This is a genomic window from Mesorhizobium sp. M0244, from assembly GCF_040321795.1.
Taxonomy (GTDB): Bacteria; Pseudomonadota; Alphaproteobacteria; order Rhizobiales; family Rhizobiaceae; genus Mesorhizobium.
In genome coordinates this window covers 1-57671 of sequence record NZ_JAMYSE010000027.1, presented here as the reverse complement: position 1 = coordinate 57671, position 57671 = coordinate 1, and the positions used below count along the sequence as shown (strand labels likewise).

At 63.9% G+C, this 57671-nt stretch carries 48 protein-coding genes and 1 pseudogene (1 of these 49 running past the window's edge); 27 read left to right on the top strand and 22 right to left on the bottom strand.

The window, feature by feature from the left end:
- From NKJ08_RS18045 to NKJ08_RS18030, 4 genes are all read left to right on the top strand, one after another.
- A protein-coding gene (locus NKJ08_RS18045; RefSeq protein WP_352782496.1) for a hypothetical protein crosses the window boundary here: on the top strand, positions 1-143 show its 3' portion. The gene continues 181 nt to the left of window position 1, outside the view; the window shows 143 of its 324 coding nt (coding positions 182-324); its start codon lies beyond the left edge, outside the window; it ends in the stop codon at positions 141-143.
- Positions 144-216: 73 nt separating this feature from the next.
- Complete coding sequence (gene msrA / locus NKJ08_RS18040) at positions 217-879, top strand: peptide-methionine (S)-S-oxide reductase MsrA (RefSeq protein ID WP_352782494.1); 663 nt, start codon at positions 217-219, stop codon at positions 877-879.
- Positions 880-1009: 130 nt separating this feature from the next.
- A complete protein-coding gene (locus NKJ08_RS18035) occupies positions 1010-1564 on the top strand; it encodes a DUF4142 domain-containing protein (protein WP_352782492.1) in 555 nt (184 codons plus the stop codon).
- A gap of 242 nt (positions 1565-1806) precedes the next feature.
- Positions 1807-2049, top strand: a complete 243-nt coding sequence (locus tag NKJ08_RS18030) for a polymerase (protein WP_352782490.1) — start codon at positions 1807-1809, stop codon at positions 2047-2049.
- Between the two features lie 118 nt (positions 2050-2167).
- On the opposite strand, the gene NKJ08_RS18025 is transcribed toward NKJ08_RS18030, so the two are convergent.
- Positions 2168-3016 (bottom strand): DUF1236 domain-containing protein, encoded by an 849-nt coding sequence (locus NKJ08_RS18025; protein ID WP_352782488.1) that lies wholly within the window; start codon positions 3014-3016, stop codon positions 2168-2170.
- A 202-nt stretch (positions 3017-3218) separates the two neighbouring features.
- Here NKJ08_RS18025 and NKJ08_RS18020 point away from each other — a divergent pair, with 202 nt between their 5' ends.
- The 4 genes from NKJ08_RS18020 (at position 3219) to NKJ08_RS18005 (ending at position 6570) form a co-directional block, all read left to right on the top strand.
- The gene (locus NKJ08_RS18020) at positions 3219-3518 is read left to right on the top strand and encodes a DUF1236 domain-containing protein (protein ID WP_352527653.1); all 300 of its coding nucleotides are present in this window, start codon (positions 3219-3221) and stop codon (positions 3516-3518) included.
- A 363-nt stretch (positions 3519-3881) separates the two neighbouring features.
- On the top strand, positions 3882-4736 hold the full coding sequence (locus NKJ08_RS18015) for a MetQ/NlpA family ABC transporter substrate-binding protein (protein WP_352527651.1): 855 nt from the start codon (positions 3882-3884) through the stop codon (positions 4734-4736).
- A 99-nt stretch (positions 4737-4835) separates the two neighbouring features.
- Positions 4836-5933 carry a methionine ABC transporter ATP-binding protein gene (locus NKJ08_RS18010; RefSeq protein WP_352782487.1) on the top strand — a complete coding sequence of 366 codons (1098 nt, stop codon included), beginning with the start codon at positions 4836-4838 and terminating at the stop codon, positions 5931-5933.
- On the top strand, positions 5914-6570 hold the full coding sequence (locus NKJ08_RS18005; RefSeq protein ID WP_352782485.1) for a methionine ABC transporter permease: 657 nt from the start codon (positions 5914-5916) through the stop codon (positions 6568-6570). The genes NKJ08_RS18010 and NKJ08_RS18005 overlap by 20 nt, the downstream gene beginning before the upstream one ends.
- A gap of 419 nt (positions 6571-6989) precedes the next feature.
- On the opposite strand, the gene NKJ08_RS18000 is transcribed toward NKJ08_RS18005, so the two are convergent.
- Together NKJ08_RS18000 and NKJ08_RS17995 are read right to left on the bottom strand one after the other, a co-directional pair.
- Positions 6990-8675 (bottom strand): hydantoinase B/oxoprolinase family protein, encoded by a 1686-nt coding sequence (locus tag NKJ08_RS18000; protein ID WP_352527645.1) that lies wholly within the window; start codon positions 8673-8675, stop codon positions 6990-6992.
- Position 8676: 1 nt separating this feature from the next.
- Positions 8677-10761, bottom strand: coding sequence for a hydantoinase/oxoprolinase family protein (locus NKJ08_RS17995; RefSeq protein WP_352782483.1), 2085 nt, complete (start codon positions 10759-10761; stop codon positions 8677-8679).
- 217 nt (positions 10762-10978) lie between these two features.
- Here NKJ08_RS17995 and NKJ08_RS17990 point away from each other — a divergent pair, with 217 nt between their 5' ends.
- From NKJ08_RS17990 to NKJ08_RS17970, 5 genes are all read left to right on the top strand, one after another.
- The gene (locus NKJ08_RS17990; RefSeq protein ID WP_352527641.1) at positions 10979-11806 is read left to right on the top strand and encodes a ferredoxin--NADP reductase; all 828 of its coding nucleotides are present in this window, start codon (positions 10979-10981) and stop codon (positions 11804-11806) included.
- A 161-nt stretch (positions 11807-11967) separates the two neighbouring features.
- A complete protein-coding gene (gene deoC / locus NKJ08_RS17985; protein WP_352527640.1) occupies positions 11968-13023 on the top strand; it encodes a deoxyribose-phosphate aldolase in 1056 nt (351 codons plus the stop codon).
- Positions 13024-13039: 16 nt separating this feature from the next.
- Positions 13040-15412, top strand: coding sequence for an aldehyde dehydrogenase family protein (locus NKJ08_RS17980; RefSeq protein ID WP_352527638.1), 2373 nt, complete (start codon positions 13040-13042; stop codon positions 15410-15412).
- A 173-nt stretch (positions 15413-15585) separates the two neighbouring features.
- A complete protein-coding gene (locus NKJ08_RS17975) occupies positions 15586-16317 on the top strand; it encodes an SDR family oxidoreductase (RefSeq protein WP_352527636.1) in 732 nt (243 codons plus the stop codon).
- 28 nt (positions 16318-16345) lie between these two features.
- On the top strand, positions 16346-17191 hold the full coding sequence (locus tag NKJ08_RS17970; protein ID WP_352527634.1) for a fumarylacetoacetate hydrolase family protein: 846 nt from the start codon (positions 16346-16348) through the stop codon (positions 17189-17191).
- A 172-nt stretch (positions 17192-17363) separates the two neighbouring features.
- Here the strand turns inward: NKJ08_RS17970 and NKJ08_RS17965 are convergent, their stop codons facing one another.
- The 6 genes from NKJ08_RS17965 to NKJ08_RS17940 all read right to left on the bottom strand — a co-directional run bounded on the left by NKJ08_RS17965 (position 17364) and on the right by NKJ08_RS17940 (position 23913).
- Complete coding sequence (locus NKJ08_RS17965) at positions 17364-18362, bottom strand: ABC transporter ATP-binding protein (RefSeq protein WP_352527632.1); 999 nt, start codon at positions 18360-18362, stop codon at positions 17364-17366.
- A gap of 15 nt (positions 18363-18377) precedes the next feature.
- Positions 18378-19439: a Gfo/Idh/MocA family protein gene (locus NKJ08_RS17960; protein WP_352782479.1), complete on the bottom strand. Its 1062-nt coding sequence runs from the start codon at positions 19437-19439 to the stop codon at positions 18378-18380.
- A gap of 240 nt (positions 19440-19679) precedes the next feature.
- The gene (locus NKJ08_RS17955) at positions 19680-20519 is read right to left on the bottom strand and encodes a carbohydrate ABC transporter permease (RefSeq protein ID WP_352527628.1); all 840 of its coding nucleotides are present in this window, start codon (positions 20517-20519) and stop codon (positions 19680-19682) included.
- Between the two features lie 8 nt (positions 20520-20527).
- On the bottom strand, positions 20528-21451 hold the full coding sequence (locus tag NKJ08_RS17950; protein WP_352527626.1) for a carbohydrate ABC transporter permease: 924 nt from the start codon (positions 21449-21451) through the stop codon (positions 20528-20530).
- A gap of 243 nt (positions 21452-21694) precedes the next feature.
- Positions 21695-22951: an ABC transporter substrate-binding protein gene (locus NKJ08_RS17945; RefSeq protein ID WP_352527624.1), complete on the bottom strand. Its 1257-nt coding sequence runs from the start codon at positions 22949-22951 to the stop codon at positions 21695-21697.
- 2 nt (positions 22952-22953) lie between these two features.
- Positions 22954-23913 carry an N-acetylmuramic acid 6-phosphate etherase gene (locus tag NKJ08_RS17940; RefSeq protein WP_352527623.1) on the bottom strand — a complete coding sequence of 320 codons (960 nt, stop codon included), beginning with the start codon at positions 23911-23913 and terminating at the stop codon, positions 22954-22956.
- Between the two features lie 197 nt (positions 23914-24110).
- Here NKJ08_RS17940 and NKJ08_RS17935 point away from each other — a divergent pair, with 197 nt between their 5' ends.
- The 4 genes from NKJ08_RS17935 to nagA are packed head-to-tail and all read left to right on the top strand — an operon-like array spanning position 24111 to position 27974.
- Positions 24111-24992, top strand: coding sequence for a glucosamine kinase nucleotide-binding domain-containing protein (locus NKJ08_RS17935; RefSeq protein ID WP_352527622.1), 882 nt, complete (start codon positions 24111-24113; stop codon positions 24990-24992).
- The gene (locus tag NKJ08_RS17930) at positions 24989-25771 is read left to right on the top strand and encodes a GntR family transcriptional regulator (protein WP_352527621.1); all 783 of its coding nucleotides are present in this window, start codon (positions 24989-24991) and stop codon (positions 25769-25771) included. Before NKJ08_RS17935 ends, NKJ08_RS17930 begins: the two co-directional genes overlap by 4 nt.
- On the top strand, positions 25768-26799 hold the full coding sequence (locus NKJ08_RS17925; RefSeq protein ID WP_352782477.1) for an SIS domain-containing protein: 1032 nt from the start codon (positions 25768-25770) through the stop codon (positions 26797-26799). The genes NKJ08_RS17930 and NKJ08_RS17925 overlap by 4 nt, the downstream gene beginning before the upstream one ends.
- The gene (nagA, locus tag NKJ08_RS17920; protein ID WP_352527617.1) at positions 26796-27974 is read left to right on the top strand and encodes an N-acetylglucosamine-6-phosphate deacetylase; all 1179 of its coding nucleotides are present in this window, start codon (positions 26796-26798) and stop codon (positions 27972-27974) included. The genes NKJ08_RS17925 and nagA overlap by 4 nt, the downstream gene beginning before the upstream one ends.
- Here the strand turns inward: nagA and NKJ08_RS17915 are convergent.
- The 4 genes from NKJ08_RS17915 to NKJ08_RS17900 all read right to left on the bottom strand — a co-directional run bounded on the left by NKJ08_RS17915 (position 27958) and on the right by NKJ08_RS17900 (position 36391).
- Positions 27958-29493: a malonate--CoA ligase gene (locus tag NKJ08_RS17915; RefSeq protein WP_352782475.1), complete on the bottom strand. Its 1536-nt coding sequence runs from the start codon at positions 29491-29493 to the stop codon at positions 27958-27960. The genes nagA and NKJ08_RS17915 overlap by 17 nt on opposite strands.
- Before the next feature lie 40 nt (positions 29494-29533).
- Positions 29534-30211, bottom strand: a complete 678-nt coding sequence (rpe, locus tag NKJ08_RS17910; protein ID WP_352782473.1) for a ribulose-phosphate 3-epimerase — start codon at positions 30209-30211, stop codon at positions 29534-29536.
- Between the two features lie 224 nt (positions 30212-30435).
- Positions 30436-34407, bottom strand: a complete 3972-nt coding sequence (locus NKJ08_RS17905; RefSeq protein ID WP_352782471.1) for a DUF7929 domain-containing protein — start codon at positions 34405-34407, stop codon at positions 30436-30438.
- A 10-nt stretch (positions 34408-34417) separates the two neighbouring features.
- Positions 34418-36391, bottom strand: a complete 1974-nt coding sequence (locus NKJ08_RS17900) for a hypothetical protein (protein ID WP_352527611.1) — start codon at positions 36389-36391, stop codon at positions 34418-34420.
- 578 nt (positions 36392-36969) lie between these two features.
- On the opposite strand from NKJ08_RS17900, the gene dnaK reads away from it, so the two are divergent.
- The 3 genes from dnaK to pmtA all read left to right on the top strand — a co-directional run bounded on the left by dnaK (position 36970) and on the right by pmtA (position 40963).
- Entirely contained in the window at positions 36970-38886 is a 1917-nt protein-coding gene (dnaK, locus tag NKJ08_RS17895) for a molecular chaperone DnaK (protein ID WP_023718912.1), read from the top strand.
- 229 nt (positions 38887-39115) lie between these two features.
- The gene (dnaJ, locus tag NKJ08_RS17890) at positions 39116-40246 is read left to right on the top strand and encodes a molecular chaperone DnaJ (RefSeq protein ID WP_352527609.1); all 1131 of its coding nucleotides are present in this window, start codon (positions 39116-39118) and stop codon (positions 40244-40246) included.
- 117 nt (positions 40247-40363) lie between these two features.
- Positions 40364-40963: a phospholipid N-methyltransferase PmtA gene (gene pmtA, locus NKJ08_RS17885; protein WP_352527608.1), complete on the top strand. Its 600-nt coding sequence runs from the start codon at positions 40364-40366 to the stop codon at positions 40961-40963.
- Positions 40964-40997: 34 nt separating this feature from the next.
- Here the strand turns inward: pmtA and NKJ08_RS17880 are convergent, their stop codons facing one another.
- Entirely contained in the window at positions 40998-41987 is a 990-nt protein-coding gene (locus NKJ08_RS17880) for an alpha/beta hydrolase (protein ID WP_502906340.1), read from the bottom strand.
- Positions 41988-42109: 122 nt separating this feature from the next.
- Between NKJ08_RS17880 and NKJ08_RS17875 the strand changes: the two genes are divergently transcribed.
- Genes NKJ08_RS17875 through NKJ08_RS17865 form a run of 3 tightly spaced genes read left to right on the top strand, consistent with a single transcriptional unit; the run spans position 42110 to position 43733 of the window.
- The gene (locus NKJ08_RS17875; RefSeq protein ID WP_352527606.1) at positions 42110-42706 is read left to right on the top strand and encodes an NADPH-dependent FMN reductase; all 597 of its coding nucleotides are present in this window, start codon (positions 42110-42112) and stop codon (positions 42704-42706) included.
- Complete coding sequence (gene pyrF / locus NKJ08_RS17870) at positions 42703-43416, top strand: orotidine-5'-phosphate decarboxylase (RefSeq protein ID WP_352527605.1); 714 nt, start codon at positions 42703-42705, stop codon at positions 43414-43416. The genes NKJ08_RS17875 and pyrF overlap by 4 nt, the downstream gene beginning before the upstream one ends.
- A 29-nt stretch (positions 43417-43445) precedes the next feature.
- Complete coding sequence (locus NKJ08_RS17865; protein ID WP_352527604.1) at positions 43446-43733, top strand: DUF1330 domain-containing protein; 288 nt, start codon at positions 43446-43448, stop codon at positions 43731-43733.
- Here NKJ08_RS17865 and NKJ08_RS17860 read toward each other — a convergent pair.
- From NKJ08_RS17860 to NKJ08_RS17835, 6 genes are all read right to left on the bottom strand, one after another.
- Positions 43730-44788, bottom strand: coding sequence for a D-alanine--D-alanine ligase family protein (locus tag NKJ08_RS17860; RefSeq protein ID WP_352527603.1), 1059 nt, complete (start codon positions 44786-44788; stop codon positions 43730-43732). The two genes, NKJ08_RS17865 and NKJ08_RS17860, sit on opposite strands and share 4 nt — an antisense overlap.
- Positions 44789-44955: 167 nt before the next feature.
- Positions 44956-45837, bottom strand: a complete 882-nt coding sequence (locus NKJ08_RS17855; RefSeq protein ID WP_352527602.1) for an SMP-30/gluconolactonase/LRE family protein — start codon at positions 45835-45837, stop codon at positions 44956-44958.
- The gene (locus NKJ08_RS17850; RefSeq protein ID WP_352527600.1) at positions 45834-46475 is read right to left on the bottom strand and encodes a 2-dehydro-3-deoxy-6-phosphogalactonate aldolase; all 642 of its coding nucleotides are present in this window, start codon (positions 46473-46475) and stop codon (positions 45834-45836) included. The genes NKJ08_RS17855 and NKJ08_RS17850 overlap by 4 nt, the downstream gene beginning before the upstream one ends.
- Complete coding sequence (locus NKJ08_RS17845) at positions 46472-47422, bottom strand: 2-dehydro-3-deoxygalactonokinase (RefSeq protein WP_502904213.1); 951 nt, start codon at positions 47420-47422, stop codon at positions 46472-46474. The genes NKJ08_RS17850 and NKJ08_RS17845 overlap by 4 nt, the downstream gene beginning before the upstream one ends.
- Complete coding sequence (locus NKJ08_RS17840) at positions 47422-48189, bottom strand: SDR family NAD(P)-dependent oxidoreductase (protein WP_352782465.1); 768 nt, start codon at positions 48187-48189, stop codon at positions 47422-47424. The genes NKJ08_RS17845 and NKJ08_RS17840 overlap by 1 nt, the downstream gene beginning before the upstream one ends.
- 132 nt (positions 48190-48321) lie before the next feature.
- Positions 48322-50124: a GtrA family protein gene (locus NKJ08_RS17835; protein ID WP_352527594.1), complete on the bottom strand. Its 1803-nt coding sequence runs from the start codon at positions 50122-50124 to the stop codon at positions 48322-48324.
- A gap of 129 nt (positions 50125-50253) precedes the next feature.
- Here NKJ08_RS17835 and NKJ08_RS17830 point away from each other — a divergent pair, with 129 nt between their 5' ends.
- The 3 genes from NKJ08_RS17830 to gshB all read left to right on the top strand — a co-directional run bounded on the left by NKJ08_RS17830 (position 50254) and on the right by gshB (position 52707).
- Positions 50254-51264 (top strand): glycosyltransferase, encoded by a 1011-nt coding sequence (locus NKJ08_RS17830; protein ID WP_352782463.1) that lies wholly within the window; start codon positions 50254-50256, stop codon positions 51262-51264.
- 7 nt (positions 51265-51271) lie between these two features.
- Entirely contained in the window at positions 51272-51646 is a 375-nt protein-coding gene (locus NKJ08_RS17825; RefSeq protein ID WP_352527590.1) for a GtrA family protein, read from the top strand.
- Positions 51647-51762: 116 nt separating this feature from the next.
- Complete coding sequence (gene gshB, locus NKJ08_RS17820; RefSeq protein ID WP_352527588.1) at positions 51763-52707, top strand: glutathione synthase; 945 nt, start codon at positions 51763-51765, stop codon at positions 52705-52707.
- An 11-nt stretch (positions 52708-52718) separates the two neighbouring features.
- Here the strand turns inward: gshB and NKJ08_RS17815 are convergent, their stop codons facing one another.
- Positions 52719-53099, bottom strand: coding sequence for a cupin domain-containing protein (locus NKJ08_RS17815; RefSeq protein WP_352527586.1), 381 nt, complete (start codon positions 53097-53099; stop codon positions 52719-52721).
- 284 nt (positions 53100-53383) lie between these two features.
- Between NKJ08_RS17815 and NKJ08_RS17810 the strand changes: the two are divergent.
- A pseudogene (locus NKJ08_RS17810) lies at positions 53384-54970 on the top strand (YifB family Mg chelatase-like AAA ATPase).
- Between the two features lie 269 nt (positions 54971-55239).
- Here NKJ08_RS17810 and NKJ08_RS17805 read toward each other — a convergent pair.
- Positions 55240-57411: a malate synthase G gene (locus NKJ08_RS17805; RefSeq protein WP_352527584.1), complete on the bottom strand. Its 2172-nt coding sequence runs from the start codon at positions 57409-57411 to the stop codon at positions 55240-55242.
- Positions 57412-57671 lie beyond the last annotated feature (260 nt).

The window sequence follows — 57671 nt, the reverse complement described above, 5'->3', positions numbered from 1 at the left end:
AGGTCAACCCGCTGCTGTGGGACGGCGCCATCGCCTGGGTGCTCAACCAGCCCGGCTTCGCCGTGTTCGCGGCGCTGGCCTTCATTCTCTATGCGATCGGCTATAGGCGGCAGCGCCCCACCAGGCGGTTCGCCGCGACCTGACATTTCCAAGCGTTCCCGGACCGAGCATTGCCGGATCAGGGAAGGCTCAACTAAGAAGAAAAGGAAACCGCACATGTTTCTCAGCGACATGCTGAACAAGAAACTCAACCTGCCGAAGCCATCCGAGGCGCTGCCCGGCCGCGACCGGCCGATCCCGACGGCGTCGAAGCACTTTGTCTCGAACAGGCTGCTCAAGGGTCCCTATCCCGAAGGGCTGGAGACGGCGATGTTCGGGCTGGGCTGCTTCTGGGGCGCCGAGCGCCTGTTCTGGCATATCGAGGGCGTCTGGGTCACAGCGGCCGGCTATGCCGGCGGCGTCACGCCCAACCCGACCTATCAGGAAACCTGCACGGGCCTGACCGGCCATGCCGAAGTCGTGCTTGTCGTCTACGATCCGAAGATCGTGTCCTATGCCGAGCTTTTGAAGCTGTTCTGGGAAAGCCACGACCCGACGCAAGGCATGCGCCAGGGCAATGATGTCGGCACCACCTACCGCTCGGCGATCTACACGTTCAATGACGCGCAATACCAGGCGGCGATCGCCTCGCGCGATGCTTACGAGGCCTCGCTGCGCGGTGCCGGCCGCAGCAAGATCACCACCGAGATCGCGCCAGCGCCGGAATTCTACTTCGCAGAGGAGGACCACCAGCAATATCTGGCCAAGAACCCCTACGGCTATTGCGGCCTGCAGGGAACCGGCGTCACCTGCGCCATCCCGGCCGCCGTCTCCGCCTGATTTTACGCCCCTGACGCAAGGAACATGCTGTGGGGGGGGGGGGGGGGGGCCCCCCCCGGCGACCAGGCAACCTCGCCGCAGCTTCCGCGTTGAGCCATCGGAGGGATGACATCAGCCTCGGAGAACTCCCATGAAAGCACTTCTATCCATCACTGCGGCAGCGATGATGGCCGGCGCGCCTTTGGCTGCTTTTGCCCAATCGGCGACGCTGACGCCTCTGACGACCGACACCATGAGCAAGGTTGACACCGCGACGTTCGTGAAGACGGTGCCCATCGCCAATGCGTTTGAAATCGAGTCGAGCCGACTTGCACAGAAGCAGGCGACGGCCGACGATGTGAAGGCCTTCGCGGCGCAAATGGTCACCGACCACACCAAGGCCGGCGAGGACTTCAAGGCGGCGCTCGGCAAAGGTCAGACGACGTCGGCCACCGCGCCGGCCGGCTCGCCGCTGGACACCAAGCACCAGGCGCTGCTCGACCAACTCAAGGAGACCAGCGGTGACAGCTTCCAATCGAAATATATCGACATGCAGACCCAGGCGCATAAGGAAGCGGTGGCGCTGTTTTCCACATATGCAAATTCCGGCGATGACCCGGCGCTGAAGGAGTTCGCCAAGAAGACGCTGCCGGTGCTGCAAATGCACGAACGTCATGTCAAGGAACTCGCTGCCGCCCATCAATGAGAGCGCAGGCAGTTTCGCCGACAGAAGACGCGCCACTCCGGCCGGAGTGAAGTGGCTGTCGTCGGGCCACACAGCCGGGAACAAAGCACCGAGAGTGCCGTTATTTACCCGGCTTATTCGGGAGGATCCAATGAAAGGCGGCATTCGCGAGGCGCCAAGGACAGTAGCGCCGGCTTTCGGCGCCGTCCCGGTCGCCGCTGTCACAGGCTGAAATCACTTTCCGGCCGGGACAGGTTGCCTCAATGCGCTACGGCGAGATATTTGCAAACGCAACGGCACTCTTGTTGCTGGGGCTAATGATTGGCGGCATCTTCGTGTTGTTTGGAGAACCGCTGTGGCCGCGGCACTACGCGAGAATGGTGCTGGTCACGAATATTGATGCCATGGCCACCGCGTCAGTCCGAACAAGCTGCGCTCCAAGTCCATGTCTGCCCAACACCATCGATCAGACCATGCTGGCTCCTCGCCCCGAGGACGGACAGTGATCTGCGATTTGCAGATGCTGCAACGCTGTGGAGCGGGATGCGGTAAGGCCCGCCGCGCAAGTCGCGCCGCGGGCCTTACCGGTGCAGTCAAACGGTCTTGCAAACCGTCTGGCTACAACTAGGTCAGGATAAGCACGATCTTGTAGGTATTCGGATCAACGATGACGATTCGGCCGTCGGCCAGCACGAAATATTCATAGGATTCGTAAGCCGGGACGATCTTGACGATGCGCGCCGGCAGACGATGCAGCCGGACCTTCTTCCGCGGAACCTCGATACCGACAGAGATGTCGAAATCGATGCTGGAAACCGGTTCGACCTTCGTCTCCCTGATGACCTGAGTAATCTCTGTCTTCTGTTCAACGGTCACATTGCTGATGGAAGCGGTCGAACTCTGGTCTTGCGTCTGCGTAGAGGCGTTGCCCTGAGTCTGCTCGGTGGTCGTGGTCCCAGTCTTGCCCTGAGCCTGCTCCTCGGTCTTCATTTTCGTGTTGCCTTGGGCCTGCTCGGTAGTGGTGGTTCCGGTTTTGCCCTGGGCCTGCTCGTCGGTTTTCATTTTGGTGTTGCCCGTGGCCTGCTGGTCAGTCGTAGCGCCAGCCTTGCCCTGGGCTTGCTCGTCGGTCTTCAGCTTCGGTTTGCCCGTGGCCTGCTGGTCAGTCGTGGCGCCAGCCTTGCCCTGGGCCTGCTCGTCGGTTTTCATTTTGGTGTTGCCCGTGGCCTGCTGGTCAGTCGTAGCGCCAGCCTTGCCCTGAGCTTGCTCGTCAGTCTTCAGCTTCGGTTTGCCCTGCGCCTGCTGATCAGCCTTGCCCTGAGCCTGCTCGCCCGTCTTGGCGCCGCTCTGGCAATTGGCAGTGCCGGCTGCACAATTGGCGCCGGACTGGTCGTCGGCCGACTGCTGCGTCTGGGCAAGTGCTGCCCCGCAGCTGACGCTGATTGCTAGCATGCTGGTGATCAGAACGCCTTTCATGAGAGATCTCCTTGGAAAATGCGTCCCTTCACCGAGTAAAACTGCGGCTCAAAAACTTTGTTCCAAATTAATGGAGCGAAACGGCAAGTGATCCGATTGGCGGAACAAGCTCTATCCGATGGCGTTACCGGCCTAGCGACCCCGCTGCGAACGGCATGGTGCAGCGCAGCGCAGAGGTGGCTCACGACGAAAGGAGATAATCATGAGAATGCATCTTTCCGCGGCCGCGGCCGGGTTCTTGCTGCTCGCGGGCGTCGGCGCCGCTGCCGCCCAGGACGTGGTCATCGAACCGCAGCAGGAAACGGTCGTACGCGAGTATGTCAAAAAACAGCCTCTGGCGTCCGTCCAGCTTCCCGGCGTGGAACTCAATGTCGGCTCGACCTTGCCCGACACCGTCGAGCTTCATGAAGTTCCCAACGTCAAATACCGCTATGTCGTCGTCGACAACCAGACCGTCCTGGTCGATCCGGGCACGCGCAGGATCGTGAAGGTCATCCAGTGAGCAAAGCGCGTCGCTCTTTGAAGGGACATGCGGCGCGTCCTGCATTGTCGACACCCAAACCGCTGCCCGTCCTGGGCAACTCGGACGCAGAAAGGCCCGCCGTTTCGACGCACGGCGGGCCTCATAGCCGAGTCGACGCCCGGATAACTTCTGAACCAGCTTTGGCTTGAGGCGCATGATCCCAGCACGCCAGGGACGGCAGCGTCCTGTGCTCGCCAGACAAGAAACTTTGAGAGAATATTCCCGGCTTCGCATTTGGCGGGAAATACGGTTCTTTGATCTGACGGTCAGCATTTCCGATGATGCCGGCAAGGCTTCGCACTCCGCCTGGCCGCAACGACTTCAGAACCGACGGGATTGATCATGTCTGGGAATATCAACACTTTGCTTCCATTCCTCTCAGCAACTATAAACCGGCGCGCCGGCCTGGCCGTACTTTTTGCATCGGCGGTTGCGATTGTCGGCCTGGCTGCGTCCGGTTCGTCGTTCGCCGAGGACAAGAAGGCGATCAAGGTCGGCATCATGAGCGGCGAGGATGAGGACGTCTGGCGTGTCGTCACCGCCCAGGCGGCGGAGAGAGGCCTGACGGTCGAGACCGTGGTGTTCAACGACTATACCCAGCCGAACGAAGCGCTGGAGCGTGGCGAAATCGACGCCAACGCCTTCCAGCACAAGCCCTATCTCGACAATCAGATCAAGACGCAGGGCTATCATATCGTCCCCGTCGGCTATACCGGGGTCTGGCCGATCGGCCTCTATTCCAAGAAGTACGCGAAGGTTGCCGACCTGCCCGAAGACGCCGTCATCGGCGTGCCGAACGACCCGTCCAACGAAGGCCGCGCGTTGCGCGTCTTGCAGAGCGAAGGCCTGATCAAGCTGAAGGACGGCACCGGCATACTGGCAACGACCACCGACATTTCTGAAAACCCGAAGAAGCTGGTCATCAAGGAGCTCGACGCCGGCATCGTCGGGCGCTCGGTGGAAGATCTCGACGGAGCCGTGGTCAATACGGATTGGGCGTTGAAAAGCGGGCTTGGTCCGGAAAGCCGCATCGCCCAGGAGACGGTGGCCGACAACCCCTACCGCAACTTCATCGCGGTCAAGGCCGGCAACGAAAACCAGCCATGGGTAAAGACATTGGTCGCCTCCTATCAGAACGAAAAGGTGAAGGCCGAATTCGACCGGGTCTACAAGGGAACCGGCATCAGCGCCTATTGATGTCGAACCGGGCATTGAGGCTCGGGCTATGGGAAAAAGCGGTCCGCGTTCCAACGCGGACCGCGATCGCGTTTGCGGATCGCCGAGACAGGAACTTTCATGAACCAGCATTTCGCCTCGGTCACCGAAGTCGTGCATCCCGTCGAGAGCCGTTCCGCGGGATCGGACTATGTTGTGCGCCTCATCGAGCTGAAGCGGCGTTTCGGCGCGACAGCGGCGCTCGATGGCGTGTCGCTCAGCGTGCGCAAGGGCGAGATCCTCGGCATTATCGGCCGAAGCGGCGCCGGCAAATCGACGCTGATCCGTTGCCTCAATGGGCTGGAACGTGCGGATTCAGGACAGGTTTTCATCGAAGGCAGCGAGATCAGCCGGCTCGGCGAGCGCGAATTGCAGCCGCTGCGCCGGCGGATCGGCATGATCTTCCAGCATTTCAACCTGCTGTCCGCCAAGACGGTCGAAGACAATGTAGCGCTGCCGCTCAAGATCGAAGGCCGGCCCAAGGCCGAACGCCTGGCGCGCGCGGCCGAACTGCTCGAGCTCGTGGGCCTGTCGGAGAAGGCGAAAGCCTATCCGGCGTCGCTGTCGGGCGGACAGAAACAGCGCGTCGGCATTGCCCGTGCGCTTGCGGCACGCCCGGCGCTGCTGCTGTCGGACGAAGCGACCTCGGCGCTGGACCCGGAGACGACGCGCTCCATCCTTGCCTTGCTCAGGGACATCAACCGGCAGCTCGGCCTGACCATCCTTCTCATCACCCATGAGATGGAGGTGATCCGTTCTATCGCCGATCGCGTCGCGGTGATCGACGCGGGACGGATCGTCGAGCAAGGGCCGGTGTGGTCGGTGTTTGCCGATCCGAAGTCGGAGATAACACAAAGCCTGCTCGGCGGCATCCGACCGCGATTGCCGGCGGAGATCGCAAGCCGGCTAACGCAGAACACGGGCGGCGAGGCTATCCTCAGGATCGACGTGGCGGGTGAGGCAGCGCGCGGCCCGCTTTTGTCCGACCTTGCCGCGGCGGTTCCCGGCTCGTTCCGCCTCGTGCACGGCGGCATCGATCACGTCCAGCAGCAGCCTGTCGGGACGCTGTTCGTGGCGGTCGCGGGCAGCGATGAACATCATCTGGCACAGGTGATCGCGTTCTTGAAAGCCCGCAATGCGCGGGTGGAGGTGCTTGGCCATGTCGACGGTTCTGTTTGAGCTCCTGCTTCGTTCGGTCTGGGAAACCATCCTGATGACGGCCGCTTCCGGCCTCATCTCGCTGGTTTTCGGGCTGCCGCTCGGCCTGGCGCTGGTCGCCACCGACCGTGGCGGCATTGCCGAAAACCGCTGGGTGAACCGTGCGCTCGGCGCTGTGATCAACGGCTTCCGCTCGGTGCCGTTCATCATCCTTTTGGTCGCGCTGATTCCGGTGACGCGGCTGATCGTCGGCACCTCGATCGGCACATGGGCTGCCATCGTGCCGCTGTCGATCGCGGCGACGCCCTACTATGCCCGCATCGCTGAAGTGTCGCTGCGCGAGGTCGACCACGGGCTGATCGAAGCGGCGCGCGCCATGGGCGGCAACCGCTGGACGATCATCCGAGAAGTGCTGGTGCCGGAAGCGCTGCCCGGCATCGTCGCCGGCTTCACGGTTACACTGGTGACGCTGATCGGCGCCTCGGCCATGGCAGGTGCCATCGGTGCCGGCGGGCTCGGCGACCTCGCAATCCGCTATGGCTACCAGCGCTTCGAAACCAGCGTCATGGTCGCCGTGGTCATTGTGCTGATCATCCTGGTCTGCGGCATCCAGTGGGCCGGCGACCGGCTGGTCGCAAGGCTGGATCATCGGGCATAGCGGTGCGCAGCGGTTGTTTGGGCGATATGCCAGCACCCGGTGAAACTGTCACTGCCGGTCCGGCTTCTCCACCGCGCTCAGCGCCGCCAAGCCTTGTAGAGGCGGCTCTCCAGCTTGGAGATATAGCTGGATCAGTTGCTCATCCTCTGCGCGCTTATAGGCTAGCGGAATACCTCTCATCTGAGCAGGCATATCCCAGTCGGGCGGCCGGTCGTTTGGCGAGAACCATTTGCATCGCCGAACTTCGACCCAATTCCGGCGAATTGACAAACAGTTGTCGAGGCCGTCGTCTGCGTAGCCGAACTCTACACCGCAACAAGAACATATATTATGGCTGGGTTCTCGTCCGTTCTCGCCCCACGGCAAATCAGGAGACTGATCGAGGCCGCAGATACGGCATTTGAATTTGTCTTGTGGATTCATTTGATCCCGAACATGTCCCTGGCTTGCTCGGCGGTATAGTATCCTAGCCTGATATCCTGAGCGACCAATTCCGGGTCACGCTGCAAGGGATCGCCATAGCCGCCGCCGCCCGGCGTGCCGACGCGCACGCGGTCGCCGGCTTTCAGCGCGATGTCCTGCTCCTTGGAGAGATGCGGCGGCACATGGGCTTCGCCGTCGCGGAACACGGTCACCGTATTGACCGCGCCGTCCTTGCCGCCGAGGGCACCCTGCGGGCCGAAGCGGCCATGGTCCATGACGAAGGAGGCGCGGGCGTCGCCGCGCAGGATCTCGACCTCATAAGTGAGGCCGAAACCGCCGCGATGCTTGCCCGCGCCACCCGAGCCCTCGCGCAGGGCATAGTGGCGATAGAGCACCGGAAAGGCCTGTTCCATGATCTCGACCGGCGGCGATTTGGAAATGCCGATGGTCGAGCAGCCATTGGTCAGGCCGTCGTGACCGGCATTGCCGCCATAGCCGCCGCCGGAGATCTGGTACATGACGTAATCGCGGCCGCGCGCCGGGTCGTTGCCGCCGAGCGCGAAATTGCCGCTGGAGCCGGCCGGAGCCGCCGTCACTCTGTCCGGCAACGCCTGCACCATGGCCGCGAACACCGCCTCGGCGATGCGCTGCGAAACCTCGGCCGCGCAGCCCGACACCGGGCGCGGATATTTGGCGTCTAGGAAGGTGCCTTCCGGTCGCTTGACGATGAGCGGCTCGAAGGCGCCGGCACTGATCGGCACATCCGGGAAAATGTGACGCATGGCGAGATAGACCGAGGACAAGGTCGTCGCCAGCACGCTGTTCATCGGCCCGGCGCAAGGCTTTGACGAACCCGCGAAGTCGAAGGTCAGCGTGTCGCCCTGCTTCTCCACCACAAGCGCGATGGTCAGCGGCTCGTTCACCACCCCGTCGGAATCGACGAAGGCCTGCGAGCGATAGATGCCGTCGGGAATGGCCGATATGTTGGCGCGCATCTGTTCGGCGGCGCGGCGGCGCAATTCGGCGATCGCCTCAATGACCGTTTCATCTCCGTAACGATCCAGGATACCGTTGAGCCGATCCTGGCCAATCAGCAGTGCTGCCGCCTGCGCCCGGATGTCGCCGATGCGTTGGTCGGCGACGCGGATGTTCGAGCAGATGATGGCGTAGATCTCGCGATCGAGCACGCCCTTCTTGAACAGTTTCACCGGCGGCAGCCGCAGGCCTTCCTGTTCGACCGCCGTAGCCGAGGCGGAGAAGCCACCGGGCACCGAGCCACCAATGTCGGGCCAATGGCCGGTGTTCGACAGCCAGCAGAAAATTTTTCTGTCCCTGTAGACCGGCATGGCGAAGCGCACATCCATCAGATGCGTGCCGCCGAGATAGGGGTCGTTGACGATGTAGATGTCGCCGGGCTCCGGCGGCAGGCAGCGGCCGTCGGCGATCATCTCGATCACCGTTTTTGTCGAATACTGCATGACACCGACGAACACCGGCAGGCCCTGGCTGCCTTGCGCGATCAGCGAACCGTCGACGGCCGAATAGATGCCGTCGGAGCGGTCATTGGCCTCGGCGATAACAGGCGAGAAGGCGGCGCGCGAAAACGTCAGGTCCATCTCGTCGCAGACCTGCTGCAGCGCCGCCTGAATGACCGAAAGTGTGATGGCGTCGAGCTTTTCCATCTCAGGCCTCACCAATGTCGATGATGATGTTGCCGTCGGCGTCCGATCGCGCCCGGTCACCGGGCTCGAGCACCGTTGTTGCGTCCATCTGTTCGAGGATCGCCGGCCCTTCGATGATGGCGTCGAGCGGCAGTTTTTCCCTGCCATAGACGGGCGTGTCATGCCAGCGGCCGCCATACCAGACCGGCCGGATCTCGCGCCGTGCCTCATCGAGCGTTTTGGCCCGGCCAGCCGGGTCGATCAGCCGCGACAGATCGATCGCCGGCCGCACGCCGGTCACCGAGGTGTTGAGGTTGACCAGATTGGCACGGATTTCCGGCAGCTCGACCTTGAAGCGGGCAAAATAGGCCCTCTCGAACAGTTGCTGCAGTACCTCGCGTGTCACTGCGGACGACGGCAGCGACACGTTGATGATATGCGTCTGGCCGACGAACTGCATGTCGGCGGAATGCGTGATGCGGATCGTTTCCGGCTTCACCGCTTCCTTGCCGATAAGCTCCTCGCCTTCGTTTCGGTGCCGTTCCAATATAGCGTGAAGCTCGGTTTCGTCGAGATTGGCCACCGGCTGGTTGACCGTGTTGACGAAATCGTGCCTGAGATCGGCGACGACGCAGCCGAGCGCATTGGTGATGCCCGGCCGCGCCGGCACCAGCACTTTTGGCAGGCCGAGTTCGCGCGCCAATGCCGTCGCATGCAGCGGCCCGGCGCCGCCGAAGGCGAACAACGTGAAATCGCGCGGATCGTGGCCGCGTGACACCGAGACCATGCGGATAGCGCCGGCCATCTTCATATTGCCCAGCCGCAGCACCGCTCCCGCCGCCTCGACGCCGGACAGCCCTGTGGCGCGGCCGATCCTGTCCTCGAATATGCCGGTGACACGTTTGACGGTGACCGGGTTTTCGACAGCAAGCAGCTTTTTCGGCGCCAGCCGGCCGAGCACCAGATTGGCGTCGGTGATGGTCGGCTCGCTGCCGCCGCGCCCATAGCAGATCGGCCCGGGATTGGCGCCTGCACTTTCCGGGCCGATCTGGATCAGGCCTGCCGCATCGACGCGGGCGATCGAGCCGCCTCCGGCGCCGACCGTGTGCACCGCCACCATCGGCACGTGAATCGGCATCGCATATTCGATCTCGATCTCGTTCGACACCGCCGGTTCGGCATCGCGGATCAGCGCCACGTCGGTCGAGGTGCCGCCCATGTCGTAGGTGACCAAGTTTTCGAAGCCGGCGCGCTTGCCGGTATAGGCGGCAGCAATGACGCCGGAAGCGGGGCCGGACATGACGGTCTTGGCCGATTCACGTGTGACAAAGCGGGCCGAGATCATGCCGCCATTGCCGTTCATGATCAGGAAGTCGCGGGCGTAGCCTTTTGACGCCAGTTCCTTGCGCAGCCGCTCGACATAGCGCTCGAGGATCGGCTGCACCGAGGCGTTGACCGAAGCGGTGACGCCGCGCTCGAATTCGCGCGCTTCCGACAGCAGCGCATGGCCTGACGTGATGTAGCCGTTCGGCCAAAGCTCGGCGGCGATCTCGGCCGCCCGCCGCTCATGCGCCGGGTTGGCGTAGGAATGCAGGAAATGAATGACGAGGGATTCGCAGCCGGCCTCGATCAGCTGTAAAATCGCTGCCCGCATCTCGGCCTCGTCGAGCGGGATGCGCACCGCGCCCGAGGCCTCTATCCGCTCCGACACTTCGAGCCGCAGATTGCGCGGAATGATCGGGACGAAGGTGCCCGTCATGCCATAGGCCTGCGGCCGGGTCCGCCGGCCAAGCTCGATCACGTCGCGAAAGCCGCGCGTGGTGATCATGCCGGTCTTCGCCAGCCGGCGCTCCAGCACCGCGTTGGTGGTGGTCGTCGTGCCGTGCACGATGAGGTCGATGCCGTCAACCGGAAAGCCGGTGGCGCCAAGCGCCGAAACGACGCCGAAAGCCTGGTTGTCGACCGTGGTCGGAGTCTTGGCGATATGCACCCTGCCACCGTCACGGCCGTCGATCAGAAGCAGGTCGGTAAAGGTTCCGCCGACATCGATGCCGGCGACGACGCTGCCCGCCGAATCCAGAGCTTGCGCCGAAAAATTCTGTTCCATTGTCGAAACCCGAAATGCCCGAACTGCTTACATGCCTCAGTTTGGAAACCTGTTTTACGGCGGCGTCTTGACGCAAATATCGTTTGTATACTAATAAATTCCGGACACAAGAGCTTACCGCTTCGGAGTGTGCAAGGGCACGCAGGAACCTGACCGGTTCGGGCGCGCAGGTGAAGATTTGGCGCCAGCGCTGAGCTGGTCCAGAAGGTTAGGTTTGATGAACACCACATCCGCGTTCAACACCGCCGGCGCGCGACCGCTGCAGTTTCCCATACCGGCTAATGTCTACGCCGAAACCGTGGTTTCGGTGAAGCACTATACCGACCGGCTGTTTTCGTTTCGCATCACGCGGCCGCAGTCGCTGCGCTTCCGCTCCGGCGAGTTCGTCATGATCGGCCTGCCCAACGCCGAGAAGCCGGTGTTCCGCGCCTATTCGATCGCCAGCCCGTCCTGGGACGACGAACTCGAATTCTTCTCGATCAAGGTACCGGACGGTCCGCTCACCTCGGAGCTGCAAAAAATCCAGATCGGCGACACCGTCATCATGCGGCAGAAGTCGACCGGCACGCTGGTGGTCGACGCGCTGACCCCGGCCAAGCGCCTGTTCATGATCTCGACCGGCACCGGCATTGCGCCCTTCGCCAGCCTGCTGCGCGATCCCGATACCTATGAGAAATTCGAGCAGGTGGTCCTGACCCACACCTGCCGCGACAATGCCGAGCTCACCTATGGCCAGGAACTGGTTGCGGCGCTGGAGAACGATCCGCTGATCGGCGAGCTGACCGGCGGCCGCGTCACGCTCTACAATTCGACGACGCGCGAGACCTCCGAGCGCATGGGCCGCATCACCGCGCTGATCGGCTCGGGCAAATTCTATAACGATCTCGACATAGACAAGCTCAACCCCGAGACCGACCGCATCATGATCTGCGGCTCGATGCATATGCTGAAGGACGTCAAGGAGCTGGCTGAAAGCCTCGGCTTCCATGAAGGCTCGCTGCATCATCCGGCTAGCTTCGTCGTCGAGCGCGCCTTCGTCGGCTAAAGCTGCGGCGCTTCGGTGCCCGATTTCCTAGATTTGGTTTTGACCATATGGTCAAAAGCAGCTGTCTTTGCAGCCTTTTTCCGCTATGACCGCTTGAAGGACTCGTGAAGCGCTGCTTCACGGTCTATCTTCGGCATAAGTCGCTGAACAAGGGGCAGGAGATGAGCAGCACAATCCGCGAAACCGATCTCGGTGCCGGCGCGTCCAAGATCACGCCGCTGCCGGCGCGCGCCGCCGCCAATGCACCAATCCCGCAAGCCCATGGCATTGCTCGCAATCCCGGAATGAGGCTCGATCTCGGCTTCATGGAGTCGATGCGCAGTGTCAACCGCTCGGCGCTGGAGCGTCGTGTCGCCAGCCTGACCAAACGACGCTCGATCAAGGCCGACGACCAGGCGGCCTGGCTGCTGCGCGCCGTCGCCTGCATGGACCTGACGACGCTGAACTCGAACGATACCGACGAGCGCGTGCGCCGGCTCTGCGCCAAGGCGGTCAATCCGTTTCGTCGCGACATTGCCGAAGGGCTTGGCATTACTGGAGAAAAGATCCGCCCGGCGGCGGTCTGCGTCTATCACCCCTTCGTCGCCACTGCCGTCGATGCGCTGCGCGGCACCGGCATTCATGTCGCCGCTGTTTCAACCGCCTTCCCGCACGGCCTTGCGCCTCTGTCGACGCGCCTGCAGGAGATCGAGGCTTCGGTGAGGGATGGCGCCGACGAGATCGATGTCGTCATTCCGCGCGGCCTGGTTTTCGGGGCGAAATGGCAGGAACTCTATAACGAGATCGTCTCGATGCGCGCCGCCTGCGGTGAGGCACATCTGAAGGTTATTCTCGGCACCGGCGATCTCGCCACGCTGCGCAACGTCATGCTCGCCTCGATGGTGGCGATGATGGCGGGCGCCGACTTCATCAAGACCTCGACCGGCAAGGAAAGCGTCAACGCGACGCTGCCGGTAGGCCTTGCCATGGTGCGCGCCATCCGCGCCTATTTCGAAGAGACCGGCTATCTCATCGGCTTCAAGCCGGCCGGCGGTATTTCCACCGCCAAGGCTTCGCTCGACTGGCTGGTGCTGATGAAGGAAGAGCTTGGCCGGCCGTGGCTGGAGCCGGAGCTGTTCCGCTTCGGAGCGTCGAGCCTGCTGACCGACATCGAGCGCCAGCTCGAGCATCATCTGACCGGCCACTATTCGGCCAATCATCGCCACGCGATGGTGTGATTTTCGGGAGCGCTCCATGAACATTCTCGAACGCTACCACGCCATGGACTATGGCCCGGCGCCGGAAGCCCGCAACGAGGCCGATGCGTGGCTCGCCGCGCGCGATTTCGGCAAAGCGTTGTTCATCGGCGGCGACTGGAAGGCAGCCGCAGGTGGCAAGACCTTCGACACCAGCGATCCGTCATCCGGCAAATTGCTGGCCAAGGTCTCGGATGCCGGGGCTGCTGATATCGACGCGGCGGTTTCGGCCGCCGCAAAAGCGTTGCCGAAATGGAGCGCCAGCTCCGGCTACAGCCGAGCCAAAGTGCTCTACGCCATCGGCCGCGCCATGCAGCGCCACCAGCGGCTGTTCGCGGTGCTGGAATCGATCGACAACGGCAAGCCGATCCGCGAAAGCCGCGACATCGACGTGCCGCTGGCCATCCGTCATTTCATCCATCATGCCGGCTGGGCGCAGGCGCTGGGCAGGGATTTTCCAGGCCATAAGGGCGTCGGCGTCGTCGGCCAGATCATCCCCTGGAATTTCCCGCTGCTGATGCTGGCCTGGAAGATTGCGCCGGCACTCGCCGCGGGCTGCACAGTGGTGCTGAAACCGGCCGAGTTCACGCCGCTCACCGCCATCCTGTTCGCCGACATCTGCGAGCGTGCCGGTGTGCCGAAGGGCGTCGTCAACATCGTCCAGGGCGGGCCGGAAGCAGGCGCGGCAATCGTCAAACATCCCGGCATCCAGAAGATCGCCTTCACCGGTTCGTCCGAGGTTGGCAAGATCATCCGCAAAGCCACGGCCGGCTCGGGCAAGAAACTGTCGCTTGAGCTCGGTGGCAAATCGGCCTTCGTCGTCTTCGAGGATGCCGATCTCGACAGCGCCGTCGAGGGATTGGTCGACGGCATCTGGTTCAACCAGGGCCAGGTCTGCTGCGCCGGCTCGCGCCTTCTGGTGCAGGAAGGCATCGCCGATGCCTTCATCGCCAAGGTGAAGACACGGATGAGCCGGCTGCGCGTCGGCAACCCGCTGGACAAGAACACCGATATCGGCCCGCTGGTCGACTTGACGCAGCTCGATCGCGTCAAGGGGCTGGTCGCCGAAGGCGCCAAGCAGGGCGCCGTCTGCTGGCAGCCGGACGTGGCGCTGCCCTCCTCCGGCTATTACCATCTGCCGACGCTGGCAACAGGCGTTTCGCCGGCTAATATCCTGGCGCAGGAGGAGGTGTTCGGGCCGGTGCTGGCGACCATGACCTTCCGCAACACCGAGGAAGCAATCGAGCTCGCCAACAACACGCGCTACGGCCTGGCCGCCTCGGTATGCAGCGAGAACGTCAATCTTGCCCTCCACGTCGCGCCGCAATTGAAGGCCGGCGTCGTCTGGGTCAACGGCACCAATATGTTCGACGCCGCCTGCGGCTTCGGCGGCTATCGCGAGAGCGGCTTCGGCCGCGAAGGCGGGCGCGAGGGCATGTTCGAATATCTCTCGGCAAAGCTGCCGCTCGGCCCGGTCATCAAGCCGGCTGTGGCCACACCTCAGCCCGTAGAGCGCTCCGAGGGCGACGCCATCGACCGCACGGCGAAGCTGTTCATCGGCGGCAAGCAGGTCCGACCGGACGGCAATTATTCGATTGCCGTCGCCACCACCAAGGGCAAGCTTGCCGGCGAGGTCGGTCTCGGCAACCGCAAGGACATCCGCGACGCCGTCGCTGCCGCGCGGGCCTGCAAGGCCTGGCCGGAGGCGACCGCCTACAATCGCAGCCAGGTACTTTACTATCTGGCCGAAAATCTTTCCGGTCGCACCGATGAATTTGCCGCACGCCTCAGCCAACTCACCGGCGCCACCGCCAAGGCGGCGCGTGAGGAGGTCGACCAATCGATCGAGCGGCTGTTCCTCTATGCCGGCCTTGCCGACAAGTTCGAGGGCCGCGTCCACCACCCGCCGGCCCGTGCCGTCACGCTGGCGCTGCACGAACCGGTCGGCGTCGTCGCAATCGTCGCTGCGGATAACGCGCCCTTGCTTGGCCTGATCTCGCTGGTGGCGCCGGCGCTTGCCATGGGCAACACCGTGGTCGCGGTGCCGTCCGAAAGGTACCCGCTGCTTGCCACCGACCTCTACCAGGTCATCGAATACTCCGACGTTCCGGTAGGCGCCATCAACATCGTTACGGGCCGTAGCGCCGAGCTGGCCGGCGTGCTGGCCAAGCACGACGATGTCGACGGGCTTTGGGTATTCGCCGATGCCGACACCTGCGCCAGGGCCGAAGCCGAGTCGGTCGGCAACCTCAAGCGGGTCTGGACCGGCAATGGCCGCAGCATCGACTGGACGTCGAGCGAAGCCGCCGGCGATGCCTTGCTGCGCCGTGCGGTCGAGGTCAAGAACGTCTGGGTGCCCTACGGCGACTGAGTTTCCCGCTCAGCGGGGACGTCCGGGCTTGACGGGCCAAAAGATGTTCTTTACCGAGAAAAAACATTTGGCCGGCAGGCGAATATCGAAACAGGCGACATCATAGGGCCTGTCTGGCACATTGCGCCTTGGCCGTATGCCGGTAAAAACCGGCGGCCACAGAGGAGACAAGCATGGCGGATCTGACAGGCAAGGTCGTTGTCGTCACGGCGGCGGCACAAGGCATCGGCCGGGCGAGCGCGCTGGCTTTCGCCAAGGCAGGCGCCGTCGTCCATGCCACCGACATCAACGAGGTGGTGCTCGCCGACCTCGGCAAGACGCCCGGTATCAAGACCCGCAAGCTCGACGTGCTGAACGACGAGGCCGTGACGTCGGCCTTCGCCGAGATCGGCGCCGTCGACGTGCTGTTCAACTGTGCCGGCTTCGTGCATTCCGGCTCGATCCTCGAGATGAAGGACGGCGATCTCGACTTTGCCTATGATCTCAACGTCCGCGCGATGATCCGCACCATCCGCGCCGTGCTGCCCGGCATGCTGGAGCGCGGCGACGGCTCGATCATCAACATGGCGTCGCTGGCCAGTTCGACCAAGGGCGTGCCGAACCGCTTCGTCTATGGGCTGACCAAAGCAGCCGTCATCGGCCTGACCAAGTCGGTCGCCGCCGATTATGTCGGCAAGGGCATACGCTGCAATGCGATCTGCCCGGGCACCGTCGAAAGCCCGTCGCTGCAGGACCGCATGCATGCGCAGGGCGACTACGAGGCAGCGCGCGCCGCCTTTATCGCGCGCCAGCCGATGGGCCGCCTCGGTACGCCCGAGGAAATCGCCGACCTCGCCGTCTATCTCGCCGGCGCCACCTATACGTCGGGGCAGGCTTATAATATCGACGGTGGCTGGTCGATCTAAGCTCATCTCATTCAAGGAGAGGAATTCTATGAAATTGCTGCGCTATGGCGAGGCGGGGAGCGAACGCCCCGGCCTGCTCGATGCGGATGGAACGATCCGCGACCTCTCCGCCCATGTCACCGACATTGCCGGCAAGGCGATCGACCCGGCATCGCTTGAGACATTGTCGAAGCTCGATCCGAAATCGCTGCCCGCCGTTTCCGGCAAGCCACGCCTCGGCGCCTGCGTCGCCGGCACCGGCAAATTCATCTGCATCGGCCTCAACTATTCCGACCATGCCGCCGAAACCGGCGCCATCGTGCCGCCGGAGCCGATCATCTTCATGAAGGCAAGCTCGGCCATTGTCGGGCCGAACGACGACGTGCTGATCCCGCGCGGCTCGGCCAAGACCGACTGGGAAGTCGAGCTCGGCGTGGTCATCGGCAAGACCGCGAAATATGTCACCGAGGCCGAGGCGCTGGACTATGTCGCCGGCTACTGCGTCGCGCATGACGTTTCCGAGCGCGCCTTCCAGGCCGAGCGGCAGGGCCAGTGGACCAAGGGCAAATCGTGCGACACCTTCGGGCCGATCGGCCCGTGGCTGGTGACCAAGGACGAGGTGAAGGACCCGCAGAACATCCCGATGTGGCTGAAGGTCAACGGCAAGACAATGCAGAACGGCTCGACCAAGACCATGGTCTATGGTGTGGCCTATCTGGTTTCCTATCTCAGCCAGTTCATGTCGCTGCATCCAGGCGACATCATCTCCACCGGCACACCGCCCGGCGTCGGCCTCGGCATGAAGCCGCCGGTCTTCCTGAAGCCCGGCGACGTCGTGGAACTCGGCATTGAGGGACTCGGCCAACAGAAGCAGACGTTCAAGGCGGACGCGTAGGCGCTTCACTTTGGCAAGTTTCCGCCGCCCCTCATCTGCCTGCCGGCATCTTCTCCCCGTATAGTGACGGGGAGAAGGACGAAGCTCCAGCGCTGACGCCCCCCTCTCCCCGTCTCTATACGGGGAGAGGGTAGGGGTGAGGGGCAGCGCCTGCCTACGCTAAGCCGCGATCCTACTTCAGCACCTTCCCATCCGCTCCGAACCGATAGGTCTTTGCCGGATCCGGCGTCGCGTAAAGCGTGGCGCCCGGTTCGGCGTTGTAGACGCCGAAGATGCGCACGGTGATCAACCCGGCCTTCTCGCAGTCGAGATAGAGGTTGGTGTCGGCGCCGAGATGCTCGGCATGGACGACCGTGCCCTTCCAGGCACCGGATTTGGGATCGACCGTCAGATGTTCGGGACGGACGCCGATGGTCTTGGCTGTCTCGCCCAGCCTGGCGCCGTCGACGAAATTCATCTTTGGCGAGCCGATGAAGCCGGCGACGAACTCATTAGCCGGCGAATTGTACAACTCCATCGGCCCGCCGATCTGCTCGATCTTTCCCGCATTGAGCACGACGATCTTATCGGCCAGCGTCATCGCCTCGACCTGGTCGTGGGTGACATAGATCATCGTCGCCTTCAGCCGGCGGTGCAGCTGCGCGATCTCCAGCCTGGTGTTGACGCGCAGTGCGGCGTCGAGGTTCGACAGCGGCTCGTCGAAGAGAAAAAGCTTGGGCTCACGCACCACGGCGCGGCCGATGGCGACGCGCTGGCGCTGGCCGCCGGAGAGCTCGGCCGGCCGCCTCGAGAGGTAGGGCTCCAGCGAAAGCATCGAGGAGGCGATGCCGATGCGGCGGTCGATCTCGGCCGCCGGCGTGCCGGCCTGCTTGAGGCCGAGGCCCATATTGTTCTTCACCGTCAGATGCGGATAGAGCGCATAGGTCTGGAACACCATGGCGATGCCGCGCTTGGCCGGCGGCGTTGCCGAGACGTCCGCGCCGTCGATCACCACACGGCCTGAGGTCGAGTCCTCCAGCCCGGCAATGACCCTCAGCAGCGTTGATTTCCCGCAGCCGGATGGGCCGACGAAGACAACGAATTCGCCATCCGTCACTTCGAGGTTGATGCCCTTCAGCACCTCGACCGGTCCGAAGGCCTTTTTGACATTCTCGATGTTCAGCGAGCCCACAATATCGTTCCTAGCTTAGAGTTTGACGGCGGCGCCACTGCGCACGCTCTCGTCGGCGGCAAGGCAGACGGCGAGCGACTTCACCGCGTCGTCCATGTGGCGGGAGAGATCCAGATCCTCGCGGATCGCCTTCAGCACAAACGCCTGTTCGAGATCGCAGAGGTCCTGATGGCCGGGCTCGCCTTCCATCGACAGCATCTCATCCGGCTTGGCGAACTTGCCGTCCGCGCCGGTTGCCGCACTGTGCAGGCGGATGGTCGAGGTCTTGGTGTGGGTGTCGATGTCGTCGGACCTGACGCCCTCTTTCATGACGATCGACACGCAGCCATTGGGCGAGATCACGTCCTTCACGAAGAAGGCCGTCTCCGAGATCATCGGCCCCCAGCCGGCTTCGTACCAGCCGACCGAACCGTCGTCGAACAGCACCTGCAGATGACCGTAATTATACATCGTGGGCGCGATCTCCTCGGTCAGCCTCAGCCCCATGCCGCGCACCTCGACCGGCCTGGCGTCAGTGATCTGCAGCATCACGTCAAGATAATGCACGCCGCAATCGACGATCGGCGACGTCGTCTGCATCAGCTGCTTGTGCGTCTCCCAGGTGTGTCCGGAGGATTGCTGGTTGAGGTTCATGCGGAACACGTAAGGGCCGCCGAGCTTGCGCGCCTCGGCGATCAGCCGGATCCAGGACGGGTGATGGCGCAAGATGTAGCCGATCACCAGTTTTTTGCCGTTGGCCTTGGCTGCCGCGACCACGCGTTTCGCATCCGCCACCGTGGTCGCCAGCGGCTTTTCGACAAAGACATGGCAGCCGGCCTCGAACGCCTTGACCGCGTAGTCGGCATGGCTGTCGGAATAGGTGGCGACGCAGGCGACATCAGGTTTTTCATCGCGCAGCGCCTCGTCGAAGGAACGCCGAATGCCGTAGGTCGAAAGTCCTTCCGGCAGCGGCACGTCTGAACGGTTGACCAGTGCCGCGATCTCGAACCCCGGATTGGTGTGATAGGCCAGCGCATGGCTGCGGCCCATATTGCCGAGGCCGGCGACGACAATGCGAAGGGGTTTTTCAGAACCCACGTCACCACTCCGGTATTCGAGTTGCTCTCGGCGAGGGCGCGTCACCCCACCCGGCGCTTCGCGCCGACCTCCCCATCGAGGGGAGGTAAGGGGCTGGCGCCGTCACCGCCGTCGGGAGATTTCCCGCATGGCCATTTTGCCCCCCGACATGTTGGCGCCCTACCTCCCCTTGATTAGGAGGTCGGCGCGAAGCGCCGGGTGGGGTGATACGCACGCCGGCGACAGACTTGATTCCCTCTTTCACTTGACCGCTCCCGAGGTGATGCCGCGGATCAGCTGCCGCGAGAAGATGACGTAGAGGATCAGCACCGGCATGATCGCCAGCGACAGTGCCGCCAGGATGGCGTTCCAGTTGGTGACGAACTGGCCGAGGAACAGCTGGGCGCCGAGCGTCACCGTCTTGGTCTCCTCCGACGGCGCCAGGATCAGCGGAAACCACAGATCGTTCCAGATCGGGATCATGGTGAAGACGGCGACCGTTGCCATCGATGGCCTGACCAGCGGCAGTACCAGCCGAAAGAAGATGGTGTATTCGGACAATCCGTCGATGCGCCCGGCATTCTTCAGATCGTCGGAGACCTGCTTCATGAACTCCGACAGGATAAAGACGGCGAGCGGCAGGCCTTGCGCCGTATAGACCAGAATGAGCGCCGTCAGCGTGTTGACCAGCCCGCTCGCCACCATCAGCTGCAGGATGGCGACGGTGCCGAGGCGGATCGGGATCATGATGCCGAGCGCGAGGTAGAGCCCCATCAGTGAGTTGCCGCGAAAGCGGTATTCCGACAGCGCAAACGCCGCCATTGCGCCGAACAAAAGCACGAAGAACAGCGAGGCGACGGTGACGACGAGGCTGTTTTGGAAATAGTGGATGAAGTCGCCCTGGCCGATCACCGTGCTGTAGCCGATCAGGTCGAAGGTTTTCGGCGTCGGCGGCGTCAGCGGCGCGCCGAAGATGCCCGCGCGGGATTTAAACGAATTCATCACCACGAGGATCACCGGAAACAGCGCGATAGCGGTGTAGGTCAAAAGGATCGCATGGGCGCCGATGGTGCGGGGCAGCGAACGGGTTGCCGTGCTCATGTCGCGCCTCAGAACTGATAGCGACGCAAGCGCGTCTGTACGAGGAACAGATAAACGCAGACGCCGCCAAGAATGATCAGGAACATCATCGTGGCGATCGCCGCGCCCATGTTGGGATCGCCGACCTGCAGCTGGAAGCCGAAGAAGGCGCGGTAGAGGAAAGTGCCGAGGATATCGGTCGAATAGTTCGGTCCGGCCAACGCGCCTTGCGCGGTGTAGATCAGGTCGAAGGCGTTGAAATTGCCGACGAAGGTCAGGATCGAGATGATGCCGATCGACGGCAGGATCAGCGGCAGCTTGATCTTCCAGAATTGCGCCATGCCGGTGATGCCGTCGCATTCGGCCGCTTCGATCACCTCTTCGGGAATGGACAGCAGTGCCGCGTAGATCAGCATCATCGGGATGCCGACGAACTGCCACACCGAAATCAGGCTGAGCGCGGTCAACGCATATTGCGCCTTGCCGAGCCATGGCGTGAACAGGCTTTTGAGGCCGACGAGATCCATCATATGCGGCGCCACGCCCCATAGCGGCGACAGGATCAGCTTCCAGGCGAAGCCGACGATGACGAAGGACAGGATCGTCGGCACGAAGATCGCCGTGCGGTAGAAGGCGGAAAACCGCAATCTGGGGCTGGACAGAAGTGCGGCCAAAAGGACGCCGATCGGGTTCTGCACGAGCATGTGGATGATGAAGAACCAGACATTGTTTCTGAGCGCGTTCCAGAAATTGACCGACCAGTTGGGATCGCCGAACAGCATGCGGAAGTTCTCCAGCCCGACGAACACCTGCGACTGGTTGATGTTGCGGAACAGGGAGAGCTGCAGCGTGCCGGCCAGCGGCAGGATCATGATCGCCGTATAGACCAGCAACGCCGGCGCCAGGAAGACGCCGATGTGCCAGCGGAACGGTCTTTTCGGTGTTGCGGCCATGAGTTCGGTCCCCGCCGATCAGGTTCTTGCAATTGCCGGCAAAAAGAGCGCGGCGTCTCCCTCCCCCCTCGAGGGGAGGGTGCCTCGCGAAGCGAGGCGGGTGGGGTCGGCCGAGGCAGCGCGCCAGCGTCGTTCGACCGTGCCTTTCAGCAACGATCAAGCCGCGGCCTGCCTCGACCGACCCCCTCTGTCGCCTTCGGCGACATCTCCCCCTCAAGGGGGGAGACAACGCTTCGCCGAGCCTTACTTCGCCGGCTTGTACCAGCTGTCGAGGCCGTCCTGCAGCTTCTTGGCGGCAGCTTCCGGCGTGTCGGTGCCGTTGATGACGTTGGCCGATTCAACCCACGTCTCGTTCTCGAGGTTCGGCGTGCCGCGCGACAGGATCTGGTAGGTCGAGCGGATCGTCGACTTGCACTTGCCGCGCCAGGAGACGAATTCCTGTGCCAGCGAGTCTTCCATCGTCACCGGGGTGTTGTTCAGGCTGAAGAAGCCCGGCAGTGCGTTGGCGTAGATGGTGGCGAAATCCGGCGAGGCCACCCAGGACAGAAAGGTCTTGGCCGCATCGGCGTTTTTCGACGCGGCATTGAGGCCCATGCCGATATCGGTGTGGTCGGAGATGTAGCAGGTGTCGCCGGCCTTCTGCACCGGCGGCGGGAACGCGCCCATCTTGAACTGCGCCTGCGTGTTGAACAGGCCGATTTCCCACGAGCCGGCCGGGTAGATGGCGGCGCGGCCGAGCGTGAACAGGTTCTGGCTGTCCGGATAGGTCTGCGCCTCGAAGCCGTCGCCGAGATAGTCCTTCCACTTGGCCAGTTCCTTGAAGGGCTCGACCCACTGCGGGTCGGTCAGCTTCTGCTCGCCCTTGATCAGCGCCAGGCGGCCTTCCTCGCCCTTCCAGTAGTTCGGGCCGATGTTCTGGTACCCCATGGTCGCGGCTTCCCAGAGATCCTTGGTGCCCATCGCCATCGGAATGTAGGTGCCGTCGGCCTTGATCTTGTCGAGCGCGGCGTAGAACTCCTCATTGGTCGTCGGCACCTTGATGCCGAGCTTGTCGAAGGCGTCCTTGTTGTAGATGAAGCCGTGGATGACCGAAGCCATCGGCACGCAGAAGCTCGACTTGCCGTCGTCGGTCTGCCAGGCGGCCTTGGCGACGTCGGAGAAGTTCTCCATGCCGGGCAGCGTCGAGATATCGGCCAGGTTGCCCTTCTTGAAGAGCTCCAGCGATTTGTCGAACGGGCGGCAGGTGATCAGGTCGCCGGCAGAGCCGGCGGCGAGCTTGGCGCCGAGGGCCGCGTCATATTCGGTCGGCGCCGATGGCGCGAACACCACCTTGATGCCCGGGTTCTTGGCCTCGAAGGCCGGGATCAACTTGTCCTTCCAGATGGCAAGGTCGTCGCCGCGCCAGCTTTCGATGTTGAGCGTTACGTCGGCATAAGCCACCCCGGCGGAGCCGAGAATGCTGGTGCCGAGAAGAAGTGCCGTCAGTAGCTTCGTTGTCATGCTCAGTCTCCCTGTTGACCTTTTTCAGGTTCGGTTTTGATGAGAACAGAGGCATTGCGCCCCTTGCTCCCCTCGATCGCGGAAAGCGCCGGCCGCAGCTTGTGGCCGGTCCCTTCCAGTATCTTCTCGGCCGCATCGGCGCTGGCGGCGCCGGCGGCGAGCAGAATGGCGGTCTTGACGACGCCGCCGCTCTTTTCGAGCAGGCGCGCCGCCTCGTCCTTGTCGCGCCCGCTGATGGCGGCGACGATGCGTGCGGCGCGATCGCGCAGCTTGATGTTGTCGGCCATGAGGTTGACCATGTAGCCATCATGCACATGGCCGAGATGGATGGCGGCGAGCGTCGACAGCATGTTGAGCGCAATCTTCTGGGCGGTGCCGGCGCCCATGCGCGTCGAGCCGGCTATCAGTTCCGGCGGCGTTTCGAGCAGGATGGCGATGTTGGCCAGCCGCAGCAGCGGCGCATCCCTGTTGTTGGCGATGGCGATGGTCGCCGCACCTCGGCGCCCGGCTTCCCCGATCGCCCGCACCGCATAGGGCGTCGAGCCGCTGGCCGAGACGGCGATCAGGCAGTCGCCCTTGCCGATGCCGGCGGCGACGACCGCAGCCGAGGCTTCGTCGGTATCGTCCTCCGGCCCGCCGGCCAGTGTGTTGAAGGCGTCATCGCCGCCGGCGATCAGGATGGCGATGCGCTCGCGCTGGATGCCGAAAGTGCCCGGCAGCTCCAGCGCATCGGCCAACGCCATCAGGCCTGAACTGCCTGCCGCCGCATAAGCGAGTTTGCCGCCGCTTTTCAGCCGGTCGGCGATGATTTCGGCTGCGGCGGCAATGGCGGCAATGGCGCCGTGCACGGCCTTGGCGGCCTCGATCTGCGCATTGGCCAAAGAGGAAAGGATAGCCTCCGGGGCCTGGATATCCAGGCCCTCGGCATTCTGGTGAAGCGCTTCGGTGCGCGTTTCGGCCATCCGCTTTCCTCCAATCCAGAAAACAATACCAAAAAAATACCACTTGTCCACACGCATTAATGAAATCCTTGCGCGGGGCAGGCCTTCGGACAAAATCGGCTGATTTTCCAACAAATTACGCCTTAACATTTTTGAAATGGAAATTAATCCTTGGCTATTGGTATTTTATTGGTATTATCCGCCCGAGGAGAAATCGCGTGAAATTCGTGCTCGGAATCGATGGCGGCGGCACCAGCTGCAGGGCGGCCCTTGCAACGGCCGACGGCACCGTCCTCGGCCGTGCCAAAAGCGGCGCCGCCAACATCCGCACCGATCTCACCGGCGCCAGGACGAACATCGTCGACGCAGCGCAGCAGGCCTTTGTCGCCGCAGGCAAGGATCCCGCACTAATCCCGCAAACTCCGGCCATTCTCGGCCTAGCCGGCGCCAATGTCGGCACCTACAGGCAGCAGCTCGAAGCGATCCTGCCGTTCCGCATCAGCCGCGTCGAGACCGATGCCGAGATCGCGCTGGAAGGCGCGGTCGGCTCCGGTGACGGCGCCATGGCCATCCTCGGCACCGGCACCGCCTACATGGCGCGCAAAAACGGCAGATCGCGCGCCATCGGCGGCTGGGGTTTCCAGGTCGGCGACCAGGGCAGCGGCGCCCGCATCGGCCGTGACCTGCTCGAACAGACGCTGCTCGCCTATGACGGCATCCGCGAAGGCTCGCCGCTGACAGAGGCCATGCTCGCCATCTTCCGCAACAATCCCGAGGATGTGGTCGAATTCACCACCAATGCCAAGCCCGGCGACTTCGGCGGCTTCGCGCCCAAGGTGTTCGAACATGCCGAAAGGGGCGATGTCGTCGCCATCTGGATCCTCGACAAGGCTGTCGCCGATGTCGAGGCAGCGCTTGGCGTGCTCGACCTCGGTGGCGACGATCCGCTCTGCCTGCTCGGCGGGCTGGCGCCGCTCTATGCGCCGCGCCTGTCGGCGCGCTACCGGGCGTTGCTGAAGCCGCCGCTCGACGATGCGCTGGGCGGCGCGGTGCAGATGGCGGTTCGGATTTTCGCGGACACGGCGGAGGCAGCGCGATGAGCGACGCCGCCGACCAGATTTTCACGGCGCTGAAACAGTCGTCGCAAAGCGGCGCGCCGCTCTATCTGCAGCTGAGGAAGAGCATCGAGGACGCCGTCAAACGCGGGCTGATCGGACCGGGCGATGCGCTGCCTTCCGAGCGCGACATCGCCAGCAAGGCTGACATTTCGCGCGTCACCGTGCGCAAGGCGGTACAGGACCTGGTCAAGGGCGGCATCCTCGTCCAGCGCCATGGTTCCGGTACCTTCGTTGCGCCGCGCATGGAGCGCGTCGAGCAGTCGCTGTCGATGCTGACCTCGTTTACCGAGGACATGGCGCGGCGCGGCATGGCGGTGCGTTCGGCCTGGCTCGACCGCGGCCTCTATCCGCCGTCGCCCGACGAGATGATGGTGCTTGGCCTGGCGTCGAACGAATTGGTGGCTCGTGTGGCGCGCCTGCGCATCGCCAACGACACGCCGCTGGCGATCGAGCGCGCCTCACTATCGACAAGCGTGCTGCCCGATCCGGCGGCGATCGGTTCATCGCTCTACGCGGCGCTGGACAAGACCGGCAACAGGCCGGTGCGGGCGGTGCAGCGGATTTCCGCCACCAATCTTGGCGATAGCGACGCGCATCTGCTGGAAGTGCCGCCGGGCATTGCCGGCCTGCACATCGAGCGTATCTCCTATCTGGCGAGCGGTAAGGTGATCGAGTTCACCCGCTCCATCTACAGGGGCGACGCCTATGATTTCGTCGCCGAACTCCGGCTGAGCGGGCCGGGCGAAGAGGGCCGGCCATGAGCGCAACAACGACCCATATGCGGCGCGAGATCGAGGAGATCCCGGAGGCCACCGCACGCCTGCTCGATGGCTCGGCAGCGATGCTGACCGAGGCCGGGCGCGGCATTCGCGAGCGAGACCCGAATTTCGTCGTCACCGTGGCGCGCGGTTCGTCGGACCATGCCGCGACCTTCATGAAATATGCCGTGGAGCTGACCGCCGGCCTGGCGGTTGCATCGGTCGGCCCGTCGATCGCCTCGATCTACCGCGCGAAATTGAAACTGGGCGGCTCGGCCTGCCTGGCGATCTCGCAATCCGGCAAGAGCCCGGACATCGTTGCGATGGCGCAAGCGGCGAGAGCCGGCGGTTCGCTGACCGTCGCCGTCACCAACACCGCCGATTCGCCGCTGGCACGCGCCTGCGACTACGCGATCGATATCCTGGCCGGACCGGAGCGCAGCGTCGCGGCGACGAAGACGTTCGTCAATTCGGCGGTCGCCGGGCTCGCCTTGATGGCGCATTGCACCGGCGATGACAAACTTCTGGCAGCACTCGCTCGCCTGCCGGAACATTTTCGCAAGGCGATCGCTTGCGACTGGATGGCGCTGGCCGGGGCGCTTGAGACGCCGAAATCGCTGTTCATCCTTGGCCGTGGCCCGTCGGCGGCGATCGCCAACGAGGCGGCACTGAAATTCAAGGAAACCTGCGCCATGCATGCCGAGGCCTATAGTGCGGCCGAGGTCATGCATGGCCCGCTGGCGCTGGTCGGTCCCGGCTTCCCGGTGCTGGCACTCGCCGCCCGCGATGCATCCGAACCGTCGTTGGCCGAAGCCGCGGACAGCCTGGCCGGCAAGGGCGCCGCCGTCTTTGTGACTTCGGACAAGGCAAAGAGGGCGCAGCCTCTGCCGCATGTCGCCACCGGCCATCCGCTGACCGATCCGCTGACGCTGATCGTGTCGTTCTACGGCTTCGTCGAGGCTTTTGCCCGCCATCGCGGCCTCGACCCGGACACGCCGCCCAATCTGCGCAAGGTGACGGAAACCCTATGAGCGACCGTTTTGCCCTGACCGGCGCCCGGATATTCGATGGCGACGACTGGCACGACAATGCGGCCCTTGTCGTACGCGCCGGCCTCGTCGAGGCCATCGTTCCCGCCGGCGCCGTTCCATCCGGTGTTGCGCGTATCGAGACCGGCGGCGGCATGCTGGTGCCGGGCTTCGTCGACCTGCAAGTCAATGGCGGCGGCGGCGTCATGCTCAACGACCATCCGGATGTCGCCTCCATCCAGACCATCTGCCGGGCACACGCGCCCTTCGGCACGACGGCACTGTTGCCGACGCTGATCACCGACACGTCCGAGATCACCGCCGCGGCGGTTGCCGCCGGAGCAGAGGCCGCACGGCAAAAGGTGCCGGGTTTCCTGGGCCTGCATCTCGAAGGCCCGCATCTGTCGATCGCCCGTAAGGGCGCACATGACCCGGCCCTGATCCGGCCAATGACCGATGCCGACCAGGCGATGCTGATCGCCGCGCGGAAAAACCTGCCGGTGCTGCTGACGACAGTGGCGCCCGAATCCGTCGAGCGCGACCAGGTGTCGGCGCTCAGCAAGGCCGGCATCATCGTCAGCATCGGCCATTCGGATACCGGCTATGCCATGGCCCGCGCCTTCGCCGAGGCCGGCGCCACGGTGGTCACACATCTGTTCAATGCGATGAGCCAGATCGGCAATCGCGAGCCGGGGCTGGCGGGCGCGGCAATCGATACCGGCACATTCTATGCCGGCATCATCGCCGACGGTATCCATGTCGATCCGGCCACCATGGCCATCGCCTTGCGCGCCAAGCCGGGGCCGGGCAAGATCCTGCTCGTCACCGACGCCATGGCGACGATCGGCACCGACATGATCTCGTTCACGCTGAACGGCCGCACCATCCACCGCAAGGATGGCAGGCTGACACTTGCCGACGGCACGCTGGCTGGCGCGGATCTCGACATGATTTCCGCGGTGCGCTTCGTGCACCGTGTCGTCGGCCTCGACCTCGACGAAGCCTTGCGCATGGCCTCGCTCTATCCGGCGCAGGCGATCGGCCAGTCGCATCGGCTCGGGCGCTTCGCCAAGGGCACCGCCGCCGACATCGTTTCGCTGTCGGACGATCTGGACGTGAAAAACGTCTGGATCGACGGCGCCAAGGTTTTTACAGCCAACGCTATCCCTCAGGCTTAGCCGGCTTTGGACGTATAGAGGGCTTGTAAGCGTCGCGCAGCAGGTTCTTCTGCACCTTGCCCATGGTGTTGCGCGGCAGTTCGTCGACGAAGATCACCCGTTTCGGATGTTTGTACTTGGCGAGGCGTCCGGCGATGGCCTCGACGATCTCGGCGGCGCTGATGGTCGAGCCCGGCGTCCGCACCACGACCGCCGTGACACCCTCGCCGAAATCCGGATGGGCAACGCCGATGACAGCGCTTTCGGCGACACCGGCAAGAGCGTCGATCTCGCTCTCCACCTCCTTCGGATAGATGTTGTAGCCGCCGGAAATGATCAGGTCCTTGCCACGGCCGACGATGTGGACATAGCCGTCGGCATCGATTAGGCCGAGATCGCCGGTGATGAAGAAACCGTCGTCACGGAATTCCGCTCTGGTCTTTTCCGGCATGCACCAGTAGCCGGAAAAGACATTCGGGCCCTTGACCTCGATCATACCGATCTCGCCCTGGGCAAGTGTTTCACCACCGTCGGGATCGGTGATGCGCAGGCAGACGCCGGGCAAGGGAAAGCCGACCGTGCCGGCACGCCGCTCGCCCTCATAGGGGTTCGACGTGTTCATGTTGGTCTCGGTCATGCCGTAGCGCTCGAGGATGGCGTGGCCGGTGCGCTCGCGCCAAGCCTTGTGCGTCTCGGCCAAAAGCGGCGCAGAGCCGGAAACGAACAGGCGGATGTTTTTCGCCGCTTGCCGGTTCAGGCCGTCCTGCTGCAGCAGGCGGACGTAGAAGGTCGGCACGCCCATCAGCGCGGTGGCGCGCGGCAGCAGCGAGACGATGCGGGCCGGGTCGAATCTGGTTTCGAACAGCATCGATGCACCGGCCATCAGGACGACATTGGTGGCGACGAAAAGGCCATGCGTGTGGAAAACCGGCAGCGCATGGATCAGCACGTCCGCGGCAGTGAAGTGCCAGAGGTCGACGAGCACCCGTGCATTCGAGGCGAGGTTTTCGTGGCTGAGCATGGCGCCTTTCGAACGGCCGGTGGTGCCGGACGTGTAGAGGATCGCAGCAAGGTCATCCGGTCCGCGCGCCGCATCGTGGAAGTCCACCGCCTCCTCAGAGGCGCGATCGGTCAACGACCCCTCGCCCTTGCTGCCGAGTGTCGCGACCGCGGCGCCCGAGGCCTGCGCCAAAGAGCCGATCTCGCCCGCTCGCGCCGGGTCGCAGACGACCAGGCGCGGCTCGGCATCGCGGAAGAAATAGTCGAGCTCGGTCAGCGTGTAGGCGGTATTGAGCGGAAGGAAGATCGCGCCGGCACGCAGACAGGCGAGATAGAGGAAAATGGCCTCGGGGCTCTTCTCGACGTGAACGGCGACGCGGTCGCCGGCTTCGACGCCCAGCTGTGACAGCGCATGCGCCAGTTGTGCGGAGCGTGCCAGCACATCGCCATAGCTGACCGAGCGGCCGTCCTCCGTCTCCATAAAAAGGCGTTCTGGCGCGGGCATCCGGGCACGGAAAGCATCGAACAGATGGTTGCTCATAAGTCCCCCCGAGCGGCTGTCTCCGGCCGGACGGCGGCGGTCAGCCGGCCGCCTTGTCCGCCGCTCCCCTGATTGCCTCGATGTTTGCCCGGTAGGCTTCGACGCTGCCGCCCTTGAAGATGGCGGCACCGGCGACCAGCACGCTGGCGCCGGCCGCGGTGACCAAGGGCGCAGTTTCGGGCGAGATGCCGCCGTCGATCTCGATCCGGATCGGCCTGTCACCGATCAGCGCCTGCACCCGCCTCACCTTGTCGACGATCGCGGGAATGAAGGCCTGGCCGCCGAAGCCCGGATTGACGGTCATGATCAGGATCAGGTCGAGCCGGTCGAGCACATATTCGATCATCGTTTCCGGCGTCGCCGGGTTGAGCGAAACGCCGGCCTTCTTGCCGAGGCTCCTGATCGTCTGCAGCGAGCGGTCGAGATGCGGCCCGGCTTCGGCGTGCACCGTGATGCCGTCGCAGCCGGCTTCGGCGAAGGCCTCCAGATAGGGATCGGCCGGTGCGATCATCAGATGGCAGTCGAAAAACGCGTTGGTGCGTTTGCGGATCGCCTTGATTACCGGCGGGCCGAAGGTGATGTTGGGGACGAAATGCCCGTCCATGACGTCGAGATGGATCCAGTCGGCGCCAGCCGCGACCACCGCCTCGACCTCGTCGCCGAGCTTCGAGAAATCCGACGCCAGCACCGATGGCGCGATCAGGGTTTTTTTGCTCATGATGCGGCCTTCCCGAACGCCCCGGTTTACGGACCCTGTGTCTGTATCGACTGCCTAGACCATGAGTCCGGAAAGTGGAAGCCGGTTTGTCCTCCCGTCGACGCAACGGCTTCAGGTTTGCGCTGCCTTCTCATCTGCCGCTGAAGAAAAAACCCCGCCGGATCGCTCCGGCGGGGTGTTGGGTGACGAGCACGGTCACTGTTTGAAGTTCCGCGCCCCGTATCCTATTGCTCCGGCTGCGGCTTGCGCCGTGGAACGACTTGCTGAAGAACATTCGGATTCAGCAGCAGGTTCGGCTCAAGCGTCGATTTCCGGCGGATCGGGACGCAGTCCGGATATCGTCCGACCGTCCCGACCGGGCAGCGCCGCTTGATGATCGGCTGGCACTGGCCGTTGATCGGCCGCGCGCCCGGTGCGCATTCCAGCCGTGGTTTGCGGCAGGCGCCGTCGCGCAGCTCGGTCCCACGCGGGCAGACACAGGCGCCGCGCTTGTTGTGGATCTGGCCAGGTATCGGGCACTCCACCACAACTGGCTTCTTGCGCCGGCAGGCATTGCCTTGCACTTCCGCACCTTTCGGGCAGACACAATCGCCATCGGCGTTGTGGATCTGACCGCGGATCGCGCACTGCTCGGGCTTTGGCTGAATTGGCCGGCAGACATTGCCCCTGACTTCCGTGCCCCTCGGGCAGACGCAATCGCCGTCGGCGTTGTGTATCTGACCCCGAATGGTGCACTGCTCGGGTTTCGGCTGGATTGGCCGACAGGCATCACCCCTGACTTCCGTGCCCCTCGGGCAGACGCAATCGCCTCCGGCGTCGTGGATCTGACCGCGGATCGCGCACTGCTCTGGCTTCGGCCGAATTGGCCGGCAGGCATTGCCCCTGACTTCCGTGCCCCTCGGGCAGACGCAATCGCCTCCGGCGTCGTGGGTCTGACCGCGGATGCTGCACTGCTCGGGCTTTGGCTGGATTGGCCGACAGGCATTGCCCCTGACTTCCGTGTCCCTCGGGCAGACGCAATCGCCAGCAGCGTTGTGGATCTGGCCACGAATGGTGCACTGCTCGGGTTTCGGCTTGTTCCCAACGCAAGCGCCGTTCTCCAGCTCGGTTCCGCGCGGGCAGACGCAGCGTCCGTCCTCGGTACGGATCTGGCCCTTGAGCAGGACACAAGGCTTCGGCTTCGGCACGATGACCGTACCGCCGCCCGACGAGCACTGGCCGTTGCGGAAGGTCGTGCCTGGCGGGCAGACGCAGTTGCCAGCGTCGTTCATGACGAAGCCTTGCGAACACTCCTTCTTCACCTCATGCATGATGATGAAGGGATGGCAGGCATAGGCCTTGCCGCGATCGCCCTGCACGTTGGCCGCACCGCGGGACAACACGTCGCCACCGCCTTGCACCGGCGTGTTCGGAGACAGCACGCCGACGCAGTTCTGGCCGTTGACAGTGCCTTGCAGACTGGCCAGACGGCCATCGTCGGGAATGATCACGGTCACATTGTGCACGTGGCTTTCCCCGGCGCCGAGCGTCAGTTGGGCAATGCAGGACAGAGGCAAGGTTGCCGGCTCCGGCGAGCAGCCGAAGGGCGGATCGATCGAGGCGATCGCAACGCCCTCCAGCCGGCCGAGGCCTTCGACGCCGATCGCATCGCCGATGCGAACCGGACCGGAGAAGGCGCTCGCGCCATCGTTCGTGATGGTGATCTCGAACGAGCAGGGCTGGCCGAGCTTGCACTCGGCGTCGCCGGTCTTCTCGACGCGAATGGTCGAGGCGCCGCCGCCCTTGGCGCAGGCCTGGCCGATCGGATAGACGATATCGTCTCCCGGAGCCGGGCCGTAGGAGCCGCGTGCGCAGTTCTCGAATTCGGCGTTCGCGGCAACCGTCACGTCGAAATGGCGGCTGGTTCCGGGCGTCATCACGGCGCCGGGAATCTGGCACGACAGGGTATTGGCCGGAACCGGTCCGCAAGCCCATTCCGCACCGTCTGGGGTGACGGTCTGGATCTGGACCGGCGCTCCGCCGGCCACCAGCGTCGCGGCGTCATTGACCCGCACCGGACCGGTCGGGGCAGTGGTGCCGAGGCTGATAACGGTAATGCGGCAGGAAACGACCGCAGCACCGGCCAGCGAGCCATTGCACACCTTGGTGATGCGCAGGGCCGGCTGGCCGCCATTCGGATGACGGAGGCGTTTCTTGGCGCAGGCCCTGTTGTTGACGATGTCGTTCTCACCGGGAATAGCCTTCACCTCGGCGCAGTTCTCGACGCTATCCGGCCGGTAGTTGGCCGGCATCACCGCCCTGACGAAGATCGGCGTCGAGGCGCCCGGCATAAGCGCGATGCCGGCATTGTCGCAGCGGAACTGGCCGGGGCCGTTCGGCCCGCATGTCCATGGCGGCGTCGGGCCGAAGGTCGAGGATGGCGGTGCGCCGCCCGGATAGGTGTCGATGACCGTCAGCGGCCCATTATAGGGGACACTGCCATTGTTGATGATGTCGATCACGAAGGTGCAGACACCATCGGCCGAACAGAATTCGGTGCGGGCGCGCTTCTTCAGGATCAGGTCGACCTTCTTCTCCACCGGCGGCCGGCAGTCGCGGTCACGATCGCCACGCCGGCAGATCGGGATCGAAGCACAGCCGCGGTCGTTTTGCTGGCTGCCGAAAAGCGGCTTGCCGCTGGCCCCGTAATTATAGGTGGCGCAGTTGCGCAAGACGCCGCCTTGCCAGCCTGCGGCCGGCTTGAAGCCGAGCTTGAGGTCGACGGAAGCACCCGGATTGAGCGTAGTCACCGGATGGGTGCAAATCATCGGGGTGATTGCCGGCGCGCAGACCCATGGCGGGTTCGGCCCTGAATCGAGGGCAGAGCCGGCCGGCAGCGTCACTTCGTCGAGCACGATCTTGCCGTGATAGGGTGCATCGCCGACATTGGTGACCCTGATGGTGAAGTCGCAGCCGCCGCCCATCGTGCAACGTTGCACGTCGGCGCGCTTTTCAACCTTCAGATCCGGTTCCTTGTCCTTCGGCGGGCACCTCTGGTCACGCGGGATGACGATGTCGATGGTCTGCGTGCAGCACAGGCCCCAGCCCTCCTTCGGGCCGGCATAGGTTTCGATGCCGGTGACGATGATGTGGATGACGTCGCCAGGTGATGCACCAACGATCTTCCAATTGAGCACACCGCCGCCCGCCGGCACCAGCTGCGTGTCGGGGATGATGGTGATGCCGGGTGTCGTCGTCGAAAGCTGCACCCATTTGCCACCCATCTCAGGGCCGACCGGCATGTGGTAGATGAAGGCGCCGCCGCCGGGGACGCAATCGACCGTGCCTCGCTCCACCTTGAAGCATTCCCGATCGCCGGGAGGTGGAGGCGGCGGGTTGCACTTGGTGACGTCGATCTTGATCGAGGTCTTTGCACCCGTGAGATAGTTGCCGTCGTCCGGCTTGCCCGGGTCCTGCGACGGGATTTCGACGCCGGCGCCGCGTTCGCGGCTCACCTTGATCACGCCCTGATTGTCGACGATCGCCGGCGACGGAAACGCCGTATGGTCGATCTTGGCGGTGATCTGGAAGGTGATGACGCGCTCGTTCGGAGCGCCGATGCCGTCGAGATCGCCGGCGGAAATCCGGAAATCGGAAACCGTCGCCGTATCGTTGGGATCAGCCGAACTGCTGATCGCAGCGCCGGGCGGCGGTCCGCCGGACTCATCGGTGCCGTCGCCGGTCACATGCACGCCGACGATCCGCAGGCCATGCGGGAGCTGGTCCCTGAAATCGAGCCTGACCTTTTTCAGCGCTTCCGCGAGGTTCGGGCTGGCAAGACCCTGCGGATTGCCGCGCAAGCCGAAGCTCAGCGAGTATACGACATAGTCGCAGCCTCTCTGGGTGCCTTTCTTGGTGAAGAAGGGCACGATCCGGCCCGGCTCCGGATTGACGATGCGAGGATTGTCGAAATCGAGCTTGGGATCCGGAATGACCGTGTGGATGCCCGCATCGGCAGGCTTGGTCTTGGCCGGAGCAAGGTCTTCGGCGAAGCCTTGCAGCGGGCCTAGCATGGCGACCGCGATACCGGCCGCCATCAGCCAGCGCGCGCCGCGCCTGGCGAGTGACAGGGGTTTCATGATGGTCTCCATGACGATTGGTTGATTGCCGGTTGACTCACTGCTCGGGGCGAGCGGGAAAAGTGCAAGATTGCTCATCTTCCCCTCCTCACGGCTCGCAGCTGACGGCTGGGGTTCTGAGCGGCAAGGTCATCTTGCAGCAAGGGTAGTAGCCACCCTTGTCGCGGTCGGACTGCTTGTAGAAGCAGAGCCCGACATCGACCCTTTCGCCAGGATAATGGCCGGTGATGCCGATCGTGTATGGCGCGCCGGGAGCATGCGACAGGGGTGATGTCACGCCGACGCCAGGCGTCCTGGACAGAGCCTTGATCGAATCGCCGCCAAAGCCGGCATGGTCATGGAGATAGAGATCGGCTTCGAGGCCCGAGGGCGTGCAGAAATACTCGACGTCCTCGACATCGATACAGGGAGGCAAGTTCCCGGGGGGCGGGAAGTCCGGTGGATAGAAAGGTGGCAGATAGTCGCCCGGCACCTGCTCGTAATAGCCGGCGCGACCTTCGCAGGGGCGCCAGACCTCGACGTCGCCGACATGGCCTTCGACTTCCGGGTCTTCGAAATAATTGTCGAAATCGACGAACCACGAGCCGAAAGGCGGCACGTTGGCCGGCTTGACCAGCGCCGTCGGCGTGACCTGCACGCCGTGCACGGCAAGCGGCCCGCCGGCTGCGAGCTGTTCGGCGAACTCCGGGTTGTCGCGCAATTTGTCGCCGGTATCGACCAGCGTGTCGGTGCAGACACCGGTGTCGAGATTGCCTTGGGCATCGTAGCCATATTGCAGGTCGAGGCCGCCGGCCGACTGCCGGTTGTCTAGCGGGAAGCCGACCGCATATTCCTGCGGCACTTCCACCCAGACCGATTCAGTCGCCGGATCGTCCGGGTTTTCGCGCCAGTAGCGGATGACCTCACCCTTGCCGGAATCGGCGAACTGGCTGTAGTCGTAGCGGTTCTCCACCGGGCCGCGCTGGGCCAGATACATGAAGCCCTTGTTGTCAAAGGCGATGTCGGTGACCGCGTAATCCTTGTCGGCCTTGACTGTCAGTTCCCAGCGCGGGTCGCCGGCGAAGCTGCCGTCGCCGGCAATGCCCACCGACCAGATTTCCGCCTTTTCGCCGACCGAATAATAGAGCCGGCCGCCACGATAGGCGACCGACCAGACGCGGCGCTCGTCCTGCGTATAGCCCCAGCTGTCGGGGTCCTCGCTGTCGAAGGCAGCACCATGGATGTCCATCACAGAGCCGTCGTCGGCAAGGGCGGCAAGCCCGTGCGCCGGGCGTCCGGCAACGCCGTGATCGAATGTATCGACCAACGCGCCATTGGCGTCGATGCGGTGGATGAGGCCGGTGTCGAGATCGCTGGCGAAGAACTGGCGGTGGATATTGTCGAAAGTGACGTCGCCGATGCCGGGACCGCTATCGGCGTCGATATCGGCGAATTTCGAGACGGCGCCGGTGATGCCGTCGATCTTCCAGATCGTTCCGGGGCCGCCGCCGTTTTCGGTGCCGAACTGGCCGTCCATGAAGACCGCGTCAGCCATGCCGCGGCGTTGCCGCTCCGGCCGGCCGTCGCCGTCGCCGTCTGGCGTGACGATGCGGATGCCGTGCAGCGACGTGGCGCCGGCATAGAGGTTTGGAATGGCGGAGGGAACGCCGTCGCGCACGCCGTCGTCATAGGCGATGCCGAACACCTGGCCGATTTGCTCGGCCGTGACCTCGAAGGGTGGCGGGGTGAAGACCAATTGGCCCGAGGCCGGCCCATCCAGCCTTGAAACGTCGAAAACGCGCAAGGTTGCGCGCGCCGTGTCGATGAAGGTTTCGTCGACCGGATCGACGCCCGGCGGCAGCCCGTCCTCGAAATTGGGGATGATGGTGCCGGAAAACCCGGTCACTGCCATCGAGCCCGGATAGATGATCTGGGTTTCCTGCGCCTGGGCCGAGCCGCCAAGCCAGAGGCTGGCCCAAAGCCCGGCGATAAGCGCCAAGGGCAATAATGCGCTGGTTGCCTGGATGACACGGCGCAGACGGCCGGCATAAGAGCGCGCGAACGCGCCGTGGTCGCACGACATGGATCTCCCCCCGCAGGTCATGGGAGAAACATCCGGTCTCGGCGCGCAAATCAGGGCAAGGCGCGGCGTTCCGGCACGTTCATCCCTGATCGAATTGTCTGCTTTCCTCAACGTCATGCTACGCCTGCGTCTGCGCGGGGTCAATGGAACCGGCGGAAAGCCCAGCGCATCGACCCGGTCCCGAAGGCGATGGTCGCGCTGAGCTCCTGCTGTTCCCGGAGACCATGGAGCCTCTGGGTTTGTGGTCATTGGGCTTTCCTTTCCGGGCCGCACCACGCGGCACCTGAGCGTCAGTCGCAGGCTGAGGCGGAAAGGTTCATTGGTCGGGCTGAACCGGCTGGATTCGAGATATCGTGGCCGAGGAACACGGGGCCTGCCGGTCCCGAATCCGATCAACCGCGATGAATGGTGAACGCCTTGCGCAGAATGCTTGCGCGTCACGCAGCCTGTTCTTATATACGCGCCAAGCCGTCCAGCGCCGAATGCCGGTTGCCGGAGCGGAATTTCTTGTGAACAGGGGCTTTCGTCGGAACGCCTGTACGGGTCCTGAGAGCCTGCTTAGCGGAGAGATTAGAAAAATGGCAAAAGTAATCGGTATCGATCTGGGAACAACCAACTCCTGTGTCGCCATCATGGACGGCAAGGAATCCAAGGTCATCGAGAATGCGGAAGGCGCGCGCACGACCCCCTCCATCGTCGCCATCAACAGCGACGGCGAGCGCCTCGTCGGCCAGCCGGCCAAGCGCCAGGCGGTCACCAATCCTGAAAACACCATCTTCGCGGTCAAGCGCCTGATCGGCCGCCGCTATGACGATCCGGTGACGGAGAAGGACAAGAAGCTTGTCCCCTACAAGATCGTCAAGGGCGACAATGGCGATGCCTGGGTCGAGGCCGGCGGCAAAAACCAGTCGCCCAGCCAGATCTCGGCGATGATCCTGCAGAAGATGAAGGAAACGGCGGAAGCCTATCTCGGCGAAAAGGTCGAGAAGGCGGTCATCACCGTTCCTGCCTATTTCAACGACGCCCAGCGCCAGGCCACCAAGGATGCAGGCAAGATCGCCGGCCTGGAAGTGCTGCGCATCATCAACGAGCCGACGGCGGCCGCACTTGCCTATGGCCTGGACAAGAAGGAGGGCAAGACGATTGCCGTCTATGACCTTGGCGGCGGCACGTTCGACATCTCGGTGCTCGAAATCGGCGACGGCGTGTTCGAGGTGAAGTCGACCAATGGCGACACCTTCCTCGGCGGCGAGGATTTCGACATGCGTCTGGTCGAATATCTGGCGGCCGAGTTCAAGAAAGAACAGGGCATCGACCTGCGGAACGACAAACTCGCCCTGCAGCGCCTCAAGGAGGCGGCTGAAAAGGCCAAGATCGAGCTGTCGTCCACCACGCAGACCGAGATCAACCTGCCTTTCATCACCGCCGATGCCAGCGGCCCCAAGCACCTGACGCTGAAGCTGACGCGGGCGAAGTTCGAGAGCCTGGTCGAAGATCTCGTCCAGCGTACCATCGAGCCCTGCAAGGCGGCGCTCAAGGATGCCGGCCTCAAGGCCGCGGAGATCGACGAGGTGGTTCTGGTCGGCGGCATGACCCGTATGCCCAAGATCCAGGAGATCGTGAAGCAGTTCTTCGGCAAGGAACCGCACAAGGGCGTCAACCCGGATGAGGTCGTCGCACTTGGCGCCGCCATCCAGGCCGGCGTGCTGCAGGGCGACGTCAAGGACGTGCTGTTGCTCGACGTGACGCCGCTGTCGCTCGGCATCGAGACGCTGGGCGGCGTGTTCACGCGGCTAATCGAACGCAACACGACGATCCCGACCAAGAAGAGCCAGGTGTTCTCGACGGCCGAGGATTCGCAGTCGGCGGTGACCATCCGCGTCTTCCAGGGCGAGCGTGAAATGGCCGCCGACAACAAGGCGCTCGGCCAGTTCGACCTGGTCGGCATCCCGCCTGCCCCGCGCGGCGTGCCGCAGATCGAGGTCACCTTCGACATCGACGCCAACGGCATCGTCAACGTCTCGGCCAAGGACAAGGGCACCGGCAAGGAGCACCAGATCCGCATCCAGGCGTCTGGCGGCCTTTCGGATGCCGACATCGAGAAGATGGTCAAGGATGCCGAGGCCAATGCCGAAGTCGACAAGAAGCGGCGCGCGCTGGTCGAGGCCCGCAACCAGGCCGAGGCTCTGGTGCATTCCTCGGAGAAGTCGCTGAAGGACTATGGCGATAAGGTCTCGGAGACCGACCGCACGGCGATTGCCGATGCGATCGCGGCGCTGAAGACCGCTGCCGAAGGCGACGATGTGACCGAGATCGAGGCCAAGACGCAGACGCTCGCCGAAGTCTCGATGAAGCTCGGCCAGGCCATGTACGAGGCTTCGCAGAAGGAAGCCGCCGAGGCCGACGCCAAGGCGGATGCCGCCAAGGACAGCGATGTGGTCGATGCCGATTTCGAGGAAATCGACGAAGACGACGAGAAGAAGAAGTCGGCCTGAACCGCCTGACGGTACAGGTAAGGAAAAAGCCCGGCGCGCAGCCGGGCTTTTTTGCAACCCTTGCCGGAAAAACGCGGAGCCGGCCGAAAAAATGCGGACAAAGCCTCGTAGACACTGGCATCCCGGCTCCATCGCACCTAAATCGGAACAGCGTGCCGGCAAACGACGCGACGATGCTTCAAGACGTTGGAATGCTTCAAGACGTTGAATATCCGGACTGCGGGAAAATATGAAAGCTGATTTCTACGAAACGCTGGGCGTGCAAAAGGGCGCCGACGAGAAGGAGCTCAAGAGCGCTTTCCGCAAGCTCGCCATGCAGTTCCATCCCGATCGCAACCCAGGCGACCATGCCTGCGAGCACAAGTTCAAGGAAATCAACGAAGCCTACGAGACGCTGAAAGATCCGCAGAAGCGCGCCGCCTACGACCGCTTCGGCCACGCCGCCTTCGAGCACGGCGGCATGAATGGCGGGGCGCAAGGCTTTGGCGCCGGCGGTTTTGCCGACATTTTCGAGGACATTTTCGGCGATATGATGGGCGGGCGCCAGCGCCGCTCGTCCGGCGGCCGCGAACGCGGCGCCGACCTGCGCTACAATATGGAAATCACGCTGGAAGAGGCATTTTCCGGCAAGACCGCGCAGATCCGCGTGCCGGCCTCGATCTCCTGCTCGGAATGCTCGGGCAGCGGCGCCAAGCCCGGCACCCAGCCCGTCACCTGCTCGATGTGCAACGGCCACGGCAAGGTGCGCGCCACGCAAGGCTTCTTCTCGATCGAGCGCACCTGCCCGCAATGCCAGGGGCGCGGCCAGACCATCAAGGATCCATGCCCGAAATGTGCCGGCCAGGGCCGCGTCACCGAGGAGCGCTCGCTGTCGGTCAACATCCCCGCCGGGATCGAGGACGGCACCCGCATCCGGCTTGCCAATGAGGGCGAGGCCGGCTTGCGCGGCGGCCCGTCGGGCGATCTCTACATCTTCCTCGCGGTCAAGCCGCACGAGTTCTTCCAGCGAGACGGCGCCGATCTTTATTGCAAGGTGCCGATCTCGATGACGACGGCAGCGCTTGGCGGCTCGTTCGAGGTGACGACGCTGGACGGCACCCAGACGAAGGTGAAGGTGCCGGAAGGCACCCAGAACGGTCGCCAGTTCCGCCTCAAGGGCAAGGGCATGCCTGTGCTGCGCCAGCCCAATATCGGCGACCTCTACATCCAGACCGTGGTTGAGACGCCGCAGAGTCTTTCGCGCCGCCAGCGCGAATTGCTGGAGGAATTCGAGCAGCTTTCCTCAAAGGACAATTCGCCCCAGTCGAGCGGATTTTTCGCCCGCATGAAGGACTTTTTCGAAACGTTCGGCGAGCACTGACGCTGATCCCCGGAAAACGCTTCCCGAGCGTCATCAACACCTTATCCGGGGATTCGCCTTGTCTTGCACCTCGTAGCTGCTAAGTAGCATGCGAGGGAGCGTTGAGGAGGACTTTCGATGACACGTGGTCCCGGATTGCGAAAGACGCTGGCGGAAAAGTTCGACGACGAGCTGAAGTTCTTCAAGGGCTGGATCGACAAGCCGAAGGCGGTCGGTTCGATCGTCCCGACCAGTTCCATCACCGCGCGTAAGATGGCCTCGATCGTCGATCCGAAATCCGGCCTGCCGGTGCTCGAGGTCGGGCCCGGCACAGGCGTCATCACGCGCGCCATCCTCGCTCAGGGCATAAAGCCTGAAAATCTCTACGCGGTCGAATATTCCACTGATTTCGTGCGCCATCTGCGCCAGCTTTATCCAGGCGTCAACGTCATCGAGGGCGACGCCTTCAATCTCGATGCGACGCTTGGCGACAAGCGCGACTTGGTCTTCGATTCGGTGGTATCGGGCGTGCCGCTGCTCAACTTCCCGGTCGCCCAGCGCATCGCCTATGTCGAGAGCCTGCTCGACCGCATCCCGGCGGGCCGGCCGATCGTGCAGCTGACTTATGGACCGCTGTCGCCGATCCCGCCGGGCCGCGGCGACTATACGGTCGAGCATTTCCATTTCGTCATCCGCAACATTCCGCCGACGCAGCTTTGGATCTACCGGCGCGGCTGAACGCACGCCAGACGTCTGGATGCCGGCAAGCCGGTCATTGCGGCTGGTTGGCCAATCGGTCCAGGAATGCCGTTAGCCTTTCGAACGCCTGCTCTCCGGCCTTCCCGTCGAGATCGAACTGATATTCATGCGGCAGGGCCGGACTGTAGTCGTCCGGAAAGAGCAGCGTGTCGACCTCGACGCCCTGCGCCGTGAGCGCTTGCGCGATCAGACGGGACTGCGGCGCCAGCGGATCGGCATTGCCGACGGAGACGAATGCCGGCGGAAATTGCGGCGTCAGGTGCCTGTCGACGGAAAATTCGGCAACGCGCGGGTCATCGTTCAGCCGCTTCACGCGGAGATACGACCACATGACGGTCCTGTTGAAGCCGGCAAACGGCCCTTCGGGCGAGATCATCGCTGGATCGTAGATGCCGCAGAACAGTGCAACGCCTTTCAGCTGCGCGCGCTCTATGGCCGGATCGACGCCCACCATGGCGGCATAGGCGGGATTGCTGATCGTGGCAGCCAGTTGAGCGACGATCTGCGAGCCGGCGGAATCGCCGGCAAGAAAAAGCCTGTTGCGGTCGATGTGGTAGCGGCCGGCATTGCCGGAAAGGAAGGCAAGCGCCTTGTTGGCCTGGAGGACCGGCGTCGGATAGCGGGCGCCAGGGGCGACGGAATAGCCGACCGAAACAGTGACGTAGCCACGCCCGGCCAGTATTTTCATGTATGCCGAGATGTCGGCCTTGTTTCCGGCAACGAAGCCGCCGCCATGCACCCAGACGACTGTCGGCAATGCCTTGGCCGAAGCCTCGACGGGAAAGAAGACGTCAAGGGCCTCGTCCGGGTCCTCGCCATAGCGCTCGTCGCGCAGTTCGCTGACATTGGCGTGCACGTGCTGTTCAAGCGCACGGTTCTTTGCCACCGCATCCTTATGGAAAGCGTAACGGATCAGAAGGACCGAAGGCCACGGGCTGAGTGCGAAGGCGGCGACAGCGACCGCGAGAGCGACAAGACCGTAGCCTACGTATTTCAATCCCACGAGGTCCACCCTATCCGCTGGCGCCGGCCGCCAAAGCGGCCAGTGCTAAATGCGTGCCGCAATCTCGGCTATTGATTCGTCCCACGCATCGCCTATAGCTGCCGCCACAGCAAGGGATTGCGATGCCGATCATCCCGAAAATTCTCGTCTTCGCCGGCTCGGTGCGCAACGGCGCCTATAGCGGCAGGACCGCCGACGTGGCGCAGAAGGAACTTGCCATGCAGGGCGCCGAGGTGACCCGCATCTCGCTCGCCGATTATCCGCTGCCGATCCTCGATCAGGATTTGGAAAAGGAAGAAGGCGTTCCCGAAAACGCCGTGAAGCTCGGCCGGATGATCGCCGCCCATGACGGGCTGCTGATCGCCACGCCTGAATATAACGGCTCCATTCCGCCGCTGCTCAAGAACACCATCGACTGGGTGAGCCAGTTGCGCAAGGATGGCGGCCGGACGTTCCGGCCGCTTGCCGGCAAGGTCGCCGGCCTCTGCTCGTCTTCCAACGGACCCTTCGCCGGGATACGCTGCATCAACCATCTGCGCGCCGTGCTGGTGCGCTGCCGGATGGAGGTGGTGACACCGGAGTGCTCGGTGCCGGAGGGTGGCAACGCCTTCGACGACGAGGGCAACTTCAGGGACGAGAGACTACGCCAATCGATGGAGCACTTATGCCGCACGCTGATCGAAACCTCGCGCATGCTGTCGACGCGGATCGAGGCATGATCCCGGACGCCGCGCATGCCGGTACAATGCAGGAAAGGCTGATCGTCGGCCTCGACCTGCCGACGCTGAAGGAAGCCGAGAATGCCGTGCGCGAACTCGACGGGATCGTCTCCTTCTACAAGATCGGTTACCAGCTCGCCTTTGCCGGCGGGCTCGACTTCGCCCGCGAGATGGCCAGCGGCGGCACCAAGATATTTCTCGACATGAAGCTGCTCGACATCGACAACACCGTGGCCAAGGGGGTCGAAAACATCGTCAGGATGGGCATGAGCATGCTGACCATCCACGCCTATCCGAAGACGATGAAGGCGGCGGTCGAGGCCGCGAGGGGCAGCGATCTTTGCCTGCTCGGGGTTACCGTGCTGACCTCGATGGACGAGCAGGACGTGATCGACGCCGGTTATGAATATGATCCGCATACGCTGGTGCTGAGGCGCTCCGAGCAGGCGCTGCATGCTGGCATGGGCGGCATCGTCTGCTCGGCCGAAGAAGCGGAGGCGGTGCGCCGCATCGTCGGCCCCGATTTGGCGGTCGTGACGCCGGGAATCCGGCCCGCGGGCAGCAACCGCGGCGACCAGAAACGCGTGGTGACGCCGGCGCAAGCAATCCGCAACGGCTCCAGCCACCTCGTGGTCGGCCGGCCGATCGTCGGCGCGGCCGACAGGCGGGCAGCAGCGGAAGCGATCCTTGACGAAATGCGCTCCGCGTAACATCCCCAGAACCATTTCGGAGAAAAAACATGCCCAAGGGATACTGGATCGCTCGCGTCGATGTGCGCGATGCGGAAGGCTACAAAGGCTATGTCGCCGCCGCCAAGCTGGCCTTCGACCGTTTCGACGCCAAGTTCCTGGCGCGCGGCGGCGCGCATGAAAAGGCCGAGGGGCCGGGCCGAGACCGCAACGTGATCATCGAGTTTCCGTCGCTTGCGGCGGCGCATGACTGCTACCACTCGCCCGAATACCAGCGCGCCGTCGCGATCCGCCAGAAGGTGGCTGATGGCGAAATCGTTTTGGTCGAGGGGATTTAGGCGAGAACGCGGTTCATCGCAGTTTCAGCCATCGCATCGGCGAGGCTCAGGCCCCACTGCGAACGGCAATAGTTACGGAAATCGAAGCATGGCAGGCCGGGGCAGACCTCGAACTCGATGAGATGGACGCTGTCGTCGGCCTCGACCCGGAAATCGATGGAAAACACATCGCGCAGGCCAAGCCCGACCATCAGGCTTTCGGCGATGCTGCGGATTCTTGCATCAGCCCGAGGCTGGCTACCCGTGACCGGCAGCAGCACCGGCTCTGTGTATGTTCCCGCCGCTTTCACCACTGCGCCGGTATCGCCGTAAAGCGCCAGGCTGTCCTGCATGGTCTGGAAATCGCCGCCCGAATCGACAAAGGCGATACCCAGCGCCTCGACGCCGGCATCCGGCTTCAGCCCGAGAAAGCTGGCACGCACGTTGCGGCCGGCGACATAGGGCTGGACGATGACATCATCTCGATAGGCGGCGAATACGCGCCGGCTAAGCTCCAGCGCATGGCCGAGATCGTGGGAGCGCGAATCCGGCCAGATACCGATCTTGGCGCCGAGCCGGTTCGGCTTGACGAACCAGCCGGCGGGCGAGGCTGGTGGCGCGACCAGCCAGGCGCCGTCACGGGCAAGGCCCGCCTGAGGCATCGGCAAGCCGAGCGCGCCGAGCACGGCGCCGGAACGGAACTTGTCCTGGCAGAGCGCGAACAACGCATCGTCGGCGCCGATCGTGTTCAGGCCGTTCAGCCGTGCCAGAGCCGGTGCGGCAGCGCCGCGGAAATAAGCGATGCCGTCGGTCTGCGTCCAGACAAGCGTGGTCTTCGGGTCTTCGCCGGCGAGAACGCTTGCGGCGTCGTCGAGCGTCACCGGTGCGAACGACAGGCCGCGCTTTTGGCAAGCGGCGGCAAGTGCGTCGAATTCAGCAGCGATGTCGGTCGATTGCGCCAGATAGGAGGCGATCTCGGCGGCACGCTCTGGCACGTGGTTATCGGCGACCAGCCGATCGAAGCAGGCCTTTTCCGGCTCGTAGATGAGGATCAGCTTCGGCTTGCGGCTTGACATGATTGAACGATTTCCCGGCAGCACGATTGCCTAGCATCGCACGGCGAATGCATTCGGCTTTCGCGGGACCGACGTCGGCCGGACGCCTGCACGACAGTGCTGGCGCCATCTTCCTGTTTGACCATGATCTTTTCCGAAAACCGGTTCCCACTTTTCGGGATCATGGTCTAGCCAATCAGCACGCGTGGCTCAAGGCGGCCATTGACTGGAATGTCGAGCATAAATGTCATGCCGGCTTGCGGGTCGAGCAGGCGCTGCTTCTCGCTCTTGCCCGACCAAGCGGAGGTGACCGCCAGCCGGTCGGCATTCCTGCCGACGAAAGCCGGACAGGACGGCTGCGTCGCCGGCATCGCCACCGAACGGACAAGCTTGCCGTCGGGTCCATAGGCTTCGACGACGCTGCCGCCCCAGCAAGCGTTCCACAATATGCCGTCAAGGTCGAGCACCGAACCATCGATATAGCCCTTGGCCGAACGGTGGTCGACGAAGACCTTCGGTTCGCCAACCGGCAGGCCGGTCGCCGGATCGCAGCCGACGCGCATCAACAGCCCGGTGCTGGTGTCGGTGTAATAGGCGATCGTCCCATCCTCGGAAAAGCAGATCGAATTGGGCACCGTGACGTCGGCATAGAGCCGGCGCAGCTCGCCCTTGAAGAACCAGTAGATCGAGCCGGCGGCCTTCTCCTCGCCCTTGCCCATGGTGCCGACCCAGAGGGCACCGCAAGGGTGAACGCGTGAATCGTTCGAGCGGGTGACCGTATTGTCGGCCTCGATTGGCGTGTGCAGCGTCAGCTTGCCGGTCGCGACGTCGCGGACATGCAGGCCGGTCTCGGTGGCGATCAGCTGGCGCCGGTCGTCGATGATGGCGATGGCGCTGGCCATCTGACCGAGCTCGTGGATTTTGACGGCACCGCCGGACAGGCGCTTTTCCAGGAGCTGGCCGTTGACGATGTCGAACCAGTAGAGCGTGTCGGTGGCAGGGTCATAGCTTGGCCCTTCGCCGAGTTGGCAGACATGGTCGGAAAAAACCGAAACGATGGTCTCGCTCATCCTGCCGCTCCAAACGCCGCGTCCCAGGCCACGACGGCAGCCTTTGCCCGTGCTGCCACTTCGTCGACGCTCATGCCCGGCTTGAACAGGCTGGAGCCAAGACCGAAGATGGTGACGCCGGCCGCTTTGTAGCCGGCAAAATCCTTATCCGAAACGCCGCCGACCGCGCCGACCAGCACACTGGCCGGCAGCACCGCGCGCATGGCCGAAATGCCTGCCGCGCCAAGCACGCTCGCCGGAAAGAATTTCAGTGCCGAGGCGCCGAGTCGGATTGCTTGAAATGCCTCGGTCGGCGTGAACACGCCGGGCATCGTCACCATGCCGTATTGCATGGCCCGACCCATCACCTCGGTATCGATGTTGGGACTGACCAGCAGCCGCCCGCCGACCTTGTGCAAGCCGTCGACATCGGCGGCGCCGAGCACCGTGCCGGCGCCGACCAGCGCCGTCGGAGGAAGCGCTTCGACAATGCTGGCGATCGAGGCAAAAGGCTCGGGCGAGTTGAGCGGCACCTCGATTGCTTCTATGCCGGCGCCGAAGATCGCCTGGCCGATCGCCACCGCCTCGCTTGGCTTCAGGCCGCGCAGGATGGCGACCAGTCCACGCTTGAGTTGCGGAAAAGGTGTAGTTTCGGTCATGCGGCAACTCCATTTTTGGCGATCATGCCATTTTCGCGCGCGGTTTCGGCAAGGCCGGCACGCACCGCCTCGTCGGCGTCGACCACCCTGACCGCGAGCCGGGCAAGGCCGAGCGCCTCGGTGTAGAGCGTGCCCAGTGCGCCCGACGCGATCAGCACAACGGGCACGGCACTTGCCCCATAACGGCGATTTGCCGAAGCGATCTCGCCGCCGATCAGCAGGCCGGACAGGCAGGCTGCGGCGTCTTCCGGCTTCAGATCCTGCAGCAGGCTGGCGGCGCGGATCGAGAACAGTCTTGAAACGATGTCACCGCCTTCGGCCAATGCCTTCAGGCACCACTCCCGGAAAAATGGATTTTCGGCGGCAACCGGCTTCGGCGCCTCGCCCAGCGAATGGCGCAGGATCGAGTGCGCGGCAAGCACCGAAAACAGCTCGCCGGTCGGCCATGTGCCGAAACCGGCAACGGCGCTGTCTTCGACCAGCACCCATTTGGAATGCGTGCCGGGCATGCAGACAAGATGTCGCCCCTTTGCCGGCAAACCGGCGCCAGCAAGCTGCGTTTCCTCGCCTCGCATGACGTCGGGTGCGTCAGCGAGGCGCTGGGCAAGGCCAGGCACGATGCGGATGTCGCGGCGCTGGCCGGGGATGCGGGCAGCGCCGGCGAGAATAGCGCCGATCGGCGCCGGCACGGTGACATAGGGCGCCTCCAGCCAGCCCTGGCGGGAACCTGCCATGCCGCAAATGATGACCGGCAGCGCCTCGGCTGCGCCCAAGGCAGCCAGATGCCCTTCGAGAATGGACGAAAACCCTTTAGCCTGGGCGGTGATCAGCCCGTCATCGCCGCGCCGCTCGGCGAGAACCTTGCCGGCGCCGTCGAGCAGCCAGACCCTCATACGGGTGGTGCCCCAGTCGACGGCCGCGACGGAAGCTGCCTTGTCTGCTGAGATCACAGGAAACCCCCGTCGACGATCAGCATTTGCGCAGTCAGCATGCGTGAGGCATCGGACGCCAGGAACAGCACAGTGCCGACAATGTCTTCCGGCTGCATGACCTCTTTGATGCACTGCTTGGCAACGTGGGCGGCGAGCGCCTGTTCGGTGACCCAGAGCTGCTTCTGCCGCTCGGTGATCACCCAGCCGGGTGCGATCGCGTTGACGCGGATGCCATCGACGCCGAGCTTGCCGGCAAGCCCCTTGGTGAGACCGACGATGCCGGCCTTGGCGGCGGTGTAGGCCGGCATATCGGGATGGTTGATGAGAAACGAGGTCGAGGTGAAGTTGATGATCGAGCCGCCGCCGGCCCGCTTCATGCCCGGCGCCACCGCCTGTGCGCTGAAGAAATGCGGGCGCAGGTTGATGGCATGGTTGTTGTCCCAGAACTCCACCGTGACGTCCTCCACGGCATGACGGTCATCCTGCGCGGCATTGTTAACCAGCACGGTCACGTCGCCATGCGCCTCGGCGGCTCTGGCGGCCGATAGCCGCAATGCCTCGATGTCGCGTATGTCGGTCTTGAGATAGAGCGGCCGCCGGCCGAGCTCCTTCTCGATGCGATCGGCCAGCGCCAGGCTCGGACCGTCGGCGATATCAATGAAGGCGACCTTTGCCCCCTGGCGAACAAAACCTTCGGTCAAGGCAGCACCAATGCCGGAGCCGCCGCCGGTGATCAGCACCGAAGCCCCTTCGAGGTCGGCAAAGCGCGCCGATGGCATCATGAATTCTCTCCCGGTCCAATGATCTCGGTCTGGCCGGCGCGCATCCTATCCAGCCATGTCGGGCGGGCAAGGGCGAAAGAGTGGATTGTCAAGACTTATGTCCGACAAAAGGCCGCACGGGCCGCCGATCGATCAGCTGCCCAGCCGGACGCGGTACAATTCGACGGCGGCTCCGCTGGTCTCGGCAACCGGCTCAAGCCATTCCGGCACGCTGCCGCGTATCAGCCCGGCAAGAAAACCCGCCGGCGCCTTGGCGGCGAGGAGCTTGCTTTCGGCGCTGCCGGGGCACAGCGCGACGAGGCCGACCTGATGATCCGCCAGGATCGCCTTGGCATCGGCAGCGGACCCAAGGAAGGCATCGAGCGCCAGCAGGTTCCCGGCGACGTTGCGATGATAAGGCCCGGCGAAGACGCGATGTCCGGAATAGGCCAGGATCGGCGATCCGAGATTGGAAATCGCCAGCACGGTGGTGCCCGGCAGGCGGCCAAGCGCCGCGAAGGAGGCCATGCGCTGGCAAGCGACATCGGCGCCATCGCCATTATCGGCCGCGGTATTGCTGTCTTCGAAGGCTACCGAGGTCGCCGCGGCAGCCCCAGTCCAGACCGCATTCACCGAAACCAGCCAGACGGCGGCCATGCGCAGCGCCACGCTGCGCGAGGGGCTGACCTCGGCCCGTTGACGCCATTTGGCAATCCAGGCTGAAAGCGGGATGACGGCAAAGGCGATCGAGAATGTCGAACCGCGCACCTGCCAGGCGCTGACGATGAAGGCCACGACAAGCAGCGCGCCGACAAGGCTGTCCTGCCGCCGCCAGCCGCCACGGCCAAGGCGAAGCGCCATCAGAACGAGCGCGACCAGCGGCGTGGCATAACGCGCCGCCACGCTGGCCGGATCGTCGGCGAGCAGGTTGAACAGCGACTGCGCCTCGTCGATGTGGTCGAGCCATAGCTCCTTGAGGCGCGGATCGAGGTTGGCATAGGGCGCTGCCAGGCATTGCGGGAACAAAAAGACGACGACAGTGCCCAATGCCAGGGCAAGCAGGCCAAGTGAGGCGAAACGCCGTCCGCACGTGCGGCCGGCGGGCTCGATCGAGGCTATCGCCGCAAGGCCGGTTCCGGCAATCGCTGCGACGACGAACTGCACGGTCGAGAAGGCGTCGCATTGCGCCTGACCCCAGGCAGACGGCGGAATGGTGGCGACAAAGGCGAGAGCGGAGACGCCGGCAAACCCGAGGCCGAAATCCCTGGCAATTGACCTTTCGCTATCGGCGCCGAGGGCGAACAGCGCGGCGACACAGATGCCGATAGCAGCGACGTAAGGGACGGTTTCCATGCCGATAGCCAGCATCAACCCGACGCATAGGCCGCAAAGCACTGCCGCCGGCCTGCGCAGTGGCGCTTCAAGCAACAGGCTCAGGCTGGCCATGCTCAGCATCAGCTGGACATTATGGTGGTCGAGCGCGCCAGGCGAAAAGATGCCGATGAAATGCAGTGCGGCGGCGGCGACGACGACAGCAGGCAACACGGCGCTGTCGCCGGCAAAGCTGCGTGCGGCTCGGGCGGTGAAAAACACGGTCAGGCAGAAGAGCAGCGCCGGCCACAGCACTTGCGCGACATTCTCGGCAAAGACCGTGCTGCCGGTCAGGGTCGATACGGCCATGATGATCGCGGCGATTGGTGCATCGACCAGCCGCGACCAGTGCATGACGAAACCGCCTTCCAGGCCCATCCTGTACTGGTGGAGATCGAACCAGCGCTGGCCGGCCAGCATGTCGCGAACTTCGACAAGGCGCAGCAGATTGTCGTTGTCGCCGCCGGCATCGGTCAGTGCCGGGAACCCGGCAAAGGCATTGACGGCAAGCACCATCAGCGTGGCAAACAGCGCCAGCGCGATATCGGACCTCCAAATGGAGGCGCCATCGTCGGCTGTGCTCATATCAGGACCTTTGGAAGGAATACGGGGCGGTTTAAACCTAGCCTTAACAGCTTCAATAAATAGTAAAGCCGCCCGAGCGAGGCCGGCGTTTGAGCGGTCAGGGGCCTCACAGGGCATCCGGAGACGAAAATGCCACAAGAAGTGCGCCATGAGCCGAGCATCGCCGTGCTGCTGCCTTGCTACAACGAGGAGCTGACGATTGCCGAGGTGGTGCGGCGCTTTCGCGAAACGCTGCCTTCCGCCGCGATCTATGTCTACGACAACAATTCGCGCGACCTGACGGCGCTCCGAGCCCGCGCGGCTGGCGCCACCGTGGTGCGCGAGCCGCGCCAGGGCAAAGGCAATGTCGTGCGCCGCATGTTCGCCGACATCGAGGCCGATATCTATCTGATGGCCGACGGTGACGGCACCTATGCGCCGGAGGATGCGCCGCAATTGATCAACACGCTGCTGACCGAGCGGTCCGATATGGCGGTCGGTACAAGGCGCGGCGTCACCGACGATGCCGGCAGGACAGGCCATGCCTTCGGCAACCGCATCTTCAACAGCCTTTATAAGCGGCTGTTCGGCTCGGACTTCACCGATATTTTTTCCGGCTACCGCGCCTTTACCCGGCGTTTTGTCAAAAGCTTTCCGGCCGTCTCGGGCGGCTTCGAGATCGAGACCGAAATGTCGGTGCACGCCTCGCAGCTCAAACTGCCGGTCAGCGAGATCGGGCTCGATTATGGCCGCCGGCCGCAAGGCTCCTCGTCGAAGTTGTCGACCTTTCGCGACGGCGCCAAGATCCTGTGGATGTTCGCCATGCTGATGAAGGAGACGCAGCCGTTGCGTTTCTTCGGCGCTTTTTCGGTGTTCTTCCTGGCATCGAGCTTGTTCCTGATGACGCCGGTGCTGATCGAGTTCGCCGAAACCGGCCTCGTGCCGCGTATGCCGACCTGGGTGCTGTCGGTCGGCCTGCTGCTGCTGTCGATGCTGGCGGCGGTGACCGGGCTGATCCTCGATTCGGTGTCGCGCGGCCGAGCCGAGCAGAAGCGCATCTTCTATCTGTCGATGCCTTCCGGCCGCGTCGAACGCGAACGCGCAAGCGCGCTCGCCACCTGGAAGAAGGCCGAACCGCGCAAGACCTCGCGGGCCGCCTAGGGTCGAAATGGGACGCCTCGCCCGCTTCATTGTCGCCGGCGGTATTGGCTTCGTCGCCGATGCGGCGGCGCTATGGCTGGTGCTGGCGGCAACGCCGCTCGGACCATTCGCGGCTCGCATCATCTCGATCGGTTTTGCGCTGTCCGTTACCTGGCTGATCAACCGCCATCTGACCTTCTCGCCTTCCAGCCGGGGCATCGCGCGGGAGGGCGCACGCTATGGCGGCGTCGGCATCGCCACCAGCGTCGTCAATTATCTCGTCTATTGCGCCATGCTGTTCGCGCTGCCGATGGTGCCGCCGCTCGCGGCCCTTGCGGTTGCCTCGCTGGTTGCCATGGCGCTTTCCTTCCTCGGCTATTCCAAGCTGGTCTTCGACCGCTGAAGGCACATCGCGTTGGGCTCTGCGCCAAGCGAAGCGCGGCCCCATAACAAGCTGACCGATTGGCAGAAGGCGCCGAGTTCCGTATATCGCTGTCGGTGAACGCCCGGAGACCTGCCGTGAAGCTGAAAATCGCCGTCCAGATGGACCACGTCTCAACCGTCTCGATTGCCGGTGACACGTCGTTTGCGCTGTCGCTGGAAGCGCAGCAGCGCGGCCACCAGCTGTTCCACTACACGCCCGACCGGCTGTCGCTGCGCGACGGCAAGGTGTTTGCCCGCATCGAGGAGATGCAGGTCCGCGACGAGAAGGGCAATCATTATTCGCTGGGCGAAGAAGTCCGCACCGATCTTTCGGAGATGGACGTCATCCTTTTGCGTCAGGATCCGCCCTTCGACATGAACTACATCACCACTACGCATATCCTCGAGCGTATCCATCCGAAGACGCTGGTGGTCAACGATCCTGCCTGGGTACGCAACAGCCCGGAAAAGATCTTCGTCACCGAATTTTCCGACCTGATGCCGGCGACGCTGATCACCAAGGACCCGCTGGAGGTCGCCGCGTTCCGCAAGGAGTTCGGCGACATCATCATCAAGCCGCTCTACGGCAATGGCGGCGCCGGCATCTTTCACCTGCACGAGGCCGACCGCAACCTTGCCTCCCTGCTCGAAATGTTCGGCCAGATGTTCCGCGAACCCTATATCGTGCAGCGTTACCTGAAGGAGGTGCGCGCCGGCGACAAGCGCATCATCCTGATCGACGGCGAGCCGGTCGGCGCCATCAACCGAGTGCCGGCCGAGCACGATTCCCGCTCCAACATGCATGTCGGCGGCCGCGCCGAAAAAACCGAATTGACGGACCGCGAGCGTGAGATCTGCGCCCGCATCGGCCCGTCGCTGAGAGAGCGCGGCTTCATCCTCGTCGGCATCGACGTCATCGGCGACTACATGACCGAGATCAACGTGACATCGCCGACTGGCGTGCGCGAGGTACAGCGCTTCGGCGGCGCCGACATCGCCAGCCTGTTCTGGGATGCGGTGGAGAAGAAGCGGAGAAAATAGACCCCGCTGCCCTACGCTGGTTTGGCGTACTGCTCGGCGCTCATGACTTCGAGGCACACAAAGCGCTCGTTGCCTTCCACCCAGGCGTCGTGGCCGGGCGGAATTGTATAGGACGTGCCTTGCTCGAAAGTTTTCTGTGTTCCGTCATCCAATCTGACGGTGATGGTTCCGGATGCGACGTAGCCGACATGCGACACCTGACAGCTGTCCGTCTTGACGACCGGCTTCACACACTCGGACCATTTCCATCCTGGCTCCATATTGAGCCGCCCGAGAGTGAACCCGGGAAGCCGCACCACTTCGACGCGTGTCTTGTCGGGCGCCCGAACTTCATCCGGGGTATCGTGAGACTTGGCTGCAAATTTCGTGACGTTCATTCCACCATCGGCCATAGCATCCTCCCCGTACTCGACGCGGAACCTGGCGTTGCGATTGTCGGAACCGCTGCCGGATTTATATCTCATTTAGCGCCAAAATAATAAGCAGTAGCTAAAATATATGCCTTCTCGACGAGCCCAGCCTCGCTGCCGTCACTTGCATTGTCAGGCCGAGGTCATTGCTTTGACGGACGTCCGTTCCCCAAATGTTCTTGCCTTCGCCCAAAATCTGTGGTTGTCTCCGGTGACGCCGTTCGCGGCATGATCGCAGGGGGCAAGCCTGCAGCCGGGGTGAAGACATGGTGGCGCGGGTTCGCACGGTTGCTTTCCAGGGCATCGAGGCCGTGCCGGTCGACGTGCAGGTGATGATCGCGCCGGGCAAGGTCAACATGCACATCGTCGGGCTGGCCGACAAGGCGGTGGCCGAAAGCCGCGAGCGGGTGCAGGCCGCCCTGCACGCCTCCGGCCTGTCGATGCCGTCGAAGAAGGTCACGGTCAATCTGGCGCCCGCCGACCTGCCCAAGGAAGGCAGCCACTACGATCTGCCGATCGCACTCGGGCTGATGGCGGCGCTCGGCGCCATTCCGGGCGACATGCTGGCCGGCTATGTCGTGCTTGGCGAATTGTCGCTCGACGGCACTATTGCCGCGGTCGCCGGCGCGCTGCCGGCGGCGATCGGTGCCAATGCCGAAGGCAAGGGCTTGATCTGTCCGTTCGCCTGCGGCCCGGAAGCCGCCTGGGCCGGCAAGGACTTCGACATTCTGGCGCCGCGCAGCCTGATCGCCATCGCCAATCATTTTGGTGGCACGCAGGTCCTGTCGCGGCCGGAAGCCGGCATCCATGCTTCGGCGCGCGACCTGCCGGACCTTGCCGACATCAAGGGCCAGGAGACCGCCAAGCGGGCGCTGGAAGTGGCGGCGGCTGGCGGCCACAATCTTTTGATGGTGGGACCGCCGGGGTCGGGAAAGTCGATGCTGGCGCAGCGGCTGCCGTCGATCCTGCCGCCACTGGCGCCCAGGGAATTGCTGGAAGTCTCGATGATTGCCTCGGTGGCCGGCGAGCTTGGCGAAGGAAAACTGACCGACCGGCGGCCGTTCCGCGCGCCGCATCATTCGGCCTCGATGGCGGCGATGGTCGGCGGCGGCCTGCGCGTGCGGCCGGGCGAGGCCTCGCTCGCCCATCACGGCGTGCTGTTCCTCGACGAGTTTCCGGAATTCTCCGGCATTAGGTAGCAGTTACACCTAGGGTGTAACTGCTACCTAATACCGGAATTCTCGCCGCAGGCGCTCGATGCACTGCGCCAGCCGCTCGAGACCGGCGACTGCATGATCGCGCGGGCCAATCATCGCGTCACCTATCCGGCGCGTATCCAGCTGGTCGCAGCGATGAACCCGTGCCGTTGCGGCATGGCCGGCGAGCCGGGTTATCGCTGCCTGCGCGGCGATCGCTGCCGCACCGACTACCAGGCGCGCATTTCCGGCCCGCTGCTCGACCGTATCGACCTCAGGATCGAGGTGCCGGCGGTCTCGGCCAGCGATTTGATCCGGCCCGACCGGGCGGAGAAGAGTGCCGCTGTGGCACTTCGCGTGGCACGCGCCCGGACGATCCAGCGCGAGCGTTTCGAGCGGCTCGGCGCGACCGCCACCACCAACGCGCATTGCTCGCCGTCGGTCATCGAGGAAATCGCCATGCCCGATGCCGCCGGCCTGTCGCTGCTCAGGGATGCCAGCGAAAAGCTCGGCTTTTCAGCACGCGCCTACCACCGGGTGCTGAAGGTGGCGCGGACATTGGCCGATCTCGAGGCCAGCGAAGCGGTCGGCCGCATCCATCTGGCCGAAGCGATTTCCTACCGCATGAGTTCGGAACGGATGGCGCAGGCGGCGTAGCGTTTCCCTCCCCCTCGAGGGGAGGGTGGCCGCGAAGCGGCCGGGTGGGGTCGCCGGTGAGACGCTCGGCCTTCAACGCCTGCGCCATATGCGGCAGATCAAAGTGGCACCGAGTATCGGTCGCTAAGACAATCCTCGTTCCCGTCCTTGTCGACGGAATGGGAGTCGGCGCACTTCACGCAGGACCCCTCCCGGCCCTTCGGGCCACCCTCCCCTCAAGGGGAAGGGGGATGCCGGCGCCCGACCCTCCGCGCATCGTGCTTGCCGGCTCAGGCGCTCCGCTCCGCCTTCAACTCCAGTCGCCTCGCGTGCAGCACCGGCTCGGTGTAGCCATTGGGCTGGACGCGGCCCTTGAAGACGAGGTCGCAGGCGGCGAGGAACGCGATGGAGTTGTCGAAATCGGGTGCCATCGGCCGGTAGAGTGGATCGCCTTCGTTCTGGCGGTCGACGATCGCCGCCATGCGCTTCATCGTTTCCATCACCTGCTCGGGCGTGCAGACGCGGTGATGCAGCCAGTTGGCAATGTGCTGCGAGGAAATGCGCAGCGTGGCGCGGTCCTCCATCAGGCCGACGTCGTTTATATCCGGCACTTTCGAACAGCCGACGCCCTGGTCGATCCAGCGCACGACATAGCCCAGAATTCCCTGCGCGTTGTTGTCGAGTTCCTTCTGGATGTCCGCCTGAGACCAGTTCGGCCGGACCGCGACGGGCACCGAAAGGATGTCGTCGAGTTTTGCCTTGGGCCGGCTCTTCAGCGCAGCTTGCACGGCATGGACGTCGACCTTGTGATAATGGGTGGCGTGCAGCGTCGCTGCCGTCGGCGACGGCACCCAGGCGGTGTTGGCGCCGGCCTTGGGATGCGCGATTTTCTCGGCCAGCATCGCCGCCATCAAATCGGGCATCGCCCACATGCCCTTGCCGATCTGGGCGTGACCGGCCAGCCCGCATTCCAGCCCGGTGTCGACGTTCCAGGCTTCGTAGGCGGCAATCCAGGCGGCCTGCTTTATGTCGCCCTTGCGGATCATCGGGCCGGCTTCCATCGAGGTGTGGATCTCGTCGCCGGTGCGGTCGAGGAAGCCGGTGTTGATGAACACGACGCGCTCCTTCGCGGCGCGGATCGCCTCCTTGAGGTTGACGGTGGTGCGCCGCTCCTCGTCCATGATGCCCATCTTGATGGTGTTTTTCGCCATGCCGATCAGCGCCTCGACACGGTCGAAAATCTCGACGGCGAAGGCGACTTCCTCCGGCCCGTGCATCTTGGGTTTTACGATGTACATCGAGCCGGCACGGGAGTTTTGCCGGCGGCCATTCGGGCCGATGTCATGCAGCGCAATCAGCGCCGTCAGCGCCGCATCCATGATGCCTTCCGGCACCTCGTTGCCGTCGCGGTCCGATATCGCCGGATTGGTCATGAGGTGGCCGACATTCCTGACCAGCATCAGCGAGCGGCCGGGCAAGGTCAGCGTGCCGCCATCGGGCGCGGTGTAGGTGCGGTCGGGGTTGAGCCTTCGGACAAAACTCTTGCCGGCCTTGGTGATCTCCTCGGCAAGGTCGCCCTTCATCAGGCCGAGCCAGTTGCGGTAGACCAGCACCTTGTCTTCTGCATCGACCGCGGCGACCGAATCCTCGCAGTCCTGGATGGTAGTCAGCGCCGATTCCAGCACGACATCGGCAATGCCTGCCGGATCGGTGCGGCCGATCTGGTTGTTGCGGTCGATGACGATTTCGATGTGCAGGCCATTCTTGGTGAGCAGGACGTTGTCGGGATTGGCGGCATCGCCGCGATAACCGGCAAACTGCCTGGGGTCGGCAAGCGTGGTGACACCGCCGCCCTCGCCCAGCCGCAGCATGCCGTTGGCGACTGAAAGCCCGTTGACGCCGGCCCATTTGCCTGACGTGAGCGGCACCGCCTCGTCGAAAAAGCTCTTCGCCCAGGCAACGACCTTGGCGCCGCGCGCCGGATTGAATTTGTTGCCTCGCTCGGCGCCGTCGGTCTCCGGGATGGCGTCGGTGCCGTAGAGCGCATCGTAGAGCGAGCCCCAGCGCGCATTGGCGGCATTCAGCGCATAACGCGCATTCATCACCGGCACCACCAGCTGCGGCCCGGCCACCAGCGCGATCTCTGGATCGACATTTTCGGTGGTCACGCTAAACGCCGGCCCCTCGGGCAGGAGATAGCCGATCTCGCGGAGGAAGCTCTTGTAGGCCTCCATGTCGACGGGCGCGCCATTGTCGCGATACCAGCGGTCGAGCTTGTCCTGCATGGCGTCGCGTTTTCCGAGCAGCGCCCGGTTTTTTGGCGAGAGATCATGGACGATCGCCGAAAAACCGCTCCAGAAGGCGTCTGCCGTGATGCCGGTGCCCGGCAGCGCTTCACCGGCGACGAAATCATGAAGCTCGCGGGCAATCCGCAATCCGGCGATCTCGACGCGATCGGTCATCAGGGCTTCTCCAGGCGAAAGGCTAGGCCGGGCCTTTGGCATGTCACGGTGGCAGGGTCAATTCGGCTCAGGGTTAAGGTAGGGCGTTTTCGCCGCCGATCTCCCCCCTTGAGGGGGAGATGGCCGGCAGGCCAGAGGGGGTCGCCTCGCGTGGGGCGCGACGCCCTGTGGTGCAAAGAAGGGGTCGCGGTCATGCGCGGCGGGGGCCACCCGAGACCTCCGGGAAGCAAAACCACCCTGGGGGGGGGTGATGGGCAAGA

Excerpts from the sequence above, each read along its gene's own strand:
- NKJ08_RS18030 (WP_352782490.1), top strand. The coding sequence starts at position 1,807 with ATGCGCTACGGCGAGATATTTGCAAACGCAACGGCACTCTTGTTGCTG.
- NKJ08_RS17975 (WP_352527636.1), top strand. The coding sequence starts at position 15,586 with ATGGCGGATCTGACAGGCAAGGTCGTTGTCGTCACGGCGGCGGCACAA.
- NKJ08_RS17875 (WP_352527606.1), top strand. The coding sequence starts at position 42,110 with ATGCCGATCATCCCGAAAATTCTCGTCTTCGCCGGCTCGGTGCGCAAC.
- nagA (WP_352527617.1), top strand. The coding sequence starts at position 26,796 with ATGAGCGACCGTTTTGCCCTGACCGGCGCCCGGATATTCGATGGCGAC.
- dnaJ (WP_352527609.1), top strand. The coding sequence starts at position 39,116 with ATGAAAGCTGATTTCTACGAAACGCTGGGCGTGCAAAAGGGCGCCGAC.
- NKJ08_RS17865 (WP_352527604.1), top strand. The coding sequence starts at position 43,446 with ATGCCCAAGGGATACTGGATCGCTCGCGTCGATGTGCGCGATGCGGAA.
- NKJ08_RS18015 (WP_352527651.1), top strand. The coding sequence starts at position 3,882 with ATGTCTGGGAATATCAACACTTTGCTTCCATTCCTCTCAGCAACTATA.
- NKJ08_RS18020 (WP_352527653.1), top strand. The coding sequence starts at position 3,219 with ATGAGAATGCATCTTTCCGCGGCCGCGGCCGGGTTCTTGCTGCTCGCG.
- NKJ08_RS17950 (WP_352527626.1), bottom strand. The coding sequence starts at position 21,451 with ATGGCCGCAACACCGAAAAGACCGTTCCGCTGGCACATCGGCGTCTTC.
- dnaK (WP_023718912.1), top strand. The coding sequence starts at position 36,970 with ATGGCAAAAGTAATCGGTATCGATCTGGGAACAACCAACTCCTGTGTC.
- NKJ08_RS17855 (WP_352527602.1), bottom strand. The coding sequence starts at position 45,837 with ATGAGCGAGACCATCGTTTCGGTTTTTTCCGACCATGTCTGCCAACTC.
- deoC (WP_352527640.1), top strand. The coding sequence starts at position 11,968 with ATGAGCAGCACAATCCGCGAAACCGATCTCGGTGCCGGCGCGTCCAAG.
- NKJ08_RS17915 (WP_352782475.1), bottom strand. The coding sequence starts at position 29,493 with ATGAGCAACCATCTGTTCGATGCTTTCCGTGCCCGGATGCCCGCGCCA.
- NKJ08_RS18000 (WP_352527645.1), bottom strand. The coding sequence starts at position 8,675 with ATGGAAAAGCTCGACGCCATCACACTTTCGGTCATTCAGGCGGCGCTG.
- pmtA (WP_352527608.1), top strand. The coding sequence starts at position 40,364 with ATGACACGTGGTCCCGGATTGCGAAAGACGCTGGCGGAAAAGTTCGAC.
- NKJ08_RS17970 (WP_352527634.1), top strand. The coding sequence starts at position 16,346 with ATGAAATTGCTGCGCTATGGCGAGGCGGGGAGCGAACGCCCCGGCCTG.
- NKJ08_RS17900 (WP_352527611.1), bottom strand. The coding sequence starts at position 36,391 with ATGTCGTGCGACCACGGCGCGTTCGCGCGCTCTTATGCCGGCCGTCTG.
- NKJ08_RS17825 (WP_352527590.1), top strand. The coding sequence starts at position 51,272 with ATGGGACGCCTCGCCCGCTTCATTGTCGCCGGCGGTATTGGCTTCGTC.
- NKJ08_RS18025 (WP_352782488.1), bottom strand. The coding sequence starts at position 3,016 with ATGAAAGGCGTTCTGATCACCAGCATGCTAGCAATCAGCGTCAGCTGC.
- NKJ08_RS18010 (WP_352782487.1), top strand. The coding sequence starts at position 4,836 with ATGAACCAGCATTTCGCCTCGGTCACCGAAGTCGTGCATCCCGTCGAG.
- NKJ08_RS17815 (WP_352527586.1), bottom strand. The coding sequence starts at position 53,099 with ATGGCCGATGGTGGAATGAACGTCACGAAATTTGCAGCCAAGTCTCAC.
- pyrF (WP_352527605.1), top strand. The coding sequence starts at position 42,703 with ATGATCCCGGACGCCGCGCATGCCGGTACAATGCAGGAAAGGCTGATC.
- NKJ08_RS17850 (WP_352527600.1), bottom strand. The coding sequence starts at position 46,475 with ATGACCGAAACTACACCTTTTCCGCAACTCAAGCGTGGACTGGTCGCC.
- NKJ08_RS17905 (WP_352782471.1), bottom strand. The coding sequence starts at position 34,407 with ATGAGCAATCTTGCACTTTTCCCGCTCGCCCCGAGCAGTGAGTCAACC.
- NKJ08_RS17995 (WP_352782483.1), bottom strand. The coding sequence starts at position 10,761 with ATGGAACAGAATTTTTCGGCGCAAGCTCTGGATTCGGCGGGCAGCGTC.
- NKJ08_RS17925 (WP_352782477.1), top strand. The coding sequence starts at position 25,768 with ATGAGCGCAACAACGACCCATATGCGGCGCGAGATCGAGGAGATCCCG.
- NKJ08_RS17945 (WP_352527624.1), bottom strand. The coding sequence starts at position 22,951 with ATGACAACGAAGCTACTGACGGCACTTCTTCTCGGCACCAGCATTCTC.
- NKJ08_RS17940 (WP_352527623.1), bottom strand. The coding sequence starts at position 23,913 with ATGGCCGAAACGCGCACCGAAGCGCTTCACCAGAATGCCGAGGGCCTG.
- NKJ08_RS17990 (WP_352527641.1), top strand. The coding sequence starts at position 10,979 with ATGAACACCACATCCGCGTTCAACACCGCCGGCGCGCGACCGCTGCAG.
- NKJ08_RS18005 (WP_352782485.1), top strand. The coding sequence starts at position 5,914 with ATGTCGACGGTTCTGTTTGAGCTCCTGCTTCGTTCGGTCTGGGAAACC.
- NKJ08_RS17980 (WP_352527638.1), top strand. The coding sequence starts at position 13,040 with ATGAACATTCTCGAACGCTACCACGCCATGGACTATGGCCCGGCGCCG.
- NKJ08_RS18035 (WP_352782492.1), top strand. The coding sequence starts at position 1,010 with ATGAAAGCACTTCTATCCATCACTGCGGCAGCGATGATGGCCGGCGCG.
- NKJ08_RS17930 (WP_352527621.1), top strand. The coding sequence starts at position 24,989 with ATGAGCGACGCCGCCGACCAGATTTTCACGGCGCTGAAACAGTCGTCG.
- NKJ08_RS17835 (WP_352527594.1), bottom strand. The coding sequence starts at position 50,124 with ATGAGCACAGCCGACGATGGCGCCTCCATTTGGAGGTCCGATATCGCG.
- NKJ08_RS17805 (WP_352527584.1), bottom strand. The coding sequence starts at position 57,411 with ATGACCGATCGCGTCGAGATCGCCGGATTGCGGATTGCCCGCGAGCTT.
- msrA (WP_352782494.1), top strand. The coding sequence starts at position 217 with ATGTTTCTCAGCGACATGCTGAACAAGAAACTCAACCTGCCGAAGCCA.
- rpe (WP_352782473.1), bottom strand. The coding sequence starts at position 30,211 with ATGAGCAAAAAAACCCTGATCGCGCCATCGGTGCTGGCGTCGGATTTC.
- NKJ08_RS17955 (WP_352527628.1), bottom strand. The coding sequence starts at position 20,519 with ATGAGCACGGCAACCCGTTCGCTGCCCCGCACCATCGGCGCCCATGCG.
- NKJ08_RS17830 (WP_352782463.1), top strand. The coding sequence starts at position 50,254 with ATGCCACAAGAAGTGCGCCATGAGCCGAGCATCGCCGTGCTGCTGCCT.
- NKJ08_RS17860 (WP_352527603.1), bottom strand. The coding sequence starts at position 44,788 with ATGTCAAGCCGCAAGCCGAAGCTGATCCTCATCTACGAGCCGGAAAAG.
- NKJ08_RS17840 (WP_352782465.1), bottom strand. The coding sequence starts at position 48,189 with ATGATGCCATCGGCGCGCTTTGCCGACCTCGAAGGGGCTTCGGTGCTG.